Genomic DNA, 57,671 nt, shown 5'->3' with positions numbered 1-57,671 from the left:
TGATGTTCGCGTTTCCCGGATTCGACCCAAGATTGGCGATGACCCCATCCATCCGCGACGCATCAAGACCGTTCGTAGTAAAGGCTACCTGTTCGTAAAGGAAGCCTGACGATTCAGTCTCTGGAGCCGGTGTGCCATTCGCCCGCATACCGGTGTTCCATGCCAGGGTTGGTACCATGCCCCTGAAGTTCTTCCTCAAGCTTTATGCCCGCCTTGCCGGCCTGACCGCGCTGGTTGTTTTTTTATGTGTCCTGCTGTTCACCGGGATCAACTCGGTGCGCTCCCAATTCTGGCATGAACGCTTCCCCGAGCCACTGATGCGCTGGCTGGCTGCGGCCCCGGCACCATTACAGCAATACCACTGGCTGAGTTCGGCGGTTGATCTTCGCATGGGGGCTGCTTCCCGTTTCAACCTGTCACCGGTGGCTCTGGAGCGACTTGGCTACGGCCAGGTGGTTGGCATCGACAGTGACGTAGGGTATCGGGTTCTGGTAACCGGACTGAGCGGAGAAATCCTGCAGCTGCGTCTGAACGAGCCCTACCGGGATGTGTCAGAAACCATTGGGTTGATTTTCCGGTGGCATCTTGATTCAGCCTCTGCGGATGACCGTCTCAATGTTGCCTCGCAAATGGCCCGTTCTCTCAATGTCGAAGTGCAGACCCTGGACGACGCCGACCTGCTGCCGGACTCTGACGTTCTGGACCAGGTCGCCGAGCGGGGCCTTGCCTTCTACACCGACGAATCAGACGGTTGCGGACGGGTGATCGTTCAGCTATCCGACGGTGAGTTGTACCGGATTGACATGCCCGCGGGGTTTGATCCCTGGGCCTGGCCGGTTGTCCTGCTGCTGGTCCTGGTGCTTGGCGGGGTTTTGGCCGTTGCCGTTTTCCTCGCGCTCCGGGAAGTGGACAGTAATCTCAGAACCGTTGAGTCGGTAGCGGTTCGAATCGCACGTGGAGAAATGAGCGCCCGGGTCCAGGCGGGCGAGGGAACGCTGGTAACCCGCCTGGCCTCGTCATTCAACGGTATGGCCGAACACATACAGCGCCTGGTGCAGGTGCAGCGGGAAATGATTCACGCGGTTTCGCACGAATTGCGCACTCCCGTGGCCCGTATCCGCTTTGGCGTCCAAATGATCGAGGACTGCCAGGACGAGTCTGCCCTGCAAAGGCAACTGGACGGTATTGATGGCGATATCCAGGAACTGGACGAGCTGATTGATGAGATCCTGACATATGCGCGGCTGGAGCAGGGCGGCCCGGTTTTCTCGCTGCAGGAAACCTCGGTAACCGACATTGTCCGCCAGGTGGTCTCTGAGCAGCAGATGGTCCGGCCCGAGCTGAGTATCGAAGGCAACATTGATGAGGTCTCGGAACGTTGGGCGCTGTCGGATATTGAGCCTCGCTACCTGCATCGGGCGATCCAGAATCTGGTAGGCAACGCAGGACGCTACGCGGCTGGCAAGGTGCTGGTCAGCTGTCATTTCGATGAGGACAACTGTCGCGTTGACGTTGAAGACGATGGCCCCGGCATTCCAGAGGAAGACTGGGAGAAAGTGTTTACTGCGTTTGCCCGACTGGACGACAGCCGTACCCGAACCTCCGGCGGCTACGGCCTGGGTTTGTCTATTGTTCGCCGGATTCTCTACTGGCACGGAGGGCACGCCTTCGTCAGCAGGAGCGACACGCTTGGCGGTGCAAAATTCAGCCTGGTCTGGCCCAGAAAAAAACCGGTGGACTCCATTGTGTGAGCCAGACCCCATCGCCTCACCTGATGTAACAAAGCAGCTACACAAGCACTACTGAAGTTTTTGGCGGGCCGGTCAATACTGCAAAGCGTAAGGGATGACTTTTGAGGTTGTAGTTCTTACGAACTTTCCTTGTTTCATTCGTCATTTGAGGGCCGGTTTTCCGGCCCTTTTTTTATGCCTGCTCCCAAATTCCATATCGGTCACCCTTTCCCGTCTGCTCTGCTGTTAGAATTCCGGGAAACAAAAGGAGGCCGTCCATGACCCGTTATCTGCTTGCCATCGACCAGGGCACAACCAGTTCCCGTGCTATTGTTTTTGATCAAACGGGCAACAGCGTTGCAACCGATCAGCAGGAATTTCACCAGTATTTCCCGAAAGATGGCTGGGTGGAGCACGATGCTCGGGAAATCTGGGACAGCACTCTGGCGGTGTGTCGCGGCGCGCTCGACAAAGCGGGTATCGACGCCTCGGAGCTGGCGGGTATTGGTATCACCAATCAGCGGGAAACCACGGTGATTTGGGACCGGGCAACCGGCGAGCCGATCTACCACGCTATTGTCTGGCAGGACCGTCGAACCGCGTCCTGGTGTACCAAGCTGAAATCAGACGGCCATGAGGACACGGTTGTTGAACGAACCGGGCTGCTAATTGATCCCTACTTTTCGGCCACCAAGATAGCCTGGATTCTCGATAACGTGGAGGGCGCCCGCGCCCGGGCCGAATCCGGTGCACTGGCTTTTGGAACGGTGGACAGTTGGCTGCTCTGGAACCTGACGAACGGAAAATCCCACTGCACCGATGCCACCAATGCCTCGAGAACGGCTCTTTTCAATATTCACAAGCAGGACTGGGACGACGATCTTCTGGCCCTGTTTCGCGTGCCGCGGGCCTTGCTGCCGGAAGTACTCGATAGCGCCGCAGACTATGGCACCGCCGAAGTACAGTGGTTGGGCGCGCCAGTTATGATTGCCGGCATTGCAGGGGATCAGCACGCGGCTCTCGTGGGGCAGGCCTGCTTTTACCCGGGCATGGCCAAGAGCACTTACGGCACCGGCTGTTTTCTCATGCTCAATACGGGCGATAAGGCCGTTCGGTCCGAAAATCGGTTGCTGACCACCATGGCCTATCGGCTAAACGGCAAGCCCTGTTACGCGGTAGAAGGAAGTATTTTTGTTGCCGGTGCTGCCATGCAGTGGTTGAGGGACGGGCTCAAGCTGATTGCCCACGCCAATGAATCTTCCGCCCATGCGGAGGCGGTCGGAGTCGACAATCCGGTTTACCTGGTTCCGGCGTTTACCGGCCTGGGAGCCCCTCATTGGGATCCTCATGCTCGCGGCGCCATCATGGGCCTGACGCGGGATACGGGCATTGGCGAGATCGTTACCGCCGGCCTGCAGTCGGTCTGCTATCAGACCAAGGACCTGGTGCGGGCGATCCAGAACGACGGCGCCCGACTTGAATCGCTGCGCGTGGATGGCGGTATGGTGGTGAACGACTGGGTGATGAAGTTCCTGGCCGACATACTGAATGTCACCGTTGACCGGCCCCGGGTTACAGAGACAACCGCTCTCGGAGCTGCCTACCTTGCGGGACTACAGACAGGTATTTTTGACAACCTTGAGCAGATCTCCGCGCTCTGGGAATGCGAGCGGCAGTTCCATCCGGAAATGCGCCCGGCTTTGCGAGAATCTCTCTACGCTGGCTGGCTGGATGCTGTCGAGCGCGTCTGCAACAACTGAATCTCTCAATCAGCTGGTGCGTTCGAAGGCAATCAGGTGATCCGCCTCGACACGCACCGGCACATGCTCACCCAGGTTGAAATCCAGGTGACTGCGGAACAGGGCTTCGAACTCTGTGTCTTCGGAACACCGGAAACGGTAGAGCGTGGAAGTGCCGGCAAAGGTTTTCTCAACCACCTTTGGCTGCAGATCCGAGTCGGGGTCATGAACGATGTCATCGGGCCGGATCAGAACGTCTACCAGGGTGCCGGGTTCCCATTTGTAGGCCCGGTTGCCGTGGATCACGCCGAGCTCGGATTCAATAGTATCCGGCCCCAGGGCGGTGCCGGGGACGAATCCGCCCTGACCCACGAAGCTGGCAACGAAACGATTTGCCGGTTCATGGTAGAGGTTGTAGGGCACGTCCCACTGCTGGATCCTGCCGTCCCGCAACACAGCGACCTGATCGCACATGGCGAAGGCTTCCTGCTGGTCGTGGGTAACCAGAATGGCGCTGATGCCGAGCGTCTTCAGGATTTCGCGAACATCCAGGCTCAGCCGACGGCGCAGATCCGCGTCCAGATTGGAAAACGGCTCATCCAGCAAAATCAGCGTGGGCTCGGGTGCCAGGGCGCGGGCCAGGGCAACGCGCTGCTGCTGGCCGCCAGACAGTTCATGGGGATAGTTGTCGGCCAGATCCTGCAGATGCACGACATTCAGTAGTTCCATGACCTTCTGCCGTTTCTCTGCCTTGTTCAGATTCCGCAGACCGAACCCCACGTTGTCAGCGATAGTCAGGTGCGGAAACAGGGCGTAATCCTGGAACACCATGCCGATCCGACGCTTTTCCGGGGGCAGGGTGCGTCCGGGCAGGCTGATGGCCTGGGACTGCAGCGAAATCTCGCCACCACTCAGTGGAAGAAAACCGGCGAGGGCGCGCAGTATGGTACTTTTGCCGCAGCCGCTCGGGCCAAGCAGGCAGCCGATGTCGCCATGGCTCAGGGCAAAGCTGACATCCTTGACCACAGAATCCCCGCCGTAGCCGCAGGACAGGTTATTGACCTCGAGCAGCCAGTCTGCCGGAGATTGTGCGGTTGTGCTCATGGAATCAGTCCAGCCGGTTCAGGATGAGAAATTCGAGCAGTGCCTTCTGGGCGTGCAGGCGGTTCTCGGCCTCGTCCCAGACCACGGAGGCAGGATGCTCCATCATGTCCGCCGATATTTCCTCACCACGGTGAGCCGGGAGGCAATGCATGAACAGCACATCCTTATCGGCCACAGAGAGCAGCCCGGGATTGATCTGATAGCCACTGAACGCCCTTTCACGGGCTTTCTGCTCGTCTTCCTGGCCCATGGAAGCCCAGACGTCGGTCACCAGGAGCTGGGCGTTTCGGGCCGCCTCGGCCGGCTCCCGGAACACCTTGACCCGGTCTTCGTGGCCCTTGAGCATTGATTCTGCCGGCTCGTAGCCCTCAGGACAGGCGATGTTCAGGTTGAAATCGAACTGTGCGGCGGCATTGATGTAGGAGTGGCACATGTTGTTGCCATCGCCGATCCAGGCAACGGTAGCGCCGCGAATACTGCCGCGGTGTTCCCGGAATGTTTGCATATCGGCCAGCAATTGGCATGGGTGAAAGTCATCGGTCAGCGCATTGATCACCGGCACCCGTGATGCAGCCGCGAAGCGCTCCACGGTTTCATGGGCAAAGGTGCGGATCATCACCGCATCAACCATGCTGGAGATAACGATAGCCGAGTCTTCTATCGGCTCGCCCCGGCCAAGCTGGGTATCCCGTGGCGACAGGAACATTGCGGAGCCGCCGAGCTGGGTCATGCCGGCTTCAAAAGAAACCCGGGTTCGCGTTGATGATTTTTCGAAGATCATCGCAAGGACACGGTTCTTGAGGGAGTCCCGAACCTTCCCTTGCCGCCACTCGTTGCGCAATGCTGTGGCATGATCAACCAGGCTTTCCAGCTCGTTGGTTGTCATGTCATTCAATGTCAGAAAATGTCGTGCCGCCATGCAATGGCCCTTATCTCACCGAACCCCGCTGCTGGCGGGATTGCCTGAACGTTGGCTGAAAAAATTGGGCATCAAGTCTAGCCCTTCGGAGCAGGTATGACAACGCTGTGGCCGGGCTGGAACTGCCGGTGTTGCTCGAGGTCAAATCAAGGTGTTTGGTGAGGTGTTCGGCACCCGTGTACAATAGCGTCAAGAAAATTGCCGTGTGGCAAGACTGTTCCAACAGAGGTGAATGTTCATGGATATCAATGAAACCATTAAGAGCCAGCTTGAAGAGAATCCGATCATCCTGTACATGAAGGGCAGCCCACAGGCACCCCAGTGTGGCTTCTCGGCCAAAACCGTACAGGCGGTAATGGCCTGCGGCGAACGCTTTGCCTTCGTCAATATTCTGGATAACCAGGAGCTTCGTGAAGCCCTGAAGGTTTACTCCAGCTGGCCCACGTATCCCCAGCTGTACATCAATGGTGAGCTCGTTGGCGGATGTGACATTGTTCTCGAAATGTCCGAGAGCGGTGAGCTGGCCAAACTTGTCAAAGAGGCGGCGAAGCAGGCAGAAGCCTGATCACTGCCGCTCAGAGCCGTTTCGGGGTGAACAACAGTTCCACCTCGAAGCGGTTCGCGCTCCCGCTATCCTTCGGTGGCTGAGGGTAGGGGCTAGCCGCCAGCGCAGCCCGATATGCAGCTTCATCGATTGGCTTGATTCCTGTTGATTTCAGAACCCTTGCCCGGGTCAGGGCGCCATTTCCAAGCAACTGCAGTTCGACTTCCATAGCGACCGTGTCAGTGAGGCTCCTCATGGCCGGCACTCTCAGTTCTTCAAGTTGATGGGCCAGATGGACGGCCAGTTTGACCACATAGGGGTCGAGCTCGCCCGGTGACTCCGTAACCCTCGTAATGCTCTCCTCCGTTTTTTCAGGGAGCTGTTCGGGTTCTTCTCCGGCAGCAGAGCTGGCGCTTGACTGTGCGGCTTCGCTCCGGGGGACGCTGGTATTTGTTGCCTTTGTCGGGGCGGGGGTTTGCGGCTCGCGGGATGTCACAACCTCCGGTTTGGAGAGGGGTTCCGGCTCAGGAGGATCAATCTCAAACGGCGTTACCCGTGGTGCATCCCGACGAGGACTGAGGTCAGCTGACGGGTCGGCAACCGTTCTAAGAGTGCCCGGGGCTACCAGCTCAAACCTTACACTCTCCCTGTGCGTGACCGTTGGTTCTTCCTTGGGCGAGGAGATGCCTGAAAGCAGGAGCGTGTGTAGGAAAAGAGCCAGAGACAAGGCAAGCCCAAGCCGGTAGGCAGCCGGCAGGGCATTGGGACTGCTTTTTTCAGGCATTGGCGTCAGGCGGTCTTGCTCCGGAGGGTGCCGACAACCGCATCCAGGGCCCGATCAATCAATGCGCCCTGCTCAAGCAGGGTCAGCCGGCCACGGCGCATTTCATGGGCCAGTTCAACCCGGGTTTTCTCAATCACTTTCAGCCCCATCCGGTTCACAAAGACAAAGCAATCTGCTTCATCAATGATGGCGGACAGCTTGCAGCGGAAGTTTGCACCATTGACCAGTCGAAACTCGACCCAGTTACCAATCTCGATACCGTCAATCTGGGCAACATATTCCGAGATTGCAGCGTCTTCCAGTTCCTGCTGGCGCTCAACGGCCGTCTGGTGAACGGTCGCGATTTCCTCTTCCGCCGGCTCTTCAGGAGAATCCTGTAGTGCTTCGATGGCAGCATTGGTCCGGAATGCCTCTGCCAGCTGATGCTTGAGCTGGCCCATCATTTCATCGAGTCTCGATGAGTTATAGGAGACCTCTTCAAGTCCTGACCGCAGTGATTTCAGCAGGCCAGGCACGACCCGCACCCACTGGTCTCTTTCGTCATCTTCCTGATGGGGGTGAAGACACCAGATCAGATCATCGACGACCTTCACCGTGGCATTCCACCGATGCTCCACGTCATCCCTGAGATAGGCAAGAAACATCACGCGGCTCCAGCCATTCATCAGGATGTCATGGATGGACTCCGGCAGTTTGTAACGGGACACCTTCTGTTTAAGAAGATTGTCGACGGTTTGTTGAGCCGTCTGGGACTTGATCCGACCCCGCTCGGATTCACGGGTTCTCTGCTCAACCAGAGACGCCTTTCGGTTCTCCCGTTCAAGGAACTGTTCGAATTCCTGATTGAGGGTTTCAAAAAGCGAAACATCACCGTCAAATTCGTTGAGAATCCTTTGCACAATGTTGTGAATCTGTCCGTAGAGTTTGTCCTTGGTTTTCTCGTCGCTGCTACTCCAGCCAATGCCTGCTCTCGCCAGGGAGTTCAGGAGACGTCTGGCCGGGTGCGTAGCCTGGCTGAAGAAACTCTTGTCCCGGATAACCACTTTCAGGATCGGAATCTGCAGCCTGCTTATCAACACCTGAACCGGAGCTGACAGGTTGTAGTCGTCAAGAATGAATTCAAACAGCATGGAAACCAGGTTAATGAGGTCTTCATCGACCTCGTTAAGCGCCGGTTTTCGACCATCCCCGGTATCGGTCTGGGAAAGGAGCTGTTGTACCAGCTGACGGAGATCAACGCTGACAGGTTCGCCGGCGCTCAGGTTGCCCTGGTCCTGCCGGGGGGCTGAAAGCGGCAATGAATTGAGAAGGCTTGCCAGCTCGGAGTCACCCACGACCCGGACATTCGGGTCCGAGGCACGGGGAGGTATGCCCGCATTGGCCCGTTGCAGCGCCAGCATCTGTCGGATCTGTTCGAAAACCGCGCTGCTGCTGGCGGCCTGGCCGGCCCGTTCTGCCGCGGAAGCGTCCGGCGCGCTTTCCTGTTTTGGCGCCTCTGCCGACTGGGGACTGGAGGCCTCATGCTGCTGACCGGATTTGCCGTGATAACGGAAGTTCGGAATGATCCCGGCCTGGATCAGTATGCGGTTGGCTTCGTCCAGCAGCATGCCGAGGTTGGACACAACATAGCGGTCAAACTGCTTGAGCAGGATCAGGCGCTCACGGATCTGGATCTCAAGGGCCTGTATTGCCTCTGTGAACGCACTGCAAAGGTGTTCCGGTGCCATCGGATTGACCGGTGATTCGTCGGTGGCTTCCGGGTACACCTGACTGAAACGGGTCTGGAGTTGCAGCAGTGGGCCCTGAAAGTGCGCCTTTGCCTTGGTGATCATGGCGTTGAGGGCAACCTGCTCCTCAAGGTCGTCATTGCCGACCAGGGCAAGAGTGTCGGCGCTGGCCTGCTTGCTCAGCTGTTCTTCCTGAAGCGGTCCGGTGTGAGGGGGGGTGGCAAAATATTGGGCAACGGTGTTCTGGAAATGCCGCTCGACACCCTTACGCTTGATGCGAATTTCACGCATCGCCTCGAAGTACCGGTTCTGTTCGTTGTTGCTGCGGGCATTATTGGCCAGCTCGAACAGCGAATCGTCGACGGCGTCGAAGGCGCCCTGCAGCAAATCACCGAGCCCGGCGACAACCGTGTCCCGGATGCGGGTGACCTCCGCAGGAACCGGTCTGTTACTTCCGGCTTCCCTGTGTTCGCGGAGGTAATGTATGCCGGACTGCTTGTTCATGGCAGACTCCTGTTTACGCCTCAACCGGATACATGACCGAGCTTGAAATCCTTGGATTCTCGTTATTGGTTAAATTTACCGCATTTTGCCCAAAGTTAACATGACCAAACGCTAACGTGGGAGCAAATTCAAAAAAACACGGGGTGCCCAACAGGCACCCTCGTGCAGATTACTGACTTGCAAGATAATTTGCGGTCAGTTCACGTAAACCGGGCCTATGCCCATGCTCCAGATAACAACACTGATGGCGAGCAGGGCAACGAACATAACCAGGCCAACCGTCAGGACTGCAGAAGCGAACATGAACCCCTTGTCCGCCGGGATCCTCATCAGAATCGGTAGCCCTTCGTAAAGCAGGTAGACCGCGTAGGCAACCGCCACCAGGCCTGCCAGCATATTCACCCATATGTTCGGATACGCGGCGATTACGCCAATCAGGAAAATCGGGGTTGCCGTGTACGCCGCCAGAGCAACGCCTCTGGGCGTCCGTTCTACCGCATCATACGTTGCGGCGAAAAAATCAATGAACTTGCCGAGTATAAAAATGCCGGCAAGCATGGCCGCGTAGAAAAGTGTGGAAAGCTGGAGTGCGCTCGTTACCGACAGCTTGGTGATCTGGCCATCACCAATTTGCCAGCCTACCTGGGTTGTTCCGATGAAGCCGGCAACCGCAGGGATCAATGCCAGCAGCAGAATGTGGCCGGCGTACAGTCTTGTGACAGTCTCGGATTCATTGCGGATCGCCTCCCACTCCTGGTCGGGATGGGCGAGCAGGCCAAACGTGTGTGTCAGACTCATGGACGTATTCCTTGTGATTGTTTTTGTATCGCACGCTCCTTCAGTGTTGGTGGGGGATCACCGGGGGTCAAGCTGGCGGTTAAATTTTGATCTTTCAAGAACGGGAGACGCTATAACCGAAGGGTCTATAGCGCCATAGGGAGGAGGTGTCCGGGTTTTACTGTTTCAGTGACAGAGAACGTTTTTTGCGTTTTTTCGGGTGCACAATGGCTGCTTTCACGACATTGTCCTTGATCTGCAGCACTTCTACCCGATGGCCGTCCACTTTCAGGCAGACGTTGGTGTCGGGGATGTTCTCCAGGGTTTCGGTAATCAGGCCGTTAAGGGTTTTAGGGCCATCGGTAGGGAGCTTCCAGCCCAGGGTCTTGTTGATGGTTCGAACGGCGGAAGTGCCATCAATAATGAACGTGCCGTTGTCCTGCGGAATGATGTCCGGGCTGGTGGCGGCATAGTCCGTCGTAAAGTCGCCGACGATCTCTTCAAGTATGTCTTCCAGTGTCGCGAGGCCAAGAACGTCGCCGTATTCATCGACAACAACGCCGAACCGTCGACGACCTTTCTGGAAGTTGATCAGTTGGGTGTTCAGGGGCGTGCTTTCCGGAATGAAATAGGGTTCCTGGCAAAGCTGCATGATCATGGCCTTGTTGATTTCCTCCTGTTGCAGCAGTTTGGAAGCGCTGCGCAGGTGCAGTATGCCCTGAATGTTATTGATGTCGCCCTTGAAGACCGGAAGCCGGGTATGCTGGCTGCTGCGCAGTTGGCGCAGAATGGTGTCGGTGTCGTCTTCCAGGTCGATACCCACTACCTCGTTTCTCGGCACCATGATGTCATTCACGGTCACTTTTTCCAGGTCCAGAATGCTGACCAGCATGTCCTTGTGCTTGGCGGGTATCAGGGCGCCTGCCTCATTCACCAGTGTTCGCAGTTCTTCCCGGCTGAGGTGGTCGTTGGCAGCGTCTGCGGCGGAAACGCCCAGCAGTTTCAGTATGCCTCCGGTGAACAGGTTCACCGCCCAGACAATCGGATACAGGATTTTCAGCAGCGGACCGAGTATGTAACTGGCCGGGAAGGCAATTTTCTCGGGAAATAGTGCTGCAAGGGTTTTCGGAGTGACTTCTGCGAAGATCAGGATCACGATGGTCAGCAGGATGGTGGCAATCGCGATGCCGGCATCGCCCCAGACCCGAATCGCGATAACCGTGGCGATCGAAGAGGCGAAGATGTTCACGAAGTTGTTGCCGATCAGGATGACGCCGATCAGCTGGTCGGTTCGTTGCAGCAGGCCCTGGGCGCGCTTGGCACCTTTATGGCCGGTTTTGGCCATATGTTTGAGACGATATCGGTTGAGCGACATCATCCCCGTCTCGGAGCTCGAGAAGAAACCGGAAAGGAGGATCAGTCCAACCAGGAGAATAAACAGCGCGGTGAGCGATGTTTCGTTCAAAAGAGGTGTCCTTATATTGCTGACAAGTAGCGAAAATAGGGTTTCGGCGAGCGTTGTGTCAAGAGAATAACCGGTGCTTCCGGTGTCAGCCGCCGCGCTGGAAGATCAGTTCCAGCACAAACTTGCTGCCGTAGAAGGCCAGCATCAGGAGTGCGCAGCCAGCGAGGGTCCAACGGCTGGCGGTGATGCCCCTCCAGCCTTTGGTGTAACGACCAATCAGGAGCGCCACAAACACAAGCAGGGACAGGATCGAGAACAGGGTCTTGTGGGCGAGATTCTGGGCAAAGAGATCCTCTATAAAGAGGGCGCCGGTCACAATGGCCAGAATCAGCATGACGACGCCAGCCCAGACCATCTCGAACAGCAGCGACTCCATGGTTTGAAGAGGTGGCAGGTTACGAACCAGCAGGCTGTTGTAATTGTGCTTCAGTTGGCGATTCTGGAAGTAAAGTAGAACCGCCTGGATGGCCGCCAGAGTAAAGAGGCTGTAGGCTGTCACCGAAAGCGCAATATGGGAGAGCATGCCGTAGCTTTGCTCGGACACCAGTCTCGAGGGTCCATGGGTAACCAGGGCGAGAATAATGGTGAGGCCGGCCAGCGGGTACACGCCGAGAAACAGGCTTTGCACCGGCTTTTTAAGGTTGAGTCCCAATAGAAGGAAGACGATCAGCCAGGAAATAAGCACGGAGCTTTTGAAAAAACTGAAATCGAAGCCGCCGTCGTGGTGGACTGTCTGGCCAATGAGAAGTCCGTGGCTGGTCAGGGCGAGAACGCCAATCAGGGTAGTAATGGCAATGTTGCTTTGAACCCGGCCTCTGAAATGCAGGGCCTGCAGCGCGGTACCGACGCTGTAAAGAAAAAGAGAGGTGACCGCGAGAATCAGCGTTCCCATGACTTCCTTATTAACCACTGTTCTGACTGGGGATCGGCGCTGGTTTGCGCCGATTTGACCGGGCTGGTCGTTTCAGGGCGATAGTCTGGTTATAATGTCGCGATTATGCAACTGGAATCAAGGAGTCGTCGCCGGCTCTGCCGATTCACGCACTCAATTTATCCGGGGTACGGAAGAGCAACATGTTTGAGAACCTCCAAGACCGACTTTCCGGCAGTCTGCGCAAGATTTCCGGCCAGGCGCGCCTCACTGATGACAATATAAAGGACACCCTGCGGGAAGTGCGCATGGCGCTGCTGGAGGCGGATGTCGCCCTGCCGGTGGTGAAGGACTTTGTTGAGGGCGTCCGCAAGCGTGCCATTGGCCAGGAGGTGCAGCGCAGTCTGACGCCGGGCCAGGTCTTTGTGAAAGTTGTCCAGCAGGAGCTGGAACGCGTCATGGGCGAGGGTAATGAATCCCTCAATCTGAACGTCCAGCCGCCGGCCGTAGTCATGATGGCGGGTCTGCAGGGTGCAGGTAAGACGACCACGGTCGCCAAACTCTCGCGCTTCCTTAAAGAGCGGCAGAAAAAATCCGTCCTGGTGGTCAGCGCCGACGTCTACCGTCCGGCGGCGATTCGCCAGTTGGAAACCCTCGCTGGCGAAGTGGGTGTCGAGTTCTTCCCGAGCAGTGCCGATCAGGACCCGGTTGATATTGCCGAGGGTGCCATTGCCGCGGCCAGGAAGAAGCACATTGATGTGGTAATTCTTGATACCGCCGGCCGACTCCACGTCGACGAACAGATGATGGGAGAGATTGGTCGGCTGCATAAAGCGGTCAACCCGGTTGAAACCCTGTTCGTGGTCGATGCCATGACGGGCCAGGATGCCGCCAACACCGCCAAGGCGTTCAACGATGCCCTGCCGCTGACCGGCGTGGTGCTGACCAAAACCGATGGCGATGCCCGTGGCGGTGCCGCCTTGTCTGTTCGTCACATTACCGGTAAGCCGATCAAGTTCCTGGGTGTTGGTGAAAAGTCTGATGCGCTGGAGCCGTTCTATCCGGACCGGGTTGCCTCCCGGATCCTGGGTATGGGCGATGTGCTCTCGCTGATTGAAGAGGCAGAGCGCAAGCTTGATCAGAAGAAGGCCCAGAAGCTCACCAAGAAAATCAAAAAGGGCAAAAGCTTCGATCTGGAGGATTTTCGGGATCAGCTTCAGCAGATGAAGAACATGGGTGGCATCGGTGGCCTGCTCGACAAGTTGCCCGGCATGGGGCAGATGGCCCAGGTGGCGCAGCAACAGGTCAACGACAAGTCCATGGGGCAGATGGAGGCGATCATTTGCTCCATGACGCCAAAAGAGCGGCGTTACCCGGATGTGATCAACAATTCCCGCAAGCGCCGTATCGCCACGGGGTCTGGAACCCAGATCCAGGACGTCAATCGTCTGCTGAAACAGCACAAGCAAATGCAGAAGATGATGAAAAAGTTTGGCAAGAAAGGCGGTATGGCGAATATGATGCGCGGCATGGGCGGCATGATGCCCCCTGGCGGCGGTGGGGGAGGCGGAATGCCCCCGTTTGGCCGTATGTAAAAAGCCTTACATGGAAAACGGGGAAACAACTGGTTTTGCTGTTTTCTTTGGCGCTTTTTTAGCATAGAATAGCGCCCCTTTCGAGTATGGGTCTTCGCGTCAGCTGGTATTCAGCAGGCGTGAATCGTACAAAGTTCGTTCAACAGAACAGGATATTGGTTAAATGGTAATTATCCGTTTGGCTCGTGGCGGCTCCAAGAAGCGCCCGTTCTACCATCTGACAGTCACCGACAGCCGCAAATCCCGCGACGGTCGTTTTATTGAGCGTGTAGGTTTCTTCAACCCGGTAGCCCGTGGTCAGGAAGAGAGTCTTCGCGTTGATCGTGATCGTGTCAATTTCTGGCTCGGTCAGGGCGCGCAGACCAGCGAGCGCGTTGCACAGCTGCTGAAGGCTGCTGGGTAAGACAGTACTGACACCGGGGTTTATGGCATGACACAGAATTCGCAGGAAACTGTGATCGGCCGGATTACCTCGGTGTTTGGGGTCAAAGGATGGCTTAAAGTCTTTTCCTACACAGACCCCAAGGAAGGAATACTGAACTATCCCGATTGGACTCTTGATCTGGATGGCAAGCGTATTCCGGCCAAGCTTGAGGAAGGCCGCCGCCAGGGGCAGGGGATCGTCGTCAGGCTGAAAGGTATTAACGACCGTGATCTGGCCCGCACGTATTGTGGTGCCGAAGTCAGGGTTTCGACTGCTGAATTGCCGCCGCTTCCCGATGGGGAGTACTACTGGTTTCAGTTGGAAGGTCTTGATGTGTTCACGGTGGATGATGAGTGCCTTGGTAAAGTGCACCATCTGATGGAAACCGGATCCAACGATGTTCTGGTGGTGCAGGCAACAGCAGGCTCCATTGATCAACGTGAGCGTCTGATCCCCTATCTGCCGGGCGAAGTGGTGCAGAGTGTTGATCTCGCCGCAAAGCAAATGGTGGTGGACTGGGATCCGGAGTTCTGACGGGTGTGGATTGGCGCAGTCAGTCTGTTTCCGGAAATGTTCGGTGCGGTGACGGATTACGGGATCACAGGGCGTGCGGTTCGGGATGGTCTGCTGACCTTTCGGACCTGGAATCCCCGTGAATTTACCCAAGACCGGCATCGCACGGTAGATGACCGGCCCTATGGTGGCGGTCCGGGCATGCTGATGAAAATTCAGCCCCTGAGGGACGCAATCCATGCGGCACGGGAATCGGCACCCGGAAACCCCTGTGTGGTTTACCTGTCGCCCCAGGGTGAGACGCTGAACCAGTCTGTTGTCGAGTCGCTCGCGGCAGAACAGCAACTGATTCTGGTGGCGGGCCGGTACGAGGGTGTTGATGAGCGCCTGATAGCGACGGAAGTCGATCGGGAAGTGTCACTGGGCGATTTTGTGCTGTCCGGTGGCGAACTGGCAGCGATGGCTGTTATCGATGCGGTTACACGCCTCATCCCCGGAGCGCTGGGTCATGCGCAGTCGGCAGAGCAGGATTCTTTCGCCGACGGTTTGCTGGATTGTCCGCACTACACCCGGCCCGAGGTTTACGAAGGTCAGGCGGTGCCGGATGTTTTATTGGGCGGTCACCATGATCAGATCCGGCGTTGGCGGCTCAAGCAGTCGCTGAGGCGAACCCGGGAGCGACGCCCCGACCTGCTGGAAAAGCGGGTGTTTACGGACGAAGAGCGTGAGCTGCTGGAAGAGATTTTGAACGAACCGGGTGCCTCTGAATAATCAGGGCATTAACAGATTGGGTATCAGGAGCATTACGATGAGCGGCAAGAACAACATCATCAGTCAACTTGAAGCAGAACAGATGACCAAGGAAATCCCCGCGTTTGCGCCGGGTGACACCGTGGTCGTTCAGGTTCGCGTAACCGAGGGTAACCGTGAGCGTCTTCAGGCGTTCGAAGGTGTCGTCATCGGCAAGCGTAACCGTGGAATGAACTCCTCTTTCACCGTACGTAAGATCTCCTACGGTGTCGGTGTTGAGCGTACTTTCCAGAGCTTCTCAAAGCTGATCGAAAGCATCAGTGTGAAGCGTCGTGGCGATGTTCGCCAGGCCAAGCTTTACTACCTGCGCGACCTGTCTGGCAAGGCGGCTCGTATCAAGGAGAAGCTGGGCTGATCAGCAGTGCGCTGAACAGCAGTCAGAAAAAGGCAGCCGAGGGCTGCCTTTTTTGTGTCTGAGGTTTCGGTATGCTTGGTGTGTTGTGGGACCTATGCAGTCTGGGAACTTGCCATGAGAGCAGAAGATGAATCGGTGATCGTCAGGTTTGTTGATGCCATCTGGCTGGAGGACGGACTGGGCGAAAAAACCCGCCAGGCTTACCGGAGCGATCTGTTGCGGTTGTCGGAATGGCTCGAAAGTCAGCCTGGCAAGCCGCTGCTCAAGGATGTTCGCAGAACCGACTTACTGGCGTGGATGTCCAGTGGCCTCGCGCAGGGCGTCAAGAACTCCACGGCGGCCAGGCGGTTGTCCGGGCTGCGGCGGTTTTATCGGTTTCTGCTGCGAGAAGGCCTGATTACTGAAGACCCGACCCTTCGGATTGACAGCCCCAGGCTGCCTCGGCGTCTCCCCGACTCGCTGACCGAGGGCGAGGTGGATGCGCTGCTTTCCGAGCCGGACCCCGGAATTGCCATCGAGCTCAGGGACAAGGCCATGCTGGAAATACTCTACGGTTGCGGTCTGCGGGTCTCGGAGCTGACCGAGTTGCGGGTTGATCAGGTAAACCTTCGTCAGGGCGTGGTTCGGATCACTGGCAAGGGCGACAAGGAGAGGTTGGTCCCCCTGGGTGAAGAGGCAGTGGACTGGTTGCTGCAGTATATGAAGGAAGGGCGGCCGGAACTCCTTAAAGGGCGATCCTGCGATGCGCTGTTCCCGGGCAACCGTGCTGCGGCGATGACTCGTCAGACTTTCTGGCATCGTATTAAGCACTACGCGGTTCGAGTGGGTATTCGCAAACACCTGTCGCCTCATACACTCAGGCATGCCTTTGCCACGCACCTACTTAATCATGGAGCGGACCTGCGTGTGGTGCAGATGCTGCTGGGCCACTCTGACCTGTCGACAACACAGATATACACCCATGTGGCTCGTCAGCGACTGCAGTCGCTGCACCAGGCTCACCATCCCAGGGGCTAGCCGTGGGGCGGTTCCGCGATTGGGGGTGAACTTTCTTTTTGTGTATTTGTCGCATTGAATTGATTCCCGGCCTGTGCCAATACTGCCCGGGTTGTTTAACTGTTTACTGGAAAAGGTTGTTTGCCAGAATGAATATGAAACATGTGGTTGTGGCGCTTGGAGTTGTCCTGGGTGCCTTTGGCGCGGCGAGCGTCAGTGCCGGTGAAGTGGAAGACCGGATTTCCGAGCGTCTGACCCAGGCCGTCCCCGGCCTCAAGGTGGTGTCGGTAAAGGAATCCGAAGCCAAGGGCCTCTATGAGGTTCAGAGCAACAATGGCGACACCATCTACGCGACCGAGGACGGCCAGTACCTGATGACGGGAGATCTTCTCAAGATTACCGATCAGGGCATTGCCAATGTCACCGAAGCCGCCCGCACGGAGGCCCGTCGCGAAATGATGGCGGACTATGGTAACAAGGGAGTTATCAGCTTCCCGGCGAAAAACGAAAAGGCCGTGGTAAACGTGTTTACTGATATCGACTGCCCTTACTGCCGGAAGCTGCATGACGAGGTGCCGCAGTTGAATGGCTATGGCATTACCGTCAATTACTACGCGTTTCCACGGTCCGGCCCCAATACAGCGTCTTTCAAGAAGTATGAGTCGGTCTGGTGTGCTGACGATCAGCAGGCGGCCATGGACGCAGCCAAGGCCGGCCGCTCAGTACCCGACGCAAGTTGCGAAAATCCGGTGGGCGAGCAGTATGAGCTTGGTGGCCGGGTAGGGGTCACAGGGACACCTGCCATTGTTCTGGAAGATGGCAACATGGTTCGTGGCTATGTCCCGGCCCAGCGTCTGGCGGAAGGCCTCGGGCTACTCTGAAATCCTGGCGCACCTATCGTACGGGATGCGTTACACGGTATTTTCGAAGGATCCGATTCAGGGCTTATTCAGTGAGGCCTGAATCGGTATACTATGCCCGCCTAATATAATTCATCAGCACCCCTTCGGGATCAGAGGTGAGAGTTTGAAAGACGTCAGTGTCGGAATCTGCGGATTGGGAACCGTCGGCGGCGGTACCTTTAATGTCTTGACCCGCAACGCCAGGCTGATTGCCGGTCGGGCCGGATGCAATATCCGGATTACCCGGGTTGCCAGTCGCCGGGCTCGCGAGGATATGGACCTCGGCGATGTGCCCTTCAGCACCGACATTTACGACGTGGTGAACGATCCCGACGTGGATATCGTGGTCGAGCTCATCGGTGGTTATGATGCGGCCAAAGAGCTGGTGCTGGCGGCAATCCGCAACGGCAAGCACGTGGTTACCGCGAACAAGGCCCTGATTGCCGTCCACGGCAACGAAATCTTCGAGGCGGCCGAGAAGGCTGGTGTTGTGGTGGCTTACGAGGCGGGTGTCGCCGGCGGTATCCCGGTCATCAAGGCTGTTCGTGAGGGTATGGCGGCAAACCGCATTGACTGGATTGCCGGCATCATCAACGGCACCGGGAACTACATCCTGACCGAAATGCGTGCCGGTCGGGAATTTTCCGAGGTTCTCAAAGAAGCCCAGGATCTTGGGTACGCCGAAGCAGATCCGACCTTTGATGTGGAAGGCATTGATGCCGCCCACAAGCTGACCATACTGGCATCAGCCGGGTTTGGCGTGCCTCTTCAGTTCGAGAAAGGCTTCACCGAAGGCATTTCGAAGATTACCCCTTACGACATTGCTCACGCCGAATTGCTGGGTTATCGCATCAAGCACCTCGGCATTGCCCGTCGCCGCGATGATGGCATCGAGCTGCGTGTGCATCCGACCCTGGTGCCCCAGAGTCATCTGATTGCCCAGGTTGATGGTGTCCTGAACGCGGTCCTGGTGGATGGCGATGCCGTTGGCCAGACCATGTATTACGGTCCCGGAGCAGGGGATGAGGCAACCGGGTCGGCTGTTATTGCCGATATCGTCGATGTGGCCCGTGCCGTGGCGACCGAAAGCAAGCTGCGTGTGCCCTACCTTGGCTTCTCACCGGACGCCATGGAAGACCTGGATGTGCTGTCCATGGAGGACATTCAGTCTGCCTACTACCTGCGCATTACCGCTCTGGATCGTCCGGGTGTGCTGGCCAAGATTGCCTCCATTCTGAGTGAGCATGGCATCAATATCGAGTCGATCATGCAGAAGGAATCCGAGCTGAAGGACGGACGTATTCCGGTGATCATCCTGACCCATACCGTTCAGGAGCGCCAGATCAACCGTGCGATCGAAGAGTTGGAAGCTCTGTCCGACACCGATGGCCATGTTGTCCGCATCCGCGCTGAAAACTTCAACTGACAGGTACGAAAGTGAGATACATCAGTACGCGGGGTGAAGCGCCCGCACTGGGCTTTGAGGATGTTCTGCTGACCGGTCTGGCGACAGATGGCGGCCTCTATGTTCCTGAATCCCTGCCACATTTTGATCTGGAAGAAATCCGGAGCTGGCGCGGGCTTTCGTACAGTGAGCTGGCGTTCAACGTCATGTACCCGTTCGTGGATGACGCTATCCCTGCGGATGATTTCCGCAAGATGCTGGACGAGACCTACTCGGTTTTCGCCCACAAGGCCGTGGCCCCGCTGGTTCAGCTGGATACCAACGAGTGGGTGATGGAGCTTTTCCGCGGTCCGACGCTGGCGTTCAAGGATTTCGCCCTCCAGCTGTTAGGGCGTCTCCTCGACTATGTTCTGGAAAAGCGCAAGCAGCACGTGGTTATCATGGGAGCGACTTCCGGTGACACCGGCTCGGCTGCCATTGAGGGTTGTCGCAGGTGCGAGCACGTGGATATTTTCATTCTGCACCCCTACCAGCGGGTGTCAGAGGTTCAGCGCCGTCAGATGACCACCGTTCAGGGTGAAAACATCCACAACATTGCGGTGCGTGGCAACTTCGACGACTGTCAGCGCATGGTGAAGGAGAGTTTCGGCAACCAGTCGTTCCTGGGTGGCAAAACCCAGCTGGCAGCTGTCAACTCCATCAACTGGGCCCGGATCATGGCCCAGATCGTCTACTACTTCCATGCCTCCCTGGCACTGGGCGGTCCGGATCGGAGCATGGCGTTTTCCGTGCCCACCGGGAACTTCGGCGATATCTTTGCCGGCTACCTTGCCAAGAAGATGGGGCTGCCAATCTCCCAGCTGGTCATTGCCACCAACCGTAACGATATTCTGCATCGCTTCATGAGTGGCAACAAATACGAGCAGCACCAACTCGAACACACCCTGTCTCCGAGTATGGATATCATGGTGTCCAGCAATTTTGAGCGCCTGCTGTTTGATCTCCACGGCCGGGACGGGCTGGCGGTGAAAACCCTGCTGGAAAACGCTGCGAAGGGGCCCGTCAGTATTGAGGACTATCGCTGGAAGCATGCGCGCAAGCTTTTTGACAGCGATGCGGTGGACGACAAGGCCACCTGCGACACCATTCGTGAGATCTACGAGCAGAACGAGTATCTGCTGGATCCTCACACCGCCATCGGCGTCCGTGCAGCGCGCAACTGCCGCCGTGATCAGGTGGTGCCAATGATTACCCTGGGTACCGCACACCCGGCCAAGTTCCCGGATGCCGTGGCAGAGTCTGGCGTCAGTGTAGAGCCACCGCTGCCGGCGCATATGGCCGACCTGTTCGAGCGGGAAGAGCGGTATACCGTATTGGATAATAATATCGACGGTGTGCAGGCATTCATTGCCAAGCACTGGAAAAACGCCTGATCGGGTATGACACCAAAAAAGATCCTGCGTCGCCCCCAGCCCGATACCCTTCCGGACTGGGGGCAAAACCTGCCTCCCTTGCTTCGCCGCCTCTACGCTGCCCGTGGCGTAACTTCTGATGAGCAGCTGAGCTACACCCTGAAACACCTGGCTTCACCCCTGTCTCTGAGAGGTATTGACCGGGCCGTTGAGCTTCTTGCCGAGGCTATCGATCAGCAGCAGCGGGTGCTTGTGCTCGGCGATTTCGACGCCGATGGTGCTACCAGTACAGCCGTTGCCATGCTTGGACTCTCCATGCTGGGTCTGCAGAGTATCGACTTTCGCGTGCCCAGCCGGTTTGCAGATGGCTACGGCCTGACGCCGGGTATTATTGAACGCCTGCGCGACGAGGGTCAGCTCCCGGACCTGATGGTCACCGTTGATAACGGCATATCCGCGGTTGAAGGCGTTCGCGCGGCCAAGGAACTTGGCGTGAAAGTGGTGGTGACCGATCACCACCTGGCCGGCGAAGAGCTTCCGGATGCCGATGCCATCGTCAATCCAAACCAGCCGGGTTGTCCTTTCCTGAGCAAGAACGCGGCCGGTGTTGGCGTCATGTTTTACGTGCTCACAGCGTTGCGCAAGCAGCTCCGGGAAACCAATCGCCTGCCTGATCCCGAACCCAACCTGGGGTGCCTGCTGGACCTCGTGGCGCTCGGTACTGTGGCTGATGTTGTGCCTCTGGACCACAACAACCGGATCTTCGTGGAGCAGGGCTTGCGCCGGATACGCCAGGGTGAGGCCCGTCCCGGTATCCTGGCGCTGCTGGAAGTCGCTGGCCGGGACCACACGGCGATCAGCTCAACCGACCTTGGATTTGTGGTCGGGCCCCGCCTGAATGCCGCCGGGCGGCTGGATGACATGAGTATCGGGATTGCCTGCCTGCTGGCAGACAGTCCGGACGAGGCTCGCCGACTGGCCCGGGAGCTGGATACCTTCAACCGGGAACGTCGCACCATCGAAAAGGACATGAAAGCCCAGGCCCAGGATCTGCTGTCTTCAATGTCGCTGGACCTGGATGGACTGCCCTGGGGGCTTGCGCTTTTCGATACCGATTGGCACCAGGGCGTTATTGGAATTCTGGCTGCCCGTATCCGTGAGCAGACCCATAGACCGACCATTGCCTTTGCGCCGGACGAAAACGGCGAAGACATCAAAGGTTCTGCTCGCTCCATTCCCGGGCTTCATATCCGGGATGTGCTTGCCGTGGTCGACTCACGTCATCCGGGGATCATGAAAAAATTTGGCGGTCACGCGATGGCTGCGGGCATGACCCTCGCCAGGGATGATCTGGATGCCTTTTCCGAGGCCTTCGATCAGGCCGTTCGAGACACCCTCTCGGCCGAGGATCTGGAGGCGGCGATCACAACCGATGGGCCTCTGGGCGCAAGTGAACTGTCGTTGGACACCGCCGCGCTGCTCAAACGCGCCGGCCCATGGGGGCAGCATTTCCCGGAGCCACTGTTCGACGGCGAGTTCCGGGTGGTCAGCCAGCGGATAGTCGGCGAAAACCATCTGAAATTGGTGTTGCAACCTGTCGAAGGCGGCGGGATCATCGACGGTATTGCCTTCAATACCGGGCCGGAAGTGCCTGATTACACGCGCACCGGTGCGCGGGTGGTTTACAAGCCGGATGCCAATACCTTCCGGGGGCGCACCAATCTCCAGCTTCTGGTGGATTACCTCGAGCCTCTTGCCTGATTCACGGAAACCCGCAGGCTGATTTACAAACCGATTTCCGGTAGAATCCCGCCTCTGTTTTTACTCTCCATTTTCTAGAGCGAGTAAGGGTTTCATGGAAATTAATCCCATTGTGACGAAGATTAAAGAGCTTCGTGAGCGCACTGAAGCGCTCAGGGGGTATCTTTGACTACGATCAGCGTAGTGAGCGACTGACCGAAGTTGAGCGCGAACTGGAGCAGCCGAGTGTTTGGGACGACCCCGAGCGGGCTCAGGCTCTGGGCAAAGAGCGCGCCGATCTTGAGCTGATCGTCAAGACCATCGACAACCTCACCTCCGGCCTTGAAGACGCTGAGGGCCTGCTGGACATTGCCGCAGAAGAAGAGGATGAGGGCACCGTTGCCGAGATCGAATCAGATCTTGAGGCCCTTGATAAAGAGCTCGAGAAGCTTGAATTCCGCCGCATGTTCTCCGGCGAAATGGACGCCAACAACGCCTACCTGGATATTCAGGCTGGCTCTGGTGGCACCGAAGCCCAGGACTGGGCCAACATGCTCCTGCGCATGTACCTGCGCTGGGCAGAGCGTCGGGGCTTCAAGGCCGAAATTGTCGAGCTGATGGAAGGCGATGTGGCGGGTATCAAAAGCGCCACCATTCACATCCAGGGCGACTACGCCTATGGCTGGCTGCGTACCGAAACCGGCGTTCACCGTCTGGTGCGTAAGTCACCATTCGATTCCGGCAACCGTCGGCATACGTCTTTCTCTTCCGTGTTTGTGTCACCGGAAGTGGATGACAGCTTCGAAATTGAAATCAATCCGGCGGATCTTCGGGTGGATGTTTACCGTGCCTCCGGCGCCGGTGGTCAGCACGTTAACCGGACCGAGTCGGCGGTGCGTCTGACGCACAATCCCACCGGTATTGTCGTGGCCTGTCAGGCTGGTCGAAGCCAGCATCAGAACAAGGACCAGGCCATGAAACAGCTCAAGGCGAAGCTGTTTGAGCGTGAGATGCAGGAGCGCAACGCCGAGAAACAGAAAGCCGAGGACGCCAAGGCCGACATCGGTTGGGGCAGCCAGATCCGCTCCTACGTTCTGGACGACAGCCGTATCAAGGACCTGCGCACCAAGGTAGAAACCAGTAATACCCAGTCGGTGCTGGACGGTGACATTGACAAGTTCATCGAAGCCAGCCTGAAGATGGCGCTGTAACCAGCGCCTTTGCCACGCTAACCCGGACAACCCGATTCCTAGTGAGCCAAAATGACTGATCAAACTCAGAATGCCGCACCGCATGAGGACAACAAGCTGATTGCCGAGCGCCGCGCCAAACTGTCAGAAATGCGCGACCAGGGCAACGCCTTCCCGAACGACTTTCGTCGTGACGCCACCGCCGCCGAACTGCAGGCGAAATACGGTGAAAAAACCAAGGAAGAGCTGGAGTCCCTCGGTATCAAGGTGGCCATTGCCGGCCGCATGATGCTCGATCGCAAGGCATTCAAGGTGGTCCAGGACATGACTGGCCGGATCCAGATCTACGCGTCCAAGGATGTCCAGAAAGACACCAAGCACTGGGATCTGGGGGACATCGTGGGAGTGCGAGGCACCCTGTCCAAATCAGGCAAGGGCGATCTGTACGTGACCATGGACGAGTACGTGTTGCTCACCAAGTCCCTGCGCCCGTTGCCTGAAAAGCACAAGGGCCTGACCGATACGGAAGCCCGTTACCGCCACCGCTACGTCGATCTGATGGTCAACGAGGACAGTCGTCGGGTGTTCTATGCGCGCTCGAAGATCATCAGCGCCATGCGTCAGTACTTCACCGACCGGGACTTCATGGAAGTTGAAACCCCGATGCTGCAGGTGATTCCTGGCGGCGCCACGGCGCGGCCCTTCGTGACCCACCATAACGCGCTGGGTATCGACATGTACCTGCGTATTGCCCCGGAATTGTTCCTGAAGCGTCTTGTCGTCGGCGGCTTTGAGCGGGTGTTCGAGATCAACCGGAACTTCCGGAACGAGGGGCTTTCCACCCGTCATAATCCAGAATTCACCATGGTGGAGTTTTATCAGGCATACGCTGACTACAACGACCTGATGGATCTCACCGAGGACATGCTGCGCACCATTACCCAGAAAGTCCTGGGCACGACCACCGTGGTGAACAGCCGAACCCTGGCAGATGGCAGCGAAGAGACCGTTGAGTACGATTTCGGTAAAACCTTCGAGCGCCTGACCGTGGTCGACGCCATCCTGCGCTACAACCCGGACATCAAGCCGGAACAGCTGGCGGACGACGCCAGTGCCCGCCAGGTGGCGAAAAACCTTGGTATTCATCTCAAGGATGGTTGGGGCCTGGGCAAAGTCCAGATCGAGATCTTCGAGGCGACGGCGGAGCATCGCCTGATGCAGCCGACATTTATCACCGAGTACCCGAAAGAAGTGTCGCCCCTGGCCCGCTGCAAAGACAGCAACCCGTTCGTCACCGAACGTTTCGAGTTCTTCGTGGGCGGTCGCGAAATCGCCAACGGCTTCTCGGAGCTGAACGACGCCGAAGATCAGGCGGAGCGCTTCCAGGCCCAGGTGGCCGAGAAAGAGGCCGGTGACGACGAAGCCATGTTCTACGATGAAGACTACGTGATGGCCCTGGAATACGGCCTGCCGCCCACCGCCGGTGAAGGTATCGGAATCGACCGGCTGGCCATGCTGCTGACCAACTCGGCATCAATCCGCGACGTTATCCTGTTCCCGGCCATGCGCCCCGAGCACAAGGCCGACAGCCGTAAAGACGAGGAGTGATCCATGAGCCCGGTTGAGGTACTGGCCAGCCAGCTCAGGCCCGACCGGGGCTGGAAAGAGCATCTCGCGGAAGAATTCCGCCGGCCCTACATGCAGGGCCTGGCGGAGTTCCTCGCCGCCGAGGAACAGGCCGGCAAAGTCCTGTTCCCCGCCAGCCAACACTGCTTCAACGCCCTCAACAGCACGCCACTGGATAACGTGAGAGTGGTCATTCTCGGCCAAGACCCCTACCACGGTCCAGGCCAGGCCCACGGCCTGTGCTTCTCCGTGCGCCCGAACGTGGCCATCCCGCCCTCACTGGTGAACATCTTCAAGGAAATACAGGACGACCTGGGTATCGCTCCCCCGGACCACGGCTGCCTGCAGCCCTGGGCCGAGCAGGGCGTACTGCTGCTCAACAGCGTTTTAACCGTCGTTCAGGGCCAGGCCGGCGCCCACCAGGGCAAAGGCTGGGAAACCTTCACCGACAAAGTCATCGAAACCATCAACCGGGAACGGGAAGGCGTGGTATTCCTGCTCTGGGGCAGCTACGCGAAAAAGAAAGGCCAGCACATCGACCGCACCAAACACTTGGTCCTAGAGGGCCCCCACCCGTCACCCCTGAGTGCTTACCGGGGCTTCTTCGGTTGCAAGCACTTCTCAAAGGCGAACGACTGGTTGCAACAGCAGGGAAAGCCCACGGTTGACTGGGCGCTGCCAAGCAAATCTGAGTTGATCGAGAGATACAAGCAGAGCTGAAAGGACAAGTCAGGAGCGCCCTTCCAATTTTTGATCGGTGTGGGGGTGGTCAGTCTTTTCCGACAGGAAAAGCTGTCTGAGCGAAGCGGGTTCTTTTCCCGAGGGAAAGACTGACCACCCCCGCGCCAGCCCCCAAAGGGTGAGGGGCCAAGGGGCAGGGCAGGTATTACTGAAGCAGCGCCATAGCCGCTTCCATCTGGGCGTTCAGATCCTCTTCCTCGCTCATGTCGATATTCGGATCCAACCCCAGACGATCAAAGGCCGAAATCTTCGTCCAGTCCATCTCCGTCCACGGATGCTCCGAACCCGCAACCAGCTGCAGGTTGGCAACCATCACGAGATCCGCATAGTCGGCCGCCGGCACCTCACGGTTGAAGTTGGCGTATTCTAGGGGAACGTTCTGAAGCTCCTTCGGGAAATCCCACTTCTTAAGGATTGTCGCCCCGATCTTCGGATGCAGTTCATCAACCACGTTGTCCAGCATGATGCTGCTGATCTGGATGTCCTGGTCTTCTACATAGCGCAGGATGGGCAGTACGCCGATCAGATGCACAAGGCCTGCAAGGGTAGCCTGGTCCGGCTTGAGTTTGGTGTAGTGTTGCGCCAGAACGTGGCAGACGCCGGCCACTTCGGTACTGGTCTGCCAGGTGGCCCGCATGCGCTTGTCGATCATGTCGGACGTGGCCTGGAACATCTGCTCCATGGCCAGGCCCATGGCCAGGTTGCTGGTGTAGGCCATACCGAGGCGACTTACCGCCATGTTCAGGTTCTCAATGGCTCGGCTGCCCCGGAACAGCGGGCTGTTGGTCACCCGGATGATGCGTGCGGACAGGGCCGTGTCATTGCTGATGACCTTTACCAAGTCGGCTATTGAAGAATCCTCGGATTGCGCAATGTCTCTGACCTGAAGGGCTACCTCCGGAAGGGTGGGAAGCACCAGCTTGTCATTTTCGATGGCTGCGTTGAGATCGGCTTTGATGGTTTCAACAATATTCGACATGGTCAGTAAAGGTCCGCTTAAAGATTTCGAAGAATGGCCAGAATGCCTGGGCCACTGTCCGAACAATCAAATATGTGAGCTGCTGCATAGCAAAATAGCAAATTCTGGCGCGTTTGCCTGTCAACTTATGTATCTGATTGTGCGCTTTTTTCCCTTTCGGGCACCGGGTAGGGCATTGGCATTGGCTCCAGCGTCACCTGTGACAGGCCCTCCGGATGCAAGGCGTTTTCAGCGGCATCGTGGCGAACCACCGCAAGTAATTCAACGCTGCCGTCGCGGTATTTGATCGCATTGACCACTTCTCCGACTGACCGCTCGCCAGCAAATAATGCGGTTCCGGGGGTTGGCAAGTCTTCTGACTGTTCAATACGGAAGCGGAAAAGGCTCTTTTTCAATTGCCCAAGGAAGTGCATGCGGGCAATCACTTCCTGACCCGTGTAGCAGCCTTTCTTGAAATGCACGCCGCCCACATGCTGCCAGTTCAGCATCTGAGGCACGAAGGACTCTTGTGTGGCGGTAGTCAGGGAGGCGACGCCCGCTGCGATTTCGGAGGCCTGCCAGTCGGCCGCCGACATACGGGCGCTGGCGGGAAGTGCTGCTTCGCCCTCTTCAGTGTGCCAGAACTCGAAGCGGGGCGTGCCCTCGGCTGTCGATTGCGTCTTCACGAGGATGCCGTCAGGGAGTGTGCAGGCGTCCCCGGGCTCTTTCAGAGAATCCAGTGGCTTTCCGGCGAGCGTTTCTGCCAGGCCGTCGCCCAGAATCCCTATAATCTTCGTTTCCTGAACCACCTCCATAGTGGTTCCACGAAACAGCATCAGATATTTGCGCAAGTGGCTGATGATGTCGTCAGCGAGTTCGGCGGGAAAGTCCATCAGGATATCGTCGCCTGAACGGACCATACGTGTGAGGCAGTAGGCGCGACCCTTGGGCGTTGCTGCGGCCGCGCGCGGCGAATACTCCGGGATTACCTCATCGAGGTTCTGGCTGAACTGGCCCTGAAGAAACTTGTCGGTGCCCGGGCCGCTGACGCATACAACCACGCGGTTGTCGAGATCCGCCCAACCGTTGTCCGGCAGGGGATACTCTGCAACGGCAGATACAGAAGCGTCTGTGTCGGTCATGGCGTACTCCAGGTTATTGAATCAGTGAGATGATCGCCGGGGGCGGCCCAGTCTGAGCCAGACCCTGAGACGACGGAAATCCTCCGCCGGAACATTGCCCGGGCTTCCGGGTACTGGTGCCAGCAGGAGTGAAGTGTATGACCGGAATCTGGTGCCGGCAGGCCGAAGTTTCAAGAGTGCCAGGCCTGACCAGATCCGGCTGGAGGCAAGTGGAATAACCTCTACCCTCTGCTTGTCTCCGATTCTGGCATACATTTTATCGTGTTCGATCAGGAGACCACTCACGGAACCACAGCCCATAAGTAACCCGTTTGACCGATACTGCAGGGCGGCGCCCCACAGTGCAATGGGGATTGCAACGAGAAGCCAGAATTTGTCTGCCAGTAGCGCCATCAACAGGAAAGCCAGCAGCAAAACCCATGGCAGCACCGCAAGCAGGCCAACCAGCAGCGAGGGCGTGAGCGTTAGTTCAATCCGGCTGGACACGTTTGAGAATGATGTCGACCATGCGTTGAAGATCGGGATCGGCCGGGCGGCTGCGTTGCATGAACCACTCAAACATGTCGTTATCTTCGCAGGTGAGCAGTTTCTTGTAGCGGGCCTGGTCTTCAGCGTCCAGATCGCGGAAGGCCTCTTCCATGAAGGGAATCAAAAGGTTGTCCAGCTCCAGCATGCCTCTACGGCTATGCCACCAGAGGCGGTTGAATTCTGCTTTTTCAGACGATGCAGGTGTCTCTGACATAGTGTTTACCATTGAATCCTGTGTAAAAACGGTGTTCGTTCAGGGCGCGAGTGTACGGTAGGTGGTGGGAACCAGCACGGTATCACGCACCTCATTGATCAGTCCCGGATAATCGAGAGTGTAGTGCAGCCCTCGGCTTTCCCTGCGCTGCAGTGCCGAACATATGATGAGATCAGACACGGTGACCAGGTTACGAAGTTCCAGCAGGTCATTGGTGACACGGTAGTTGCTGTAGAACTCGCCGATTTCCGCAGACAAAAGATCCACCCGGTGCTTGGCCCGCTGCAGCCGCTTGGTGGTTCGCACAATGCCGACGTAGTCCCACATGAAATGGCGAAGCTCGTCCCAGTTGTGGGAGATTACCACGTCTTCGTCAGAGTCCCGCACCTGGCTTTCATCCCAGTCTGGTGCCTCTGGCGGTGGTGGAATGTCGGCTTCCCGGCGGGCAATATCCGCCGCAGCCGCACGGCCATAAACCAGGCATTCCAGCAGGGAGTTGCTGGCCATTCGGTTGGCCCCATGGAGCCCGGTGAAGGCAGCCTCGCCGACCACGTAGAGCTGGTTAACATCGGTTCGGGCACGTTCATCGCTCATGATTCCGCCACAGGTGTAGTGAGCGGCTGGAACCACGGGAATGGGCTCCCGGGTAATATCGATACCGAAGCCCAGACACTTCTCGTAGATGGTGGGGAAGTGGTGCTTTATAAAGTCGGCGGGTTTGTGGCTGATGTCCAGGTAGAGATGATCAGCACCCAGTCGTTTCATTTCGTGGTCAATGGCCCGGGCAACGATATCACGGGGCGCCAACTCGCCACGCTCGTCAAAGCGATCCATAAACCGGGAACCATCCGGCAGTTTCAGCAGGCCGCCCTCGCCCCTCACGGCTTCCGTGATCAGGAAGGATTTGGCGTGGGGGTGATAAAGGCATGTAGGGTGAAACTGGTTGAACTCCATGTTTGCCACCCTGCAGCCGGCCCGCCAGGCCATCGCAATCCCGTCTCCGGAAGCGCCGTCCGGATTGGTTGTGTAGCGGTAGGCCTTGGAGGCGCCGCCGGTGGCAATCACTGTGAATCGTGCCCGGAACAGCTCTACATGGTTGTCTTCAAGGTTCAGGATGTAGGCACCGACGCATCGGTTTCCCGGCAGGGACAGTTTGCGATTGGTGATCAGATCCACAGCCACCCTACCAGACATGAGTTCTATGTTAGGTCGTGCCTCTGCCTGGGAGGTGAGGGTGGTTGAGACCGCATGCCCCGTGGCATCGGCTGCATGAATGATGCGCCGATGACTGTGGCCGCCCTCACGGGTCAGGTGGTAGTGGGCGTCCTGATCCCGCGTAAAATCGACACCGGAATCGATCAGCCAGTTGATGCTTTCCCTGCCATGTTCGACCGTGAACCGCACGGCGTCCTCATGGCACAGGCCTGCGCCAGCATTGAGGGTGTCGGAGATGTGGTTTTCGGTGGAATCCTGATCATCCAGAACTGCGGCGATACCGCCTTGTGCCCAGAGCGTGGCGCCGCTGCTGATCTGGGCCTTGCTCACCACGCAGACCTTCAGGTGCTCCGGCAGATTGAGCGCGACGGTGAGGCCGGCAGCACCACTGCCGATAATGAGAACATCGTATTCGAAGGACTGTGGCATCGGGTCGTTATCGCAGGCCATAATGTGGACGTGTATTGAACTAAACTTTACGCTTGCTGTCTATTTGGCCTGACAGGGTGAGCCGCCTGACCGGTGGTCTAGCCCGTTTCATGAACGGACGCCGGATAGCATCAATGACGCAGCGAAACTTGGTACAGGCCGGACAGCTGGCCATCAAATCAGGGAACCCCGGCAACCAGTCCATGACTCCTGATACAGAGAAACAACAGGGCGATCACCCGGACAGCCAGACGGATCTGCAGCTGGTGCGCAAGGTCCGTAATGGTGATCGCGCCGCCTTCGATCTTCTGGTGGTCAAGTACCAATCCAGAGTCGCATCAATTATCAGTCGGTACGTCTACGACAGTCAGGAAGTCATGGATCTGACCCAGGAGACCTTCGTAAAGGCGTTCAGGGCGATCGAGCGCTTCCGCGGGGACAGCGCCTTCTATACATGGCTGTACCGGATTGCCGTCAATACCGCGAAGAATTACCTGGAATCCCGCGGCCGGCGGCCGCAGGGCAGTGCCGACTCGGCGGAAGCGGAGAATTTCGATGACGGTTCACGGCTGCGTGACACCGCTTCGCCTGAACGGCTCCTGCAACGGGAACAGCTCCAGAAAGAATTGAACAAGGCGATCGCCCAGCTTCCTGAGGAGTTGCGCTCTGCCTTTCTGCTCAGGGAATACGATGGGCTGAGCTATGAGGATATCGCGGGTATCCTCGAGTGCCCGATCGGTACTGTCCGTTCAAGAATATTCAGGGCCCGGGATGCGGTTGATCGGCATCTCGGGCCTTTACTCAATCACTCGGTGACGTAATTGAGGTTGCATCCCATGGATGATCGTCTCAGAGAAACACTGTCCGCCATGATGGACGACGAAGCTGACGAACTTTCGGTACGTCGCCTGCTTTCCCACGATCGCCAGGACGAGGTTCGGGCGCAGTGGCAGCGTTGGCAGGATGTTCGCGACCTTATGCATGACGGCCACTCGCCGGCCCACGGTATGGACGTCAGTGTGGGCGTCCGTGAACGGCTTGACGGGCGGGGCACCACCGCGGTCAGGCCTGAAGCTGCCGTACAGGCCACCAGGTCCGGCCGCTGGCACTGGCCGGCTGCCGCCATGGTTGCCATGGCGCTGCTGGTCGGGTTCGGTGCGGGTGCCGGTTGGGATTCATCCGCGACCGGGCCGGTTCAGCCGGTGACCGCAGCTGCACCAGAAACGCCTGTGCAGGACCAGCCGGTCAGGGAAATTGCCCTGCAGGGTCTTGATGAGGAACAGTGGGAGTATATGAGTCGCTACCTGCTGGAACACGCACAGCACAACAGTGTTGGCGCCGGGCGGGGCGCCGTCGGCTATGCCCGTCTGGTCAGTGCCAATGGTGCCGGCTACTGAACCCCGGAGCGAGAGTTTAATCATGCCTCGAGTCTTAATTAATGTTGTCCCAAGCCGTGCGTTGTCCATGCTCGTGGGTTTTTTGCTCGCGATTGCTGGGTCGCTGCCGGCTGCCGCGGACGAAGACGAGGCATCCGCCTGGCTTGAAAGGCTGGGTCCGGCCCTGAACATGACGTCCTACCGCGGTGTGTTCGTATACGCCCGGGGCGAGAGCGTACACTCAATGCAGATTGCCCATCGTTACAATGATGGCGTTGTAGAGGAGCGGCTGGTTCTGCAGGACGGCGGCAGTGGAGAAATTGTTCGCAAAGGCATGAATGTGGTCTGCGTGCTCCCTGAGACAGGCCGCGTCAAGCTTGACCAGGTGATTCCTTCAGGCCCGTTCGCCGAAGCGTTCACCAGTCAGCTGATGCCGGTCAGCCACTGGTATCGGGCGGAAATGAAAGGTGAGGACCGGGTTGCAGGGTATGACGTGGTTTCAGTGGCGCTAAGCGCCAAGGATTCCTACCGCTACAGTCATCGGCTTTGGCTGGAGAAATCCACCGGTCTTCTGGTCAAGAGTCACGTTCGTAATGCCGAGGGGGAAGTGCTCGAGCAGTTTCAGTTCACCAGCCTGCACATCGGCGAGGACATTCCCGATAGCGAATTCGAGATCCGCACCGAGGGCCGGGAAATTTCCAGAACGCTGGATGAGCCCGCTGTTACGGCATCGGTGGTCCAGCGTATGGATGGGTGGCAGCTTGGCTGGCGCCCGGAAGGGTTTGTCCCTGCGGCGGCGCCCCGCTCCGGCAAGGGCCAGGCCGTTGCCTTCTCCGATGGCCTGGCCGCTTTTTCGGTCTTCGTTGAGCCGGCTGGCCCGGTTAGCATGCCGACGGGCGCCTCCCTGATTGGCGCCACCACCGTTTATATGCATCAGGTGACGGAAGGGGATAGCGCTTTTCTGGTTACCGTCGTGGGTGAGCTGCCTCCGCAGACTGCGCGCCAGGTTGCCGAATCGGTGCGTATTGAAGACTCGGTGGCCCTGGGTGCGGGTGAGCCGTGATTACTGAAACTGGAAAAGTGGTCGCGCTCAAGGGCGACAAGGTCTGGGTCCAGACGATCCGAACCAGCGCCTGTCAGAGTTGTGCTGCCCGCAATGGTTGTGGTCAGAAAGTCCTGGCGGCTGCCTCGGGCGGGCGCGCCAACCAGATTCTGGTGACCAACTCGGTCAATGCCAGGGTGGGAGATGAAGTAACCATCGGAATTGATGAGCAGGCGTTGCTGGGTGCTTCCATTCTGGTCTATGCCATCCCACTGATCCTGATGGTTGTCGCAAGTATCCTCGGGCACCAGATGTCCGGTGGTAGCGACGGCGCTGCGATGCTGGCCGCTGTCGCTGGCCTGGCTCTGGGTTTTTTCGCAGGACGCAAACTGCAAGACGCGGGCGGCAAGGAGTATGAGCCCCGCCTGGTCCGGGTAAGCCGGATAGCCTCTGAAAACTGTCTGTAAACCCTACGGTTTTGTAAGTTGAAAATCGGTGGGCCGAACCCAAAACTACGCCTAGGTGTAAGCACAACAGGGGGTACAACATGTCGAGTGCAACAGCAGTTGCCCAGTCGTCACGTAATTTCATACCCGGAAGGATGCCGGCCGCTTTGCTGATTTTGCTGTCTGCCATGGTGTTGGCGGGCTGGAGTCAGGCGAGTTCAGCCCGAAGCCTGCCTGATTTTACCGAGCTGGTTGAAGATAACGCCGGTGCGGTGGTGAACATCAGTACAACCACCGAGCCCACGCGCCGCAATTCCGGCGCTCCCGGGATGCCGTTTGATGAGCGTCAGCTCGAACAGCTTCCCGAGTTTTTCCAGGATTTCTTCCGCGGCCCCCAGTCTCCGTTTGGAGGTGGGCCTGGCAACTCCCAGCCACGCCGCTCCATGGGCTCCGGGTTCATTGTCTCCTCGGACGGTTATGTCTTGACCAATAATCACGTGGTCGAGGGAGCTGATGAGATCATCGTGCGGCTGAATGACCGGCGCGAGCTGCCCGCGACGCTGGTTGGAACAGACCCTCGTTCCGATATGGCCGTGCTGAAAATTGAAAACGGCGATGATCTGCCTGTCGTTCAGGTAGGTCGGTCCCGGGATCTGAAAGTCGGTGAGTGGGTGTTTGCGATTGGCTCGCCGTTTGGATTCGATTACACGGTAACGGCCGGAATCGTCAGCGCCCTGGGTCGCTCACTGCCATCGGAAAACTACGTGCCCTTCATTCAGACAGACGTAGCGATCAACCCGGGCAACTCCGGTGGCCCTCTGTTTAACCTGGAGGGCGAAGTGGTCGGTATCAACTCCCAGATCTACACCCGCTCTGGCGGTTTCATGGGGGTCTCCTTTGCCATTCCGATTGACGATGCGATGAACGTCTTCCGTCAGTTGCGCGACAACGGCTCTGTCTCCCGTGGCTGGCTCGGGGTGCTGATTCAGGAAGTGAACCGTGATCTGGCCGAATCCTTTGGCCTCAAGCGGCCCCGCGGTGCACTGATTGCCGAAGTGATGTCCGGTTCGCCGGCGCAGGCAGCCGGCCTGCAGGCAGGGGATATCGTCCTCAGCTATGACGGCGACGAGGTGCAGCTTTCCTCCGACTTGCCGCCCATGGTTGGCCGCACGCCGGTTGGTGAAACTGCCGAGCTGAGAGTGCTTCGCGGTGGCGAGGAAATCGAGCTTCAGGTTGAAATCGGTCGCCTTCCGGAGGAGGGAAGCCAGCAGGCTTCCGCACCGGCCAGTGACAGTGATGGTCCCGGCTCTGCGCCCCTGGGCATGATGGTCGAACCGCTGCCTACGGACATGGCCGACTCCATGGGTATTGAAGGCGGCGTTGTGGTCAATAATGTTGCGCGGGGTGCGGCTTCCGAAGCGGGCATCCGTGCGGGCGATGTGATCACGGAAATGAATCGCCAGAAGGTGACATCGGTGCAGGAATTCCGCGAGGCTGTTCAGTCGCTGCCCGAGGGCAAGGCGGTATCGGTCCGGGTGGTGCGCCAGGGCCGGGCGCTGTATCTGGTGATGAAGCCCTGATACCCTTCTGCTGATCCGGATTACCTGACATGGAGCCCCCGCAGGTGTTGGAAACGACACTTGCGGGGGCTTTTGTTATACTCGGCGGATCAATAAAAATGAGCGGCCATGGAACGGACCAGCCCCATGATGAACAGACAGGAACTCTCTCTCCGTAAGCTACTGGAATTCCGCAATGCCTGGGTCGCCTGGCTGGTCTTCGCGGTAGCCGTTGCCGTCACCCTATTGCTTTGGCAGGTGTCTATCCGGCTGGTTGAAGACCGCACGGAAGCCCGTTTTCGCACCCAATCGCTCCAGCTTAAATCCGCCATCGAAGAGCGCTTGCTGAATTACGAGCAGGTGCTGGCCGGCAGTGCCGGTCTGTTTGCGGTGGCCGGAGACGTTTCCCGTGATCAATGGCGCGAATACGTGGACAAGGTTGATATCAACCGCTACTACCCGGGCATTCAGGGTATTGGCTATGTTCGCCGTATCGGTGTACGCCAGATGGCCGACCATATTGCCTCTGTCCGCGCGGAAGGGGTGCATAATTACCTGGTGAACCCGCTGGGTAGCGGTCCCTACTACTACCCCATGGTCTACCTGGAGCCTGGCACGGAACGGAACCGACGGGCCCTCGGCTACGATGCCTTCAGTGATCCCATTCATCGCCAGGCCATGGAGCAGGCCCGGGATGATGCGATCCCCACGGTGACTGCCAAGGTGGTGCTGGTTCAGGAAGAGCTCGGCGAAGACCAGGCCAGTTTTCTGATGTATTACCCCGTCTACCAGGGGGGAGAAGTGCCCGAGATCCGGGCCGAGCGTCGCATGATGCTGGCGGGCTATGTGTTCAGTGCCTTCCGGATGAACAATCTTATCGACGGCATCGTTGGCCTGATCTCGCCGTTTCTTGATGTCCGGATCTACGATGCCGGAGTCGTGGAACGGCAGAACCTCATGTATGGCTCCAATCTGGGGTCCCTGGACAACGAATTCAGTTTCCAGATGAGTCAGACCATCAGCCATGGTGGTCGAGACTGGCTGTTGCAGACGCGCTCCACGCCCGCATTTGATTTCCTGGCCTCGGATCCGCGGCCTCCGATCGTCCTCGGCAGTGGCCTGGTGATCAGTGCCCTGTTGTTCCTCTTCGTGCTTGCCTTGATCCGTTCACGGCTGATGGCGCAGATCAGTGCCGGCCGCTATCGGGCGATTACCGAAGGCGCAGCCAATGTCACCCTGGTGATGGACCGTGCCGGGCAGCCCCTGTACGCGAGCCCGTCCAGCCTGGATATCCTTGGCTTCGAGCCGGATCAGGTTCAGGCCCTGAACTTTGAGGAGCTCGTTCATGGTGACGACTGGCCCCAGCTGCAGCGAGGCTTTGACGATTCCGTTCAGTCGCCGGGCAAACAGATGCCGGTCATCCGGGTCCGTATCCGTGATGCCAAGGGGCAGTGGCGGGATATGGAGGGCACCTTTACAGCCATGTTGTCGGTGCCAGGCGTCAATGGCGTTGTGCTTAGCCTGCGGGATCTGACCCAGCTCAAGGCCGCCCAGTCCGAGCTGCACAGGCTGGCATTCTATGATCCGCTTACCGGCCTGGCGAACCGGCAACTGTTCCGGGACCGTTTGAATCACGTGGTCAGCCGCAGTCGCCGGAGCGGTGAGCCGGCTGCCCTCATGTTCCTGGATCTCGACGGCTTCAAACGTATCAACGACACCCTGGGGCACGATTCCGGCGATGAACTGCTGTGCCAGGTGGCGCAGTGGCTGGTGGGTTGTGTCCGTGAGGAGGACTCGGTTGCCAGGCTCGGCGGCGATGAGTTTGTGGTATTGCTGTCCCGGATCAGTGACTCCGATGCTGCCGGCAAGGTCGCAGAGACCATTCTGCGCAGTCTTTGCCAGCGAATCCGGCTGAACGATCACGAAGTCGGCATCACGGTCAGTATCGGCATCACCATGATTCCCCACGACAGTGAGGACGCCGGAACCCTGATGAAGTACGCTGATCTGGCGATGTATCGTGCCAAGGAGCTGGGTCGGAATACGTTCCAGTTCTTCACCCCGGCCATGAACATCAAGGCGGCAAGGCGGCTTCTGCAACAGGAGGAGTTGGCCACGGCGCTGGATGGCGATCGCTTCGTTCTGCATTACCAGCCGAAGATTGATCTGGCCAGTGAGCGGGTGATTGGGGTTGAGGCATTCCTGCGCTGGCATCATCCGGAGAAGGGGCTGGTGTCGGCACAGCAGTTCATCGGTCTTGCCGAGGAAACCGGCCTGATTGTTCGCCTGGGTGAATGGGCTTTGAGACAGGCCTGTATTCAGGCTCAGGCCCTGGAACGGGCCGGCTTTGAATCCCTGAAAATGGCGGTGAATCTGTCTGTTCGACAACTGACCGATTCGGGCTTCCTCGACATGATCCGACAGGTCATCACCGAGACGGGCGTCTCGCCGGAGCGGCTGGAGCTGGAGATGCCGGCGGAGCTGCTCAATGAAGATCCGCGAATACTCAGGGAGTTGCTGGTGTCACTCCATGATCTCGGGGTCTGTCTGATACTGGATGATTTCGGCACCGGCTCCTGTTCACTGGTTGCTTTGCAGCAGCTGCCGCTGGATGTTATCAAGATCGACCACCGGTTCATTCGCGACATTCCCTACAATGTCAGTGCCACGGATGTGGCCTCCGCAGTGATTGCCCTGGCCCGCAAGCTCCACCTTACGGTGGTTGCGGAGGGTGTGGAAACCCCACAGCAGCTGAGCTTCCTGAAAACTCACGGCTGCGCCCAGTGTCAGGGCAACCTGTTCAGCTATCCGCTGGACGAGGATGCGCTCATCGGTTTCCTTATCCGGCAATACGAACGGCCGCTGATTTCCTGATCATGGCAATGGCGGCCGGTAACCGGTAAAATCACGCCGTTCCCGGATCCCGGTAGCGGCCCTTCCGGGCTCAATCCTTCGTCTTAACTGAGTATTCATCGTCTGTGACTGAACTGAGCCGAATCCGTAACTTTTCCATCATCGCCCACATTGACCATGGTAAATCCACGCTGGCAGACCGTTTTATCCAGGTTTGCGGCGGCCTGACGGACCGTGAAATGGCCGAGCAGGTCCTGGACTCCATGGATCTCGAGCGTGAGCGAGGGATTACCATCAAGGCCCAGAGTGTCACGCTGAATTACACCGCCCGTGACGGGCAGGAATACAAACTGAACTTTATCGATACCCCGGGCCACGTGGACTTTTCCTACGAGGTTTCCCGCTCGCTCTATGCCTGCGAGGGGGCCCTGCTGGTGGTGGACGCCGGGCAGGGTGTTGAAGCCCAGTCAGTGGCTAACTGCTACACCGCCATTGAGCAGGGTCTCGAAGTTGTGCCGGTTTTGAACAAGATGGATCTCCCGCAGGCCGAACCGGAGCGTGTAGCGGCAGAAATCGAGGATATCATTGGCATTGAAGCGTCTGATGCGGTTCGCTGTAGCGCCAAGAGTGGTCTGGGCGTGGAAGATGTTCTGGAAGATCTGATCAAGAAGATCCCGCCACCCAAGGGCGACCGAAGCGCGCCCCTGCAGGCTCTGATCATCGATTCCTGGTTCGACAATTATCTGGGCGTCGTGTCGCTCGTGAGGGTGACCGAGGGCACCCTGAAAAAGGGCGACAAGATCGTCATCAAGTCTACCGGGAAGGCCTGGAATGCCGACAAGGTTGGTATTTTTAATCCCAAACCGAAAGACACCGACCTGCTGGAGTCCGGCGATGTCGGCTTCGTGGTGGCCGGAATCAAGGACATTCACGGGGCGCCGGTAGGTGATACCATTGTTCACCAGAAGTTCGCCGAGCAGACGCCAATGCTGCCCGGGTTCAAGAAAGTCAAACCCCAGGTCTACGCCGGGTTGTTCCCGGTCAGCGCCGACGACTACAACGATTTCCGGGATGCCCTGGAAAAACTGACCCTCAACGATGCCTCGCTGTTTTTCGAGCCGGAGAATTCCGATGCCCTTGGCTTCGGTTTCCGCTGTGGTTTCCTGGGCATGCTGCACATGGAAATCATCCAGGAGCGGCTGGAGCGTGAATACGACATCGACCTGATCACCACGGCGCCAACGGTGATCTATGAGGTGGTTACCAAACAGGGTGAGACCCTGTCGGTAGACAATCCGTCCCGGCTTCCGGATATTGGTTCCATTGAGGAAATGCGTGAGCCGATCGTAGAAGCGAACATTCTGGTGCCTCAGGAGCATATCGGAAATGTGATAGCCCTGTGTGAGGAAAAGCGCGGCGTCCAGAAGAACATGCACTTCATGACGACCCAGGTCCAGCTCACCTATGAGCTGCCGATGGCCGAGGTGGTGATGGATTTCTTCGATCGTATCAAGTCAGCCAGCCGCGGCTTTGCGTCCCTGGACTACCACTTTACCCGGTTCCAGACCGCCAACCTGGTCCGCCTGGACGTGCTGATCAACGGCGAGCGTGTCGATGCCCTGGCGCTGATCGTGCACAAGGAGCAGGCTCACCACAAAGGGCGCCAGTTGATCGAAAAGATGAAAGAGCTGATTCCTCGGCAGATGTTTGATATCGCGATTCAGGCCGCCATTGGTAATCAGGTTGTGTCGCGGGTCACCGTGAAGGCGCTACGCAAGAACGTAACCGCCAAGTGCTACGGTGGTGACGTCAGCCGGAAGAAGAAACTGCTGCAGAAGCAGAAAGAAGGTAAAAAGCGTATGAAGCAGCTGGGTAATGTCGAGGTGCCTCAGGAAGCGTTTCTTGCCGTACTGAAAGTGGATAAATAAAAGGCCTCCTGGATGGATATCGATTTTCCCCTGGTACTGGTGGTACTGACCTTTGCAACGGGTCTGATCTGGCTGGCGGACAAGCTGTTTCTTCGTGAGCGTCGTCTGGCTGCCTACCGTGCCAGCGGCACCGGAGACGCAGTGGATGAAGGCTCCCCGGCGGAATCGGAGGAGCCAAAAGAGCCCTACCTGGTTGACCTTAGCCGATCGTTCTTTCCGGTGCTGGCGATTGTTCTGGTCCTCCGGTCCTTCCTGGTTGAACCGTTCCAGATTCCGTCGGGATCCATGTTGCCCACCCTGGAAGTCGGCGATTTCATTCTGGTGAACAAATACGCCTACGGGTTCAGGCTGCCGGTTGCCGGCACCAAAGTGATTCCGGTCGGCGATCCCCAGCGCGGCGATGTGATGGTTTTCCGCTACCCGGAGGACGGCCAGACCAACTACATCAAACGGGTGATCGGTTTGCCCGGCGACCATATCCGCTACCGTGACAAGCAGCTGTTCATCAATGGCGATCGGGTGGAAACCCGGTTTATCGCGCGGCTACCGCCGATGGAACTGCGCCGCGAGGATCTCGGTGAAGTAGAGCACGACATTTTTCTGACCATGGGCCGGTCTGGCGGCGGTGGTGAGGGCGAATGGCTGGTGCCCGAGGGTCATTATTTCGTCATGGGTGACAATCGCGACAACAGTAATGACAGCCGCTATTGGGGCACGGTCCCGGACGAGCTGGTGGTGGGCAAGGCCTTTGCTATCTGGATGCACTGGAAATCCCTTACCAGTCTGCCATCCTTTGATCGTGTAGGCGGAATCGAGTAACTCGGACTATCTGGAGCGCAGTCGTAATGAAGAAAAATAATCTTTCCGGCATGGGCCGTCAGCGCGGTGCCTCGGCATTGACCATGATGGTGATGGTGCTGTTTTTTGGTGGCCTGCTGACGCTGGTGATCAAGCTTGGTCCCGCCTATCTGGATGACATAACCATTCAGGAAGCGCTGGAAAGCCTTGATGGCACCGAAGGTCTCTCCCAGATGGGGCCTGCCCAGGTCCGTACGTTGATCAACAAACGGCTCAGCGTGAACAATGTCCGGGGATTCGACGCCAAGAATATTTCGGTCGATAAAGACGGCGATCTGGTCGTTATCAATGTTGATTACGAAGTGCGCAACAACCTGTTCAGCAATGTGGATACGGTGGTTCACTTCAAGCACAAATATGAGATGAAGGGCAAGTGAGTTCACAACCGGATCTGGATCAGTTACAGCGGCGCATCGGCTATCAGTTCAAATCGCCAGAGCGGCTTCTGCTGGCACTCACCCACCGGAGTTATGGAAATCAGAATAACGAGCGCCTCGAATTCCTCGGCGATTCCATTGTGAATATGGTGATTGCCGAGTATCTGTTTCTGCACTTCGAAAAAGCCCGGGAAGGCCAGTTGAGTCGTCTGCGGGCCCGGATGGTAAAAGGCGTTACACTCGCCGAAATTGGTCGGGAGTTCCAGCTCGGCACATACCTTCGATTGGGCTCGGGAGAGCTTAAAAGCGGAGGCTTCCGCCGGGAATCCATCCTGGCCGACGCCGTGGAGTCCATCATCGGCGCCATCTACCTCGACAGTGATTTCCATACCTGCCGGGAACAGGTATTGCGCTGGTTCGAGCACCGTCTGGAAAAGCTCGACCTGCAGGACACCCAGAAAGACCCCAAGACCCGTTTGCAGGAATATCTCCAGTCGCGTCAGTTTCCGCTGCCACGCTATGACGTCATTTCCGTGGACGGCGAGGCCCACAACCAGACATTCCATGTATCCTGTGCGCTGCCGTCGCTGGACCGAAAGACCACCGGGACTGGCAGTAGCCGCCGGGTGGCCGAGCAGCAGGCAGCCCGTAACGCCCTGAAAGAGTTGGGCGTGGAGAACCAGTAATGAACGATATCACCCGTCCGGAAAACCCGGACAGTCGCTGCGGTTTTGTGGCCATCGTTGGCCGTCCGAACGTGGGCAAGTCCACGTTGCTGAACCATATCCTCGGGCAGAAGCTGAGCATCACTTCCCGCAAGCCGCAGACCACCCGTCATCAGGTGCTGGGTATCAAGACCGTAGGGCCGGTGCAAGCGATCTATGTGGACACACCTGGCATGCACGAGGAGGAGCCCCGTGCCATTAACCGCTACATGAACAAGGCGGCCACGTCGGCGCTCATTGATGTCGATGTGGTGGTGTTTGTGGTGGATCAGCTGGCCTGGACGACCGCGGATGAGATGGTGCTGGAGAAACTCAGTCGCCTGAAATGCCCTGTGATCCTGGCGGTGAACAAGGTCGACAAGATCGAAAAACGGGAAAGCCTGCTGCCGCATCTGGATATGCTCTCGAAAAAGCGCGAGTTTGCCGAGATCATTCCGCTTTCGGCCCTGAAAGAGACCAATCTGGAACCTCTGGAAGAGGCCGTGGGGCGTTTCCTGCCGGAGAGTATTCATTTCTATCCGGACGACCAGATCACCGATCGCAGTGAGCGATTCCTGGCCTCCGAGATTGTCCGAGAAAAGATCACCCGACAGCTTGGAGCAGAGCTGCCATATTCGGTGGCGGTGGAGATCGAGGAGTTCAAGCGCGAGGGCAAGACCCTGCACATATCCGCCCTGATCCTGGTCGAGCGCGAAGGTCAGAAGAAGATCATCATCGGCGAGAAGGGCGAGCGGATGCGCCGCATTGGTCAGGAAGCTCGTACGGATATGGAGCGTATGTTCGACAGCAAGATCATGCTGAGGCTCTGGGTAAAGGTGAAGCGTGGCTGGGCAGACAGCGACCGGGCCCTGAAAAGCCTGGGCATGAACGACCTCTGAGGCAGCTATGAAGGGGCCTGAGCTGCAGGAGCCCGCTTATGTCCTTCACCGCCGGCCCTGGCGGGAAACCAGCCTGATGGTGGATCTCTTTGCCCTGAACCATGGCCGGATGACCGTCATTGCCCGGGGCGCCAACAGTGCCAAAAGTCCTCTGAAAGCCCAGCTACAGCCCTTCCAGCCGCTTGTGGTGGACTGGGCCGGTCGGGGCGACCTGAAAACCCTGACCCAGGTCGATGTGCGAACCGGCCCGACAATCACCCGGACAGTGTCGCTCTATAGTGGCCTCTACCTGAATGAACTGTTGCAGCGGGTTCTGCCCGCCGCCGATCCCCATCCGACCCTCTTTGCAGCCTACATAGATGCCATCGGGCAGCTGTCCGACACCACAGACGTGGAGCCGGTGCTGCGGCGGTTCGAACTCGCTTTTGCTGCCGCCCTGGGTTACGACTTTGCCTGGGATCTTGCCACCGATACAGGGCAATCCGTCGAGCCTGACCGGGAGTATTGTTATGATCCGGAGCAGGGCATTGTTTCCGGGCTGTCGGCCGGTGTGCGGCTGCGGCATCTGCCCGGGGAAGTATTACTGGATCTGGCCCGGGATGATCTGCAATCGGACCGCTGTCGGCGGCTGGCGAAGCGGGTCACGCGGGTGCTGATCGATTATCTTCTGCAGGGGCGCCCCCTTAACAGTCGCAGCCTTTTCACTCACCTTCGGGGAGAATCCCATGAATCCTAGAGTACTGCTTGGCGTCAATATTGATCACGTTGCCACCCTCCGTCAGGTGAGGGGGACCCGGTATCCGGATCCGGTTCAGGCAGCACTGATGGCCGAGGAAGCCGGGGCAGACGGCATCACGATCCATCCGCGGGAAGACCGTCGTCATATCCAGGATCGGGACGTGCTGTTACTCAAGGAAGTGCTTCAGACCAAGATGAACCTGGAGATGGCGGTTACCGATGCCATGCTGGCGTTTGCCGAGCAGGTTCGGCCGGAATGTGTCTGCCTGGTGCCGGAGAAGCGTGAGGAATTGACCACCGAGGGCGGTCTGGATGTGGAAGGTCAGGAATCCCGGGTGGCCAAGGCCTGTGAGCGCCTGGCCCGGATTGGAGCCGAGGTGTCACTGTTTATTGATCCGGATCCGGTCCAGATTGATGCCGCGGTCCGCTGCGGCGCGCCGGTAGTGGAGCTGCACACCGGAGAGTATGCCGAGGCCGACACACCTGACGCCGAGAACGCCGCCTTCAAAACCATTGCCGATGCGGTGGCCTATGCCCGCAAGAAAGGGCTTATCGTCAATGCCGGCCACGGCCTGCATTATCACAACACCGAGCGGGTAGCGGCGATCCATGGCATCAACGAACTGAATATTGGCCATGCCATTATCGCCCGTGCGGTTTTCACCGGTCTGAAAGAAGCGGTCCGGGATATGAAGGCCATTATTGATCAGGCCCGCAGCCGGGCCTGATTCGAGGTAGCGTCAGGTCGTTTCGGCGGCCTCGTGGCGTTCGCGGAACAGCTGTTGCCAGTCGGTCTGGTCGCTCCAGATCTGCAGGCGCTCCATGGCCGAGAGCAGCTGGTCTTTCTGGTGCTCCAGATCCGGGGCAGAGCATTTGATCGCCGTTTCCAGATGGTTAGCTGCGGCCCTCAGTTCCGGTACGCCGCAGTAGCGGGTGGCGCCATGGAGTTTGTGAACGCACTCCAGCAGCTCTTCCATATTGTCGTTGGTCCAGAGTTCCGGGATCCGCTCCCGATCCACGTGGACCTGTTCCAGCAGCATGCTGAACAGTTCTTCCGCCAGGTCAGCTTTGCCGGCGGCCAGCTGAATGCTTTCCTCGACGCTGACGCAGTCCTGCTGCATTTTGCGCGTTGATGGCCGCAGGGCCCGACGGGTGTCGCGAACTTCCGGCACGGGAAGCCGACCGTCGCTGCCGCTCTTCGGGCACACGTAGCCGGTGTGCTCATGAATGATGTCGTTGAGCTGGCCACTGCTGATGGGTTTGGGCATGTAGCCATCGAAACCCTGCTTGGTCAGCCGTTCCTGCTCGTCCGACAGGGCATGGGCGGTCAGGGCAATGATCGGGGTCCGGTGATTGCCGGTATCCATCTCCCTCAGCCTGGCCGTGGTTTCCACACCGTCCATGCCGGGCATCTGCAGATCCATGAAGACCAGGTCGAAGGGTTTCTGTCTGGCCTTGCTCAGGGCTTCAAATCCGCTGGAAGCGCCCTCGGCGTCCAGTTGGCAGTCTTCCAGCAGGGTCATTACCAGCTTCAGGTTGGCGTCGTTGTCATCCACTGCCAGTACCCGGGGAACATTGGCGGTGGTCACTCGGTTGGCGGAAATCTCGTATTCGGGCACCCGCCCGCTGGAATTGATGCCGTGCACCAGCAGCAGAAGCTCGTCGTAGAGGGAATCGCGGCACACCGGTTTGGTGAGGTGGCCGCTGGCAAGCCCCGATAGTGGCGTGTCGTGAGTTTCCAGGGTGGGGGTCAGCAACAGTGTCCGGCAATCCCGTTCGATCTCAAGGGTACGGACAAGGCTGCAGTACTGGCTGGAATTGAGCAGGTGCCGGGTAATGCCGACAATGGCCACGGCGTAACCGGCCTGGCTTTTCTGGGCTTCCTCAATGTGTTCCTGCAGTGCACCGGGGGAGGCCACCCGGTCGACCACCATGCCCCAGTCCCGCAACAGGTGTTCCACGGCCAGGCCGGTGGTTTTCTGTTGTTCCAGATAGATGACCCGTTCACCACGCAGGGCATCCCGGGGGGCAATGGCCTCACCGCTGGTGGCAAGCTCCGAGGTGAGGGTGAACCAGAAGGTCGAGCCCTTGCCAAGTTCGCTCTCAAGCCCGATCTTGCCCCCCATCTCCTCAACCAGACGCTTCGAGATGGCCAGCCCGAGGCCGGTGCCACCGTATTGACGGGCGGTGGAGGCATCGGCCTGGCTGAAGGCGTTGAACAGGGATTGCTGTTGGGCCCGGGAGAGACCCACGCCGGAATCCGTGATGCTCAGGCGCAGGGTAACCCGGTTGGAATCGGTCTCTTCCTCTTCCAGGCTCGCCCGCAGGACTACCTCGCCGGTCTGGGTAAACTTGATGGCGTTGTTGACCAGGTTGGTGATCACCTGTTTGACCCGCAAGGGGTCACCCATGATGTTGTCCGGCACATCGTTGTAGACCAGTGGCACCAGATCCAGGTTCTTGGCATGGGCGGCCGGCGCCAGCATGACCATGACTTCCTCAACAATATCCCGCAACTGGAAGGGCACCCGGTCCAGGATCAGCTTGCCGGCCTCAATCTTGGAGAAGTCCAGGATGTCGTTGATGATGGTAAGCAGGATCTCCGAGGATTTCCTGATGGTGCTCAGATGGTCCCGCTGCTGCCGTGGCAGGGGGCTCTTCAGGAGCAGCTCGGTGAAGCCGATGATGCCGTTCAGCGGGGTGCGGATCTCGTGTGACATGTTGGCCAGGAACTCTGACTTTATCCGGCTCGCTTCCAGCGCTTCCTTCCGGGCGAAATCCAGCTCGATGTTCTGGATTTCGATGGTTTCCAGGGTTTCCCGCAGATCTTCGGTGGCCTGGTCGATGTTCTGCTGCATTTCCGCCTGGGCCTTGCTCAGCTCTTCGGCCATGGCATTGAGGCCGGATTCCAGCTGTTCGAACTCCGGCCCGGCGCCGGTGTAGACCCGGGTATCCAGCTTGCCTTCCTTGAGTTTGGCAACGGCCTCGTTCAGTTCGAATACCGGGTTGGTGAACGCACGGCTCAGTCGCAGGGCAATGGCCATGCTGAGAATGACGCCCCCGAGAATGAGCAGCAGGGAAATAAGCAGGGCCTTGTACGTCTCTTTTTCGGTGCGGATATGGGACATTTCCACAACCACCCAGCCCAGAGGCTCCCGCAGATTCGACATGGACTGGCGGGCATCCGGGTCGAGCATGCTCTCGATCATCAGATCCTGCAGAAACACGGGGGTGATAAACCGGGTGCTGTTTTTTCGGGATATCCGGGTGGCGTGCTCGGCGGTGAGTTCGTCGGACTGCACGGTCTCCGAGCTTCCGGGCCCGGTGTGGAGCAGGCGGGAGCCGTCACTGCCAAAGAGGGTGATGGAACGCACGTCCTGCTCTTCCAGGAGGGCATTGGAGAGGCTGCTGAGGAGACTTCGGTTGGCAGTGAAAAGGCCGTACTCGGAACCGGCCGCGAGCTGACGGGAGAGTGACTCGCCCCGGTCCTTCAGCAGACTTTCGATATTGTTGACCCAGCTGTAGGTGAAGAACAGCCCCAGCATCAGGGTGGTCAGCAGGGTGGGAACCAGCGTCACCACTAAAACTTTCTTGCGAATGCCCCAACGTCGCATACCGTGTTCCTGAATTATTGCTTTTGTCCGCGCCGCAGAGCGGAAAACGTCCGTGTTAAGAATAGCTGATCCGGAACGGGATAACTGTGGTATCAGTCCCGACGGTACCGGAAAATCCCGTGTCGGATATAGCCGCCGGTCATGGATATAGCGAGAAGCTGTATTGGGAGACCGGGGCGATAACGCGTATCATGCGAAGCCAAAAGTGTACCACAGGGTTATCATATGCATTTTCCCACCATTGAAGATTATGTCGGGCACACCCCTCTGGTTCGCCTGCAGCGTCTCCCCGGTGAGACGAGTAACGTGATTCTGGCCAAGCTGGAAGGGAATAACCCCGCCGGCTCGGTGAAGGACCGCCCGGCTATCAGCATGATCCAGGAGGCGGAGCGTCGGGGCGACATCAAGCCGGGCGATACCCTGATCGAGGCGACCAGTGGCAACACCGGCATTGCCCTGGCCATGGCGGCTGCCATCAAGGGGTACCGGATGGTGCTGATCATGCCCGCGAACATGAGTGAGGAGCGTCGGGCATCCATGCGCGCCTATGGTGCGGAGATTGTCACGGTCACCAGGGAAGAGGGGATGGAAACTGCCCGTGACCTGGCCCTCAAGATGCAGGCGGAGGGCAAGGGCAGGGTGCTGGATCAGTTCAGCAACCAGGACAACCCTCTGGCGCACTACCGCACGACCGGTCCCGAGATCTGGGAGCAGACCGGGGGGCGTGTCACCCATTTTGTCAGCTCCATGGGCACTACTGGCACCATCATGGGCGTGTCCCGTTACCTCAAGGAGCGCAACCCGGATATTCGCATTATCGGGCTTCAGCCCAAAGAAGGTGCGTCCATACCCGGGATACGTCGATGGCCCGAAGCCTACCTGCCGAAAATCTACGATGCCGCACGGGTGGACGAGGTGTTGGATGTTGGCCAGGAAGAGGCCGAAAACACCATGCGGGCCCTGGCTTCCGAGGAAGGCATTTTCTGTGGCGTCTCCTCCGGCGGTTCGATCGCGGCCGCGCTCAAGCTCTCGCAGCAGGTTGAAAACGCCATCATCGTGGCCATTATCTGTGACCGCGGCGACCGCTATCTATCCACCGGTGTATTTCCCGGCGCCTGAACACGATTCCACCAAGAGACCCGAGTATGAGCAGACGACGCAGGAAGGTTCTTCCAAAAGAGCCCGTGCGCTGTGAGATTGAGACCCTGAGCCATGACGGCCGGGGTATCGCCCGTCAGGATGGCAAGACCCAGTTTGTCGATGGCGCCCTTCCGGGCGAAACCGTGATGGCGAAAGTGGTGTCCAGTCGAAGCAAGTTCGACGAACTGCGCACCGAAGAGGTTCTGGAAGCCGCGCCGGATCGTCAGACGCCACCCTGCGAGTTTGCCGACCTGTGTGGCGGCTGTAGCCTGCAGCATATGAGTGGCGATGCGCAGATCGCGTTCAAGGAGAATACCCTGCGGGAGCATTTTGCCCATTTCGGGGGCATCGAACCCGAGGAGTGGATTGAGCCACTGCGCTCGGAAGAGAGCCTCGGCTATCGCCGCAAGGCGCGCCTCGGGGTTCGTTACGTCAAGGCCCGGGAGTCTGTCCTGGTGGGGTTTCGGGAGAAACGCAACAGTTTCCTGACCGACATTGATCGATGCGTGGTGCTGGATCCCCGCATTGGCGACCGCATACTGCCCCTTCGAAATATGCTGCACGATCTGGACGCCTACAGCCGAATCGCCCAGGTGGAAGTTGCCTGTGGCGATGATGTGGCGGTAATGGTGTTCCGCAATATGGATGACCTGTCCACTGGTGACCGGGAGAAGCTCATTGCCTTCGGCCAGGCTCACGATTTGCATATCTACCTGCAGCCAAAAGGGCCCGATACCGTTCATCGGATCTGGCCCGAGTCCTCTGGCCGGGATGATGAGCGACTGAGCTACAGGCTGGAAGAATTCGACCTGACCATGAAATTTCATCCCATGGACTTTACCCAGGTCAATGCAGGCATTAATCGCGCAATGGTACACAGGGCCGTGGAATGGCTGGATGTCCAGCCTGGCGAGCGAGTCCTGGATCTGTTCTGCGGTCTGGGGAATTTCACTCTGCCGCTGGCCACGCGAGGCGGGCAGGTTGTTGGCGTGGAAGGCGACGAGACCATGGTCGTACGGGGCCGGGAAAACGCGGAACTAAACGGTCTCGACAATGTCGCTTTTCACGGTGCCGACTTGCACGGTGACTTCACGGGCCAGAGCTGGGCCAAAGAAGGGTTCGACAAGATTCTGATTGATCCGCCCCGTTCCGGTGCCGAGGAGATCTGCAAGTACCTCACGGCCTTCGGGGCACAAAAGATAGTCTATGTCTCCTGCAACCCGGCCACCCTGGCGCGCGACGCAGGCGTAATGGCGCGCAACGGCTATCGACTGGTGCGCGCAGGTGTGATGGACATGTTTCCCCACACCACTCACGTGGAATCCATCGCGTTGTTCGAACGGGATTCCGACTGAAGATGCGGTGGGCAGTCAGGGATGGCTGCGGCAACCATCAGGAATAACAAGACTGATATGGTAAAAGTTCGCGAAGATTACGCAATGACCGGCGACGGCCAGGTGGATATCGAGGGCTGGGTAAACCAGATAGCCTCGCAAACGCACCTGGACGACGCTGACCAGTTCCGGTTGGCCTGCGAAAAGGCAGCGGAAATCGATCTTCAGGCTTTCCGGCAGGATCGCCAGTGGGCACCTGGTTCCAGCAGCTTCCGGATTGGCATTGAGATGGCCCAGGTTCTGGCGGAGCTGCACCTGGATCAGGCCAGCCTGGTGGCGGCGATCCTTTATCGCGCCGTGCGTGAAGAGCGCGTTCCCCTGGAGACAATCCGCAAGGAATTTGGCGATGAGGTGGCGGGCCTGATCAACGGCGTGCAGCAGATGGCGGCCATTTCGTCCATCCACCACCCGCTGAAGGGTAACGTTCTGGGCCAGAGCGAAGGCCAACTGGACAACGTCCGCAAGATGCTCGTCACCATGATTGACGATGTCCGGGTTGCCCTGATCAAGCTGGCGGAGCGTACCTGCGCCATTCGGGCGGTAAAGGATGCTCCAGAAGAAAAGCGAATGCGCGTCGCCCGGGAAGTGTTTGATATCTACGCACCCCTGGCACACCGGCTTGGCATTGGTCACATCAAGTGGGAGCTGGAAGATCTTTCTTTCCGGTACCTGCATGGTTCCGCCTACAAAAAGATCGCCAAACTGCTGGACGAAAAGCGCCTGGATCGCGACGGTTACATCAAGCGGGTGATTGAAACCCTGCAGACCGAACTGAAAGCCTATGGCATTGAGGGCGAGCTGTCCGGACGTGCCAAGCACATCTACAGCATCTGGCGAAAAATGCGCCGCAAGGGCATCGACTTTTCCCAGGTTTACGATGTTCGCGCCGTGCGTATCCTGGTTCCGGAGGTTCGCGACTGTTACGCCGCACTGGGTATTGTCCACACGCTGTGGCGCCACATCCCCAACGAGTTCGACGATTACATTGCCAACCCGAAGGAAAACGGTTACCAGTCCCTGCATACCGCCGTGATCGGGCCCGAGGGCAAGGTCATGGAAGTGCAGATCCGAACCCACACGATGCATGAGGAGGCGGAACTGGGCGTTTGTGCCCACTGGTTGTACAAGGGCATGGACAAAGGCAACAAGTCGACCGGCTACGATGCCAAGATCAACTGGCTGCGCCAGGTTCTGGAGTGGCAGGAGGAGCTGGGCGACCTGTCCGGGCTGGCCGACCACCTCAAATCCGATGTCGCATCGGATCGGGTGTATGTATTCACACCCGAGGGCCACGTGGTGGATCTGCCCCAGGGGGCAACGCCGGTGGATTTCGCCTACCGGGTTCACACGGAGATCGGTCACGCCTGCCGCGGTGCGCGGGTGAACAGCCGAATCGTTCCGCTGACCTATCCACTGAAAACCGGCGATCAGGTGTTTATCCTGACCTCCAACAACCCGGCCCCAAGCCGCGACTGGCTGAACCCGAGCCTTGGTTACATTCAGACTTCCAGGGCACGCGCCAAGGTAACCCACTGGTTCAAACAGCAGGATCGTGGTCGCAATATCGTTGACGGTCGTGCCATTCTCGAGGACGAGTTCAGGCGTCTGTCCCTGTACGATGTAGATCTTGGTGAGCTTGCCAGGAAGGTTAATTACCAAAGTGCGGAGGACATGTTTGCAGCCACCGGAGCCGGTGACCTTCGCCCCACGCATGTCGCCAATGTGGCCCAGCAGATGCTGGAGCCCAAGTCCGAACAACTGGATCTGAAACTCAGCGCCCAGCGCCGCAAGCCCTACGATACGGAATCAGACATCCAGATCCTGGGCGTCGGCAAGCTCAAGACCCAGGTGGCGAAATGTTGCAAGCCGCTGCCCGGAGACGCGATCGGTGGCTACATCACGGTTGGCCGTGGGGTTACGGTCCATCGCCAGGACTGCCTGACGTTCCTGAATCTGCGTGAGTTCGAGCCCAACCGGATTATTGAGGTCAGCTGGGGTGGCCGGCAGGCTGCTGTTTATCCTGTCGACATTGAAATTGAAGCCTATGACCGATCCGGGCTGCTGAGAGATATTACCCAGGTGTTGTCGGCCTCCAAGAGTGATGTGCTGTCACTGAATACCCTGAGCAACAAGGACGAGAACACGGCTACCATGACCGTGACGGTGGAAATTTCCAGTCTGGAGCAGTTGGCGCGGTTGCTGGCGCAGATTCGCAACCTGCCCAATATCATTGATGTAAGGCGTAAACGCGGATGAGCTATACCATCGAGGATCTGAAAACCCTGATGGCCAGGCTTCGGGATCCGGAGACGGGCTGTCCATGGGATACCAGGCAATCCTACAGGACCATCGTGCCGCACACGCTGGAGGAGGCCTACGAAGTCGCCGATGCCATTGAGCGAGAGGATTACCCGCATCTGAAAGACGAGCTGGGGGACCTGCTGTTCCAGGTCATTTTCTACACCCAGCTTGGTCGGGAAGATGGCCATTTCGATTTTGACGGTGTGGTCGATCATCTGGTGCGCAAACTGGTAAGGCGGCATCCACACGTTTTTCCGGAAGGGACCCTGGAAAGCAGCATTGATCCGGATAATCGGCCGGATGAGGCCTGGATCAAGGAAAGCTGGGAGCGCATCAAGGCCGAGGAGCGGGCAATGAAGCCGGCACCGGAAGCCAGCGCCCCAGTAAGTCGGCTTGACGGCATTGCCCGGACCCTGCCTGCAATGGCTCGGGCCGAGAAGCTCCAGAAACGGGCAGCCAGGCACGGTTTCGACTGGCCAAATGTTGGCCCGGTTTTCGACAAACTTCACGAGGAAATCGACGAGCTCAAGGAGGCGTGGGAAGCCGCACAGACGGGCGCCGGTGATCCCGATGCCGTTGAAGATGAGCTCGGCGATCTCCTGTTCGTCTGTGTGAACCTGGCACGGTTCATGAAGGTTAACCCTGAGCAGGCACTCAATCGAACCAACCATAAATTCGACGCCCGGTTCCGGGCGATTGAACGTGTGCTGGAACGGGAGGGCCGCGATATGGACGAAGAATCTCTGGAGGCGCTGGATGCCGTGTGGCAGGCGGTGAAAGGCGTGGAGCGGGGAGAGAACGAGCACTGAAAATGGCGGATCGGTAAGTACAATCCGTTACCAATTTTCTCGCCCCCGGACCGACGGCTTCGTCTACACTTCCGGAAACGGATGCACAGTTTTCGTGCGCCGTGCGCCATCAATAAGATGCAGGAGTGAAGGCACCATGAAAATCAAAGATCTGGTCAACTACTGGGACAAGCATGCACGTGGTCGGCTTACCCGAGACGCCTACTTCATGGCGTTGTCTGACCAGCATCACAAGCGTCTCGAGAAACTCGCAGCGCTCTATCCGATGAAGTCACCTCAGGATCTGATGCGGGATCTGATTTCTGCAGCACTGGACGAAATGGAGACCAGCTTTCCGTATGTTCAGGGCACCAAAGTGGTGGCGTACGACGAGGATGGCTTCGAGATCTACGAAGATCAGGGCCTGACTCCCAAGTTTGTCAGCCTGAGCCAGAAGCACATCCAGCGCCTCAAGGCCCGTCAACTGGAATCAGTCGCCTGACGACACGGGCAGCGAAAGCTGCCCGCCGCTATTTACTTGTCTTTCCCTTCCAGCTTGTCCTTCAGTGGGCTCTGGCGTACCAGATCGTCCAGAGCTGCACCAATCATGTCGTTCAGAATATCGCTTTCACTGCGGTCCGGGTAAAGTTCCGCCAGTGCGGCCACGCGTGCGGCATCTTCCAGCGGCAGGCGCAGGTTATAATCGTGGGTGCGCTCCACGGGCTCTTTTTGCTGTTCCCAGTGTTTGGGCAAATCAGTGACCTTCATGATAACTCCTTGCAGCTACAGGCTTGAATCGCCAATAGACTTTCTCGACTGTTCCTTAGTATCGTAAGTTTACTTCGCCTCCGTCAATTCAAAAGGACGTCAATGTGACTGAGCTACATCCCGAACTCCGAGAAAACGTACGAATGCTGGGTGAACTTCTGGGCCAGAGCATACGGCGATATCCCGGACAGGAATGCTACGAGCTGATTGAGGAAATCCGGGCGGCTGCCAAGTCCGACCGTCGCCAGGAAAGCGGGTCCGGCCAGCGACTTGTCAATCTGCTGCGCAAGTTGAGCGATGATGAGCTGCTTCCGGTGACCCGTGCCTTCAACCAGTTCCTGAACCTGGCCAACCTTGCCGAGCAGTACCATGGTATTCGTCGGAAACGCGGGCACCAGTCTGATCTGATGGTCGAATCGCTCGGGGAGGTGTTTGAGCGGCTCAAGCAAGGTGATGTCACGCCGGAGGAACTGCATCAGAGGGTGGCGGATCTACGAATCGAGTTTGTGCTGACGGCCCACCCCACCGAGGTGGCGCGTCGCACCCTTATTATGAAATACGACGAGATGTCGGACTGCCTGGCGCGTCTGGACCATGACGACCTCATGCCTGCTGAACGGGAGGAAATCGTCAATCGCCTGTCTCAACTGGTTACCGAAGCCTGGCACACCGACGAGATTCGTCAGGAGCGACCAACCGCAGTGGATGAGGCCAAATGGGGCTTTGCGGTTATTGAAAACAGTCTGTGGCAGGCCCTGCCACAGTTTCTGAGGAGCCTGGATACGTCGCTGGAAGACGCGACCGGAAAGGGCCTTCCCCTGCAGGCATCCCCCATCCGCATTGCATCCTGGATGGGCGGTGATCGTGATGGCAATCCGAATGTCACCCACAAGGTGACCCGCCGGGTCTTCCTGCTTGGCCGCTGGATGGCAGCGGATCTCTATCTTCGTGATATTCAGGCGCTGCGGGCCGAACTGTCCATGTGGCAGGCCAGCGACGAGCTCAAGGCCGTTGTTGGTGATTCCCGGGAACCCTACCGCCATGTGCTCGCCGAACTCCGTGAGCGGCTGATCAGAACCCGGGACTGGGCAGAGGCGAGCGTCAACGGCGAGACCGCGGATGCCAACGGTATTCTCTTTGAGAACGAGGATTTCACCGGTCCCCTGGAGCTCTGTTACCGATCCCTGGTTGAGTGCGGACTCGAGGACATCGCCAATGGTCCGCTGCTGGATACCATCCGCCGGGCGCATACTTTTGGCCTGCCTTTGATTCGTCTGGACATCCGCCAGGAGGCCAGCCGCCACGCGGAGGCGGTTGCCGAAATGGTCGATTATCTTGGCCTGGGGGATTATCTGTCCTGGTCAGAACAGGAGCGCCAGGCATTCCTGGTGAAGGAACTTCAGGGCCGGCGCCCACTGGTCCCCCAAACTTGGGAGCCCTCCGAATCGGTCGGCGAGGTGCTGGCAACCTGTGAAGTGGTGGCGCAGCAAACGCCGGAAGCCCTCGGGTCCTATGTTATCTCCATGGCCAGCAAGCCCTCTGATGTATTGAGCGTGATTTTGCTGCTCAGGGAATCCGGAATGAAGTTTCCGATGCGGGTCGTGCCCCTGTTTGAGACCCTGGATGACCTGCGTGGTGCTCCAGACAGCATGTCTGCGCTGTACGAGGTTGAGTGGTATCGGGAGTATTGCCAGGGCAGGCAGGAAGTGATGATCGGCTATTCGGATTCCTCCAAGGATGCCGGCCAGCTGATGGCGGCCTGGGCCCAGTACCAGGCCCAGGAGAAACTTACCCACGTTGCCCGCCAGTATGGCGTGCATCTGACCCTGTTCCACGGCCGTGGCGGTACCGTTGGCCGTGGCGGCGGACCTGCCAACCGGGCGATACTGTCCCAGCCGCCGGGCTCGGTAAACGGCAGTTTCCGGATTACCGAGCAGGGCGAAATGATCCGCTTCAAGTTCGGTTTGCCGAGGCTGGCGGTTCAGAGCCTGACGCTCTACACCACGGCGGTTATCGAAGCTACCCTGGCCCCGCCACCACAGCCCGAAGACAGCTGGCGTGAAACCATGGACTGGCTTACCGAGCGGTCCTTGAAAGCCTACCGCGATGTGGTCCGGGAAAATCCCGACTTCGTGCCCTATTTCCGCCAGGTCACGCCGGAACAGGCCCTGGGGAAACTGGCACTCGGAAGTCGCCCGGCCCGGAGGAAGGCCACCGGCGGCGTGGAAAGCCTTCGGGCCATACCGTGGATATTTGCCTGGACCCAGATGCGGCTGATGCTGCCCAGTTGGCTGGGCAGTGACGTGGCGCTTGAAGAGGCGGCCCGGGACCACCGGCTCCCAGTATTGCGTGAGATGATGCAGGGCTGGCCGTTCTTCCGCACCTATGTGGATATGCTGGAAATGGTGCTGGCCAAGGCAGACCTGCGCATCGCCAGCTATTATGAGCAGACGCTGCTGGACGATGATCGGTTGAAAGCCCTTGGGGAGAGTCTTCGCGTGCGCCTCCAGGGTTGTATCGAGCGACTTCTGGAACTCAAGGAGCAAACGGATCTGCTGGAGGGAGAGCCCGTCTTTGCGCATTCGATGAGGGTGCGTAACCCATACACGGATCCGCTGCACTACCTTCAGGCCGAATTGCTACGGCGGGACCGGGAAAGTGAAGGCAAGGGCGAGGTGCCGGAACTGGTGGAAAGAGCACTGAAAGTCACCATGGCAGGTATCGCTGCGGGCATGCGGAATACTGGCTGACCTTGCAGCAGAATAGAAAAAAGTGCCGGGACAAGGCCGGGTAGTCTGGCCACCGACCAAGAACAAAGGGAGTAAGCTGTGGCTCTGGCTGCACGATTGGAACGTTTTCTCGCCCGCAAGGGCATCACTTATCGGGAGTTGCCGATAGATCAGGTCACCAGCCTGGATGCGGCAGTGATTGCCTCGGGGATGTCTCAGGACAGCTTTGTACAGGCCACTCTGCTGATCGACATTACCGGTGTCGTGATGGCCGTGCACAAGTTCGACAGTTCCCTGGACCCGGATGCCGTTCACCAGTTGACCGGTCGCCGTCTTCAGCCGCTGACCGCACGGCAGACCATGCGCCTGTTCAGTGACTGCGATCCCGGCTTCACCCCGCCCATCGGACAGGCTTACGAGCTGCCCGTTATCGTGGACGAGGATGTGATGCTGGCGGATCAGGTCGTGTTTTCCAGTGGCACTGATCATTCCCTGCTAGAGATGGATGGCCGATCCTTCCGTCTGGCCCTGGCCGGTGCCAGGGCGGGCCACCTGGTTATCCGGGGGCCGGGTAACGGCAACCGCGAGGCGCTGACGCTCGAGGAAGTGGCCGACAAGCTACAGAAACTTTACCGTCTGCCCCCCATGCCGGCCCTGGCGCTGCGTATTTTGCGGCTGACTGCCAACACCGATGCGACGGCTCGTGAGCTGGCAGAGCTGATCGAGTTTGATCCCAGTCTCACGGCCCAGATCATGCGTTACGCCCGTTCTGCACTGTTCAATTATCCCGGCCAGGTCAATTCGGTGCAGGAGGCGGTCACCCGTGTGCTGGGCTTCGATCGTGTGGCCCACATCGCCCTGGGCATCGCCTCCGTTCGTGCCTTTGAAGTACCCCGTCACGGCATTCTCGGTATGGACAATTTCTGGCGCCACTCCCTGTACTGCGCGTTCCTTTGCCAGATCATTGCGCCGCGATGTGGCGCCGAAAAGGGGCTGGGCTATCTCTGCGGCCTGTTGCACAACTTCGGCCTGTTGCTGGTCGGGCATCTGTTCCCGGCCGAATTTGATGAGCTCAATGAGCTTCGCGAAGCGAATCCTGAAGCCAGCATGCACTCGCTTGAGCAGCAGGTGTTCGGGCAGGGCAATGGCCAGGAAATCCTGTCGGTGGGCCATGGCGCTATCGGCGGTATCCTCCACCGTTTATGGCAACTGCCTGATCCTGTGGTCAAGGCGGCCGGCGTGCATCAACAATCGGGTTACCATGGCGAGCACGAGAACTATGTCTTGATGGTACAGCTGGCCAACGCCCTGTTGAAGGACCGCGGTATTGGCGATGAATTCAATCCCGACGACGTGCCCGCTTTGCTGGAAGGCCTGGGACTGGCGCCCAATGTTGTGGAAGAACTGAATGCTGAACTGGATCGTGTGGCTCCGGATCTGGACGCACTGGCCAGCTCCCTGTCATCCTGACACCCTGTCGTTATTCGCTGGGAAATACGGACTTCCGGTGCATGATACGGAGGTCGACTTTCTCTGACGTGGCTGACTTCGTATAATGCGCCTTCGCCGATTTCGGCTGACACCTGTTCCGTGCAGGAGAGGCTGTCGCAAAGGCACGGGTTTTTGCCACAGCTTTTCAAATGATAATGACTAAAACGGGAGCACAGCGTTATGCGAATCATCATGTTAGGCGCGCCGGGCGCAGGCAAGGGAACTCAGGCCCAGTTCATTACTGAACGGTTTGATATTCCCCAGATCTCCACCGGTGACATGCTGCGTGCGGCGGTGAAAGCCGAGT

General features: G+C 58.3%; 52 protein-coding genes (2 of these 52 running past the window's edge). 38 read left to right on the top strand and 14 right to left on the bottom strand.

The window, feature by feature from the left end:
* The 3 genes from BM035_RS03150 to glpK all read left to right on the top strand — a co-directional run.
* Positions 1-109, top strand: partial view of a response regulator gene (locus BM035_RS03150; protein WP_014576254.1) — the final stretch only. 629 nt of this gene lie to the left of the window's left edge; 109 of the gene's 738 nt are visible here — the last part of the coding sequence; the start codon falls outside the window, past its left edge; the stop codon is at positions 107-109.
* Positions 110-131: 22 nt separating this feature from the next.
* Positions 132-1,751 carry an ATP-binding protein gene (locus tag BM035_RS03145; protein ID WP_227507729.1) on the top strand — a complete coding sequence of 540 codons (1,620 nt, stop codon included), beginning with the start codon at positions 132-134 and terminating at the stop codon, positions 1,749-1,751.
* A 257-nt stretch (positions 1,752-2,008) separates the two neighbouring features.
* On the top strand, positions 2,009-3,490 hold the full coding sequence (gene glpK / locus BM035_RS03140; protein WP_008176268.1) for a glycerol kinase GlpK: 1,482 nt from the start codon (positions 2,009-2,011) through the stop codon (positions 3,488-3,490).
* Positions 3,491-3,499: 9 nt separating this feature from the next.
* Here the strand turns inward: glpK and BM035_RS03135 are convergent, their stop codons facing one another.
* Together BM035_RS03135 and argF are read right to left on the bottom strand one after the other, a co-directional pair.
* Positions 3,500-4,573: an ABC transporter ATP-binding protein gene (locus tag BM035_RS03135; RefSeq protein WP_008176266.1), complete on the bottom strand. Its 1,074-nt coding sequence runs from the start codon at positions 4,571-4,573 to the stop codon at positions 3,500-3,502.
* A gap of 4 nt (positions 4,574-4,577) precedes the next feature.
* Positions 4,578-5,492 (bottom strand): ornithine carbamoyltransferase, encoded by a 915-nt coding sequence (gene argF / locus BM035_RS03130; RefSeq protein ID WP_008176263.1) that lies wholly within the window; start codon positions 5,490-5,492, stop codon positions 4,578-4,580.
* Between the two features lie 238 nt (positions 5,493-5,730).
* Here argF and grxD point away from each other — a divergent pair, with 238 nt between their 5' ends.
* The gene (grxD, locus tag BM035_RS03125; protein WP_008176261.1) at positions 5,731-6,057 is read left to right on the top strand and encodes a Grx4 family monothiol glutaredoxin; all 327 of its coding nucleotides are present in this window, start codon (positions 5,731-5,733) and stop codon (positions 6,055-6,057) included.
* A 10-nt stretch (positions 6,058-6,067) separates the two neighbouring features.
* On the opposite strand, the gene BM035_RS03120 is transcribed toward grxD, so the two are convergent.
* From BM035_RS03120 to BM035_RS03100, 5 genes are all read right to left on the bottom strand, one after another.
* A complete protein-coding gene (locus BM035_RS03120) occupies positions 6,068-6,820 on the bottom strand; it encodes an energy transducer TonB family protein (protein ID WP_008176259.1) in 753 nt (250 codons plus the stop codon).
* 5 nt (positions 6,821-6,825) lie between these two features.
* A complete protein-coding gene (locus BM035_RS03115) occupies positions 6,826-9,051 on the bottom strand; it encodes a DUF1631 domain-containing protein (protein WP_008176256.1) in 2,226 nt (741 codons plus the stop codon).
* Positions 9,052-9,246: 195 nt separating this feature from the next.
* Entirely contained in the window at positions 9,247-9,849 is a 603-nt protein-coding gene (locus BM035_RS03110) for a Yip1 family protein (RefSeq protein WP_008176254.1), read from the bottom strand.
* A 157-nt stretch (positions 9,850-10,006) separates the two neighbouring features.
* On the bottom strand, positions 10,007-11,293 hold the full coding sequence (locus BM035_RS03105) for an HlyC/CorC family transporter (protein WP_008176252.1): 1,287 nt from the start codon (positions 11,291-11,293) through the stop codon (positions 10,007-10,009).
* Positions 11,294-11,378: 85 nt separating this feature from the next.
* Entirely contained in the window at positions 11,379-12,185 is an 807-nt protein-coding gene (locus BM035_RS03100) for a cytochrome C assembly family protein (RefSeq protein ID WP_008176250.1), read from the bottom strand.
* A gap of 182 nt (positions 12,186-12,367) precedes the next feature.
* Here BM035_RS03100 and ffh point away from each other — a divergent pair, with 182 nt between their 5' ends.
* The 13 genes from ffh to ung all read left to right on the top strand — a co-directional run bounded on the left by ffh (position 12,368) and on the right by ung (position 25,852).
* A complete protein-coding gene (ffh, locus tag BM035_RS03095; RefSeq protein WP_008176248.1) occupies positions 12,368-13,759 on the top strand; it encodes a signal recognition particle protein in 1,392 nt (463 codons plus the stop codon).
* A 163-nt stretch (positions 13,760-13,922) separates the two neighbouring features.
* Positions 13,923-14,162 carry a 30S ribosomal protein S16 gene (gene rpsP, locus BM035_RS03090; RefSeq protein ID WP_008176245.1) on the top strand — a complete coding sequence of 80 codons (240 nt, stop codon included), beginning with the start codon at positions 13,923-13,925 and terminating at the stop codon, positions 14,160-14,162.
* A gap of 27 nt (positions 14,163-14,189) precedes the next feature.
* Entirely contained in the window at positions 14,190-14,717 is a 528-nt protein-coding gene (gene rimM / locus BM035_RS03085; RefSeq protein WP_008176242.1) for a ribosome maturation factor RimM, read from the top strand.
* 3 nt (positions 14,718-14,720) lie between these two features.
* Complete coding sequence (trmD, locus tag BM035_RS03080) at positions 14,721-15,467, top strand: tRNA (guanosine(37)-N1)-methyltransferase TrmD (protein ID WP_008176240.1); 747 nt, start codon at positions 14,721-14,723, stop codon at positions 15,465-15,467.
* A 37-nt stretch (positions 15,468-15,504) separates the two neighbouring features.
* Positions 15,505-15,861 (top strand): 50S ribosomal protein L19, encoded by a 357-nt coding sequence (rplS, locus tag BM035_RS03075; protein ID WP_008176237.1) that lies wholly within the window; start codon positions 15,505-15,507, stop codon positions 15,859-15,861.
* 114 nt (positions 15,862-15,975) lie between these two features.
* Positions 15,976-16,878, top strand: coding sequence for a site-specific tyrosine recombinase XerD (xerD, locus tag BM035_RS03070; RefSeq protein ID WP_092030286.1), 903 nt, complete (start codon positions 15,976-15,978; stop codon positions 16,876-16,878).
* A gap of 128 nt (positions 16,879-17,006) precedes the next feature.
* Positions 17,007-17,738, top strand: coding sequence for a DsbC family protein (locus tag BM035_RS03065; RefSeq protein ID WP_008176233.1), 732 nt, complete (start codon positions 17,007-17,009; stop codon positions 17,736-17,738).
* A gap of 145 nt (positions 17,739-17,883) precedes the next feature.
* Positions 17,884-19,185, top strand: a complete 1,302-nt coding sequence (locus BM035_RS03060) for a homoserine dehydrogenase (RefSeq protein ID WP_014576269.1) — start codon at positions 17,884-17,886, stop codon at positions 19,183-19,185.
* Between the two features lie 11 nt (positions 19,186-19,196).
* Positions 19,197-20,597: a threonine synthase gene (gene thrC / locus BM035_RS03055; protein ID WP_008176229.1), complete on the top strand. Its 1,401-nt coding sequence runs from the start codon at positions 19,197-19,199 to the stop codon at positions 20,595-20,597.
* A gap of 6 nt (positions 20,598-20,603) precedes the next feature.
* Positions 20,604-22,337: a single-stranded-DNA-specific exonuclease RecJ gene (gene recJ / locus BM035_RS03050; RefSeq protein WP_008176227.1), complete on the top strand. Its 1,734-nt coding sequence runs from the start codon at positions 20,604-20,606 to the stop codon at positions 22,335-22,337.
* Between the two features lie 94 nt (positions 22,338-22,431).
* A protein-coding gene (prfB, locus tag BM035_RS03045) for a peptide chain release factor 2 (protein WP_100169522.1) occupies positions 22,432-23,527 on the top strand; the annotation gives its coding sequence in 2 pieces (ribosomal slippage) (positions 22,432-22,503 and positions 22,505-23,527; 1,095 coding nt in all).
* Between the two features lie 51 nt (positions 23,528-23,578).
* Positions 23,579-25,114 (top strand): lysine--tRNA ligase, encoded by a 1,536-nt coding sequence (gene lysS / locus BM035_RS03040; RefSeq protein ID WP_092030285.1) that lies wholly within the window; start codon positions 23,579-23,581, stop codon positions 25,112-25,114.
* A gap of 3 nt (positions 25,115-25,117) precedes the next feature.
* The gene (gene ung, locus BM035_RS03035) at positions 25,118-25,852 is read left to right on the top strand and encodes a uracil-DNA glycosylase (protein WP_092030284.1); all 735 of its coding nucleotides are present in this window, start codon (positions 25,118-25,120) and stop codon (positions 25,850-25,852) included.
* A 166-nt stretch (positions 25,853-26,018) separates the two neighbouring features.
* Here the strand turns inward: ung and BM035_RS03030 are convergent, their stop codons facing one another.
* The 5 genes from BM035_RS03030 to nadB form a co-directional block, all read right to left on the bottom strand.
* The gene (locus BM035_RS03030; protein WP_008176220.1) at positions 26,019-26,852 is read right to left on the bottom strand and encodes an HDOD domain-containing protein; all 834 of its coding nucleotides are present in this window, start codon (positions 26,850-26,852) and stop codon (positions 26,019-26,021) included.
* A 125-nt stretch (positions 26,853-26,977) separates the two neighbouring features.
* Positions 26,978-27,973, bottom strand: a complete 996-nt coding sequence (gene ygfZ / locus BM035_RS03025; RefSeq protein WP_092030282.1) for a CAF17-like 4Fe-4S cluster assembly/insertion protein YgfZ — start codon at positions 27,971-27,973, stop codon at positions 26,978-26,980.
* A gap of 21 nt (positions 27,974-27,994) precedes the next feature.
* Positions 27,995-28,459 (bottom strand): hypothetical protein, encoded by a 465-nt coding sequence (locus tag BM035_RS03020; protein WP_008176215.1) that lies wholly within the window; start codon positions 28,457-28,459, stop codon positions 27,995-27,997.
* Positions 28,443-28,715, bottom strand: coding sequence for an FAD assembly factor SdhE (locus BM035_RS03015; protein ID WP_014576278.1), 273 nt, complete (start codon positions 28,713-28,715; stop codon positions 28,443-28,445). Before BM035_RS03015 ends, BM035_RS03020 begins: the two co-directional genes overlap by 17 nt.
* Positions 28,716-28,754: 39 nt before the next feature.
* Entirely contained in the window at positions 28,755-30,359 is a 1,605-nt protein-coding gene (gene nadB, locus BM035_RS03010) for an L-aspartate oxidase (protein WP_008176209.1), read from the bottom strand.
* 134 nt (positions 30,360-30,493) lie between these two features.
* On the opposite strand from nadB, the gene rpoE reads away from it, so the two are divergent.
* The 13 genes from rpoE to pdxJ all read left to right on the top strand — a co-directional run bounded on the left by rpoE (position 30,494) and on the right by pdxJ (position 43,867).
* The gene (gene rpoE / locus BM035_RS03005) at positions 30,494-31,180 is read left to right on the top strand and encodes an RNA polymerase sigma factor RpoE (protein WP_008176207.1); all 687 of its coding nucleotides are present in this window, start codon (positions 30,494-30,496) and stop codon (positions 31,178-31,180) included.
* 15 nt (positions 31,181-31,195) lie between these two features.
* A complete protein-coding gene (locus tag BM035_RS03000; protein ID WP_008176205.1) occupies positions 31,196-31,756 on the top strand; it encodes a sigma-E factor negative regulatory protein in 561 nt (186 codons plus the stop codon).
* A gap of 67 nt (positions 31,757-31,823) precedes the next feature.
* Positions 31,824-32,798 (top strand): MucB/RseB C-terminal domain-containing protein, encoded by a 975-nt coding sequence (locus BM035_RS02995; protein WP_092030281.1) that lies wholly within the window; start codon positions 31,824-31,826, stop codon positions 32,796-32,798.
* The gene (locus BM035_RS02990; RefSeq protein WP_092030279.1) at positions 32,795-33,244 is read left to right on the top strand and encodes a SoxR reducing system RseC family protein; all 450 of its coding nucleotides are present in this window, start codon (positions 32,795-32,797) and stop codon (positions 33,242-33,244) included. The genes BM035_RS02995 and BM035_RS02990 overlap by 4 nt, the downstream gene beginning before the upstream one ends.
* Before the next feature lie 134 nt (positions 33,245-33,378).
* Positions 33,379-34,803, top strand: a complete 1,425-nt coding sequence (locus BM035_RS02985) for a DegQ family serine endoprotease (RefSeq protein WP_014576283.1) — start codon at positions 33,379-33,381, stop codon at positions 34,801-34,803.
* Between the two features lie 126 nt (positions 34,804-34,929).
* Entirely contained in the window at positions 34,930-37,656 is a 2,727-nt protein-coding gene (locus BM035_RS02980; RefSeq protein WP_092030382.1) for a bifunctional diguanylate cyclase/phosphodiesterase, read from the top strand.
* Positions 37,657-37,760: 104 nt separating this feature from the next.
* Positions 37,761-39,563, top strand: a complete 1,803-nt coding sequence (gene lepA / locus BM035_RS02975) for a translation elongation factor 4 (RefSeq protein WP_014576285.1) — start codon at positions 37,761-37,763, stop codon at positions 39,561-39,563.
* Between the two features lie 12 nt (positions 39,564-39,575).
* Positions 39,576-40,382 carry a signal peptidase I gene (gene lepB / locus BM035_RS02970; protein WP_014576286.1) on the top strand — a complete coding sequence of 269 codons (807 nt, stop codon included), beginning with the start codon at positions 39,576-39,578 and terminating at the stop codon, positions 40,380-40,382.
* Positions 40,383-40,408: 26 nt separating this feature from the next.
* Complete coding sequence (locus tag BM035_RS02965) at positions 40,409-40,798, top strand: DUF4845 domain-containing protein (protein WP_008176189.1); 390 nt, start codon at positions 40,409-40,411, stop codon at positions 40,796-40,798.
* The gene (gene rnc / locus BM035_RS02960) at positions 40,795-41,484 is read left to right on the top strand and encodes a ribonuclease III (protein ID WP_008176185.1); all 690 of its coding nucleotides are present in this window, start codon (positions 40,795-40,797) and stop codon (positions 41,482-41,484) included. The genes BM035_RS02965 and rnc overlap by 4 nt, the downstream gene beginning before the upstream one ends.
* On the top strand, positions 41,484-42,401 hold the full coding sequence (era, locus tag BM035_RS02955) for a GTPase Era (protein ID WP_008176182.1): 918 nt from the start codon (positions 41,484-41,486) through the stop codon (positions 42,399-42,401). The genes rnc and era overlap by 1 nt, the downstream gene beginning before the upstream one ends.
* 7 nt (positions 42,402-42,408) lie before the next feature.
* Positions 42,409-43,137, top strand: coding sequence for a DNA repair protein RecO (recO, locus tag BM035_RS02950; RefSeq protein WP_092030277.1), 729 nt, complete (start codon positions 42,409-42,411; stop codon positions 43,135-43,137).
* Complete coding sequence (pdxJ, locus tag BM035_RS02945) at positions 43,127-43,867, top strand: pyridoxine 5'-phosphate synthase (protein ID WP_092030275.1); 741 nt, start codon at positions 43,127-43,129, stop codon at positions 43,865-43,867. Before recO ends, pdxJ begins: the two co-directional genes overlap by 11 nt.
* 12 nt (positions 43,868-43,879) lie before the next feature.
* Here the strand turns inward: pdxJ and BM035_RS02940 are convergent, their stop codons facing one another.
* Entirely contained in the window at positions 43,880-46,753 is a 2,874-nt protein-coding gene (locus BM035_RS02940; protein WP_092030274.1) for an ATP-binding protein, read from the bottom strand.
* A gap of 225 nt (positions 46,754-46,978) precedes the next feature.
* On the opposite strand from BM035_RS02940, the gene cysM reads away from it, so the two are divergent.
* The 5 genes from cysM to BM035_RS02915 all read left to right on the top strand — a co-directional run bounded on the left by cysM (position 46,979) and on the right by BM035_RS02915 (position 52,878).
* Positions 46,979-47,872, top strand: a complete 894-nt coding sequence (cysM, locus tag BM035_RS02935; RefSeq protein WP_008176171.1) for a cysteine synthase CysM — start codon at positions 46,979-46,981, stop codon at positions 47,870-47,872.
* Positions 47,873-47,898: 26 nt separating this feature from the next.
* Entirely contained in the window at positions 47,899-49,248 is a 1,350-nt protein-coding gene (rlmD, locus tag BM035_RS02930) for a 23S rRNA (uracil(1939)-C(5))-methyltransferase RlmD (RefSeq protein ID WP_008176170.1), read from the top strand.
* A gap of 57 nt (positions 49,249-49,305) precedes the next feature.
* Positions 49,306-51,543 (top strand): GTP diphosphokinase, encoded by a 2,238-nt coding sequence (gene relA / locus BM035_RS02925; protein ID WP_008176168.1) that lies wholly within the window; start codon positions 49,306-49,308, stop codon positions 51,541-51,543.
* Positions 51,540-52,397 carry a nucleoside triphosphate pyrophosphohydrolase gene (gene mazG, locus BM035_RS02920; protein ID WP_008176166.1) on the top strand — a complete coding sequence of 286 codons (858 nt, stop codon included), beginning with the start codon at positions 51,540-51,542 and terminating at the stop codon, positions 52,395-52,397. The genes relA and mazG overlap by 4 nt, the downstream gene beginning before the upstream one ends.
* A 136-nt stretch (positions 52,398-52,533) precedes the next feature.
* The gene (locus BM035_RS02915; protein ID WP_008176163.1) at positions 52,534-52,878 is read left to right on the top strand and encodes a hypothetical protein; all 345 of its coding nucleotides are present in this window, start codon (positions 52,534-52,536) and stop codon (positions 52,876-52,878) included.
* Between the two features lie 32 nt (positions 52,879-52,910).
* On the opposite strand, the gene BM035_RS02910 is transcribed toward BM035_RS02915, so the two are convergent.
* Entirely contained in the window at positions 52,911-53,144 is a 234-nt protein-coding gene (locus BM035_RS02910) for a hypothetical protein (RefSeq protein WP_008176161.1), read from the bottom strand.
* Positions 53,145-53,248: 104 nt separating this feature from the next.
* On the opposite strand from BM035_RS02910, the gene ppc reads away from it, so the two are divergent.
* The 3 genes from ppc to adk form a co-directional block, all read left to right on the top strand.
* Positions 53,249-55,894: a phosphoenolpyruvate carboxylase gene (gene ppc / locus BM035_RS02905; RefSeq protein ID WP_092030272.1), complete on the top strand. Its 2,646-nt coding sequence runs from the start codon at positions 53,249-53,251 to the stop codon at positions 55,892-55,894.
* Between the two features lie 78 nt (positions 55,895-55,972).
* Positions 55,973-57,343, top strand: a complete 1,371-nt coding sequence (locus BM035_RS02900; protein ID WP_092030270.1) for an HDOD domain-containing protein — start codon at positions 55,973-55,975, stop codon at positions 57,341-57,343.
* A gap of 201 nt (positions 57,344-57,544) precedes the next feature.
* A protein-coding gene (gene adk, locus BM035_RS02895) for an adenylate kinase (protein WP_008176153.1) crosses the window boundary here: on the top strand, positions 57,545-57,671 show its 5' portion. 527 nt of this gene lie beyond the right edge of the window; 127 of the gene's 654 nt are visible here — the first part of the coding sequence; the start codon lies at positions 57,545-57,547; the stop codon falls past the right edge of the window.

The sequence above is a fragment of the Marinobacter sp. DSM 26671 genome (assembly GCF_900112835.1).
GTDB lineage: Bacteria > Pseudomonadota > Gammaproteobacteria > Pseudomonadales > Oleiphilaceae > Marinobacter > Marinobacter flavimaris.
Note: the sequence above shows the minus strand (reverse complement) of the source record. Positions and strands in the feature narration are given on the sequence as shown.

What these genes read in the sequence shown, in the direction of transcription:
- glpK (WP_008176268.1), top strand. Translation starts at nt 2,009, where the DNA reads ATGACCCGTTATCTGCTTGCCATCGACCAGGGCACAACCAGTTCCCGT.
- BM035_RS03135 (WP_008176266.1), bottom strand. Translation starts at nt 4,573, where the DNA reads ATGAGCACAACCGCACAATCTCCGGCAGACTGGCTGCTCGAGGTCAAT.
- argF (WP_008176263.1), bottom strand. Translation starts at nt 5,492, where the DNA reads ATGGCGGCACGACATTTTCTGACATTGAATGACATGACAACCAACGAG.
- grxD (WP_008176261.1), top strand. Translation starts at nt 5,731, where the DNA reads ATGGATATCAATGAAACCATTAAGAGCCAGCTTGAAGAGAATCCGATC.
- BM035_RS03120 (WP_008176259.1), bottom strand. Translation starts at nt 6,820, where the DNA reads ATGCCTGAAAAAAGCAGTCCCAATGCCCTGCCGGCTGCCTACCGGCTT.
- BM035_RS03115 (WP_008176256.1), bottom strand. Translation starts at nt 9,051, where the DNA reads ATGAACAAGCAGTCCGGCATACATTACCTCCGCGAACACAGGGAAGCC.
- BM035_RS03110 (WP_008176254.1), bottom strand. Translation starts at nt 9,849, where the DNA reads ATGAGTCTGACACACACGTTTGGCCTGCTCGCCCATCCCGACCAGGAG.
- BM035_RS03100 (WP_008176250.1), bottom strand. Translation starts at nt 12,185, where the DNA reads ATGGGAACGCTGATTCTCGCGGTCACCTCTCTTTTTCTTTACAGCGTC.
- ffh (WP_008176248.1), top strand. Translation starts at nt 12,368, where the DNA reads ATGTTTGAGAACCTCCAAGACCGACTTTCCGGCAGTCTGCGCAAGATT.
- rpsP (WP_008176245.1), top strand. Translation starts at nt 13,923, where the DNA reads ATGGTAATTATCCGTTTGGCTCGTGGCGGCTCCAAGAAGCGCCCGTTC.
- rimM (WP_008176242.1), top strand. Translation starts at nt 14,190, where the DNA reads ATGACACAGAATTCGCAGGAAACTGTGATCGGCCGGATTACCTCGGTG.
- rplS (WP_008176237.1), top strand. Translation starts at nt 15,505, where the DNA reads ATGAGCGGCAAGAACAACATCATCAGTCAACTTGAAGCAGAACAGATG.
- xerD (WP_092030286.1), top strand. Translation starts at nt 15,976, where the DNA reads ATGAGAGCAGAAGATGAATCGGTGATCGTCAGGTTTGTTGATGCCATC.
- BM035_RS03065 (WP_008176233.1), top strand. Translation starts at nt 17,007, where the DNA reads ATGAATATGAAACATGTGGTTGTGGCGCTTGGAGTTGTCCTGGGTGCC.
- recJ (WP_008176227.1), top strand. Translation starts at nt 20,604, where the DNA reads ATGACACCAAAAAAGATCCTGCGTCGCCCCCAGCCCGATACCCTTCCG.
- lysS (WP_092030285.1), top strand. Translation starts at nt 23,579, where the DNA reads ATGACTGATCAAACTCAGAATGCCGCACCGCATGAGGACAACAAGCTG.
- ung (WP_092030284.1), top strand. Translation starts at nt 25,118, where the DNA reads ATGAGCCCGGTTGAGGTACTGGCCAGCCAGCTCAGGCCCGACCGGGGC.
- BM035_RS03030 (WP_008176220.1), bottom strand. Translation starts at nt 26,852, where the DNA reads ATGTCGAATATTGTTGAAACCATCAAAGCCGATCTCAACGCAGCCATC.
- ygfZ (WP_092030282.1), bottom strand. Translation starts at nt 27,973, where the DNA reads ATGACCGACACAGACGCTTCTGTATCTGCCGTTGCAGAGTATCCCCTG.
- BM035_RS03015 (WP_014576278.1), bottom strand. Translation starts at nt 28,715, where the DNA reads ATGTCAGAGACACCTGCATCGTCTGAAAAAGCAGAATTCAACCGCCTC.
- nadB (WP_008176209.1), bottom strand. Translation starts at nt 30,359, where the DNA reads ATGCCACAGTCCTTCGAATACGATGTTCTCATTATCGGCAGTGGTGCT.
- rpoE (WP_008176207.1), top strand. Translation starts at nt 30,494, where the DNA reads ATGACGCAGCGAAACTTGGTACAGGCCGGACAGCTGGCCATCAAATCA.
- BM035_RS03000 (WP_008176205.1), top strand. Translation starts at nt 31,196, where the DNA reads ATGGATGATCGTCTCAGAGAAACACTGTCCGCCATGATGGACGACGAA.
- BM035_RS02995 (WP_092030281.1), top strand. Translation starts at nt 31,824, where the DNA reads ATGCTCGTGGGTTTTTTGCTCGCGATTGCTGGGTCGCTGCCGGCTGCC.
- BM035_RS02985 (WP_014576283.1), top strand. Translation starts at nt 33,379, where the DNA reads ATGCCGGCCGCTTTGCTGATTTTGCTGTCTGCCATGGTGTTGGCGGGC.
- BM035_RS02980 (WP_092030382.1), top strand. Translation starts at nt 34,930, where the DNA reads ATGATGAACAGACAGGAACTCTCTCTCCGTAAGCTACTGGAATTCCGC.
- lepB (WP_014576286.1), top strand. Translation starts at nt 39,576, where the DNA reads ATGGATATCGATTTTCCCCTGGTACTGGTGGTACTGACCTTTGCAACG.
- BM035_RS02965 (WP_008176189.1), top strand. Translation starts at nt 40,409, where the DNA reads ATGAAGAAAAATAATCTTTCCGGCATGGGCCGTCAGCGCGGTGCCTCG.
- era (WP_008176182.1), top strand. Translation starts at nt 41,484, where the DNA reads ATGAACGATATCACCCGTCCGGAAAACCCGGACAGTCGCTGCGGTTTT.
- recO (WP_092030277.1), top strand. Translation starts at nt 42,409, where the DNA reads ATGAAGGGGCCTGAGCTGCAGGAGCCCGCTTATGTCCTTCACCGCCGG.
- pdxJ (WP_092030275.1), top strand. Translation starts at nt 43,127, where the DNA reads ATGAATCCTAGAGTACTGCTTGGCGTCAATATTGATCACGTTGCCACC.
- BM035_RS02940 (WP_092030274.1), bottom strand. Translation starts at nt 46,753, where the DNA reads ATGCGACGTTGGGGCATTCGCAAGAAAGTTTTAGTGGTGACGCTGGTT.
- cysM (WP_008176171.1), top strand. Translation starts at nt 46,979, where the DNA reads ATGCATTTTCCCACCATTGAAGATTATGTCGGGCACACCCCTCTGGTT.
- rlmD (WP_008176170.1), top strand. Translation starts at nt 47,899, where the DNA reads ATGAGCAGACGACGCAGGAAGGTTCTTCCAAAAGAGCCCGTGCGCTGT.
- relA (WP_008176168.1), top strand. Translation starts at nt 49,306, where the DNA reads ATGGTAAAAGTTCGCGAAGATTACGCAATGACCGGCGACGGCCAGGTG.
- mazG (WP_008176166.1), top strand. Translation starts at nt 51,540, where the DNA reads ATGAGCTATACCATCGAGGATCTGAAAACCCTGATGGCCAGGCTTCGG.
- BM035_RS02915 (WP_008176163.1), top strand. Translation starts at nt 52,534, where the DNA reads ATGAAAATCAAAGATCTGGTCAACTACTGGGACAAGCATGCACGTGGT.
- BM035_RS02910 (WP_008176161.1), bottom strand. Translation starts at nt 53,144, where the DNA reads ATGAAGGTCACTGATTTGCCCAAACACTGGGAACAGCAAAAAGAGCCC.